The organism is Pseudomonas sp. Sample_23 (assembly GCF_004307595.1).
Taxonomy (GTDB): domain Bacteria; phylum Pseudomonadota; class Gammaproteobacteria; order Pseudomonadales; family Pseudomonadaceae; genus Aquipseudomonas; species Aquipseudomonas atacamensis.
This window is the reverse complement of record NZ_RCNX01000070.1, coordinates 1-57,671: the sequence shown is the minus strand read 5'-3', so window position 1 is coordinate 57,671 and position 57,671 is coordinate 1. Positions and strand designations below refer to the sequence as shown.

Annotated in this window: 46 protein-coding genes and 1 other RNA gene (1 of these 47 running past the window's edge); 21 read left to right on the top strand and 26 right to left on the bottom strand. The window is 61.0% G+C overall.

The genetic code is table 11. From position 1 onward, the window contains the following. Nucleotides 1-90 carry the beginning of an ANTAR domain-containing protein gene (locus D8U82_RS18460; protein WP_007916390.1) on the bottom strand. The gene continues 486 nt to the left of window position 1, outside the view, so the window shows 90 of its 576 coding nt (coding positions 1-90); it begins with the start codon at nt 88-90; its stop codon lies off the left edge, out of view. Between the two features lie 15 nt (nt 91-105). Beyond that, the gene (locus D8U82_RS18455; protein WP_130902701.1) at nt 106-1,317 is read right to left on the bottom strand and encodes a CmpA/NrtA family ABC transporter substrate-binding protein; all 1,212 of its coding nucleotides are present in this window, start codon (nt 1,315-1,317) and stop codon (nt 106-108) included. A 218-nt stretch (nt 1,318-1,535) separates the two neighbouring features. On the opposite strand from D8U82_RS18455, the gene D8U82_RS18450 reads away from it, so the two are divergent. Next, nucleotides 1,536-2,555, top strand: coding sequence for a quinone-dependent dihydroorotate dehydrogenase (locus D8U82_RS18450; RefSeq protein WP_071171588.1), 1,020 nt, complete (start codon nt 1,536-1,538; stop codon nt 2,553-2,555). A gap of 298 nt (nt 2,556-2,853) precedes the next feature. Here D8U82_RS18450 and D8U82_RS18445 read toward each other — a convergent pair whose 3' ends face one another. Then, nucleotides 2,854-3,069: a ribosome modulation factor gene (locus tag D8U82_RS18445; protein ID WP_003223300.1), complete on the bottom strand. Its 216-nt coding sequence runs from the start codon at nt 3,067-3,069 to the stop codon at nt 2,854-2,856. Nucleotides 3,070-3,599: 530 nt separating this feature from the next. Here D8U82_RS18445 and rlmKL point away from each other — a divergent pair. Together rlmKL and D8U82_RS18435 are read left to right on the top strand one after the other, a co-directional pair. After that, nucleotides 3,600-5,870 (top strand): bifunctional 23S rRNA (guanine(2069)-N(7))-methyltransferase RlmK/23S rRNA (guanine(2445)-N(2))-methyltransferase RlmL, encoded by a 2,271-nt coding sequence (gene rlmKL, locus D8U82_RS18440; RefSeq protein ID WP_125927613.1) that lies wholly within the window; start codon nt 3,600-3,602, stop codon nt 5,868-5,870. A gap of 144 nt (nt 5,871-6,014) precedes the next feature. Beyond that, nucleotides 6,015-8,399: a diguanylate cyclase gene (locus D8U82_RS18435; RefSeq protein WP_130902700.1), complete on the top strand. Its 2,385-nt coding sequence runs from the start codon at nt 6,015-6,017 to the stop codon at nt 8,397-8,399. 145 nt (nt 8,400-8,544) lie between these two features. Here D8U82_RS18435 and dacB read toward each other — a convergent pair whose 3' ends face one another. Further along, nucleotides 8,545-10,005, bottom strand: a complete 1,461-nt coding sequence (dacB, locus tag D8U82_RS18430) for a D-alanyl-D-alanine carboxypeptidase/D-alanyl-D-alanine-endopeptidase (RefSeq protein ID WP_039763007.1) — start codon at nt 10,003-10,005, stop codon at nt 8,545-8,547. 234 nt (nt 10,006-10,239) lie between these two features. Here dacB and D8U82_RS18425 point away from each other — a divergent pair, with 234 nt between their 5' ends. Next, nucleotides 10,240-10,584 carry a YggL family protein gene (locus tag D8U82_RS18425; RefSeq protein WP_016773843.1) on the top strand — a complete coding sequence of 115 codons (345 nt, stop codon included), beginning with the start codon at nt 10,240-10,242 and terminating at the stop codon, nt 10,582-10,584. Nucleotides 10,585-10,827: 243 nt separating this feature from the next. Here D8U82_RS18425 and D8U82_RS18420 read toward each other — a convergent pair whose 3' ends face one another. Then, nucleotides 10,828-12,018, bottom strand: a complete 1,191-nt coding sequence (locus tag D8U82_RS18420; protein ID WP_125927611.1) for a benzoate/H(+) symporter BenE family transporter — start codon at nt 12,016-12,018, stop codon at nt 10,828-10,830. Between the two features lie 358 nt (nt 12,019-12,376). Here D8U82_RS18420 and D8U82_RS18410 point away from each other — a divergent pair, with 358 nt between their 5' ends. Further along, complete coding sequence (locus D8U82_RS18410) at nt 12,377-13,141, top strand: GntR family transcriptional regulator (protein ID WP_007918375.1); 765 nt, start codon at nt 12,377-12,379, stop codon at nt 13,139-13,141. 250 nt (nt 13,142-13,391) lie between these two features. On the opposite strand, the gene guaD is transcribed toward D8U82_RS18410, so the two are convergent. The 4 genes from guaD to xdhA form a co-directional block, all read right to left on the bottom strand. Continuing rightward, nucleotides 13,392-14,696 (bottom strand): guanine deaminase, encoded by a 1,305-nt coding sequence (gene guaD / locus D8U82_RS18405; RefSeq protein WP_130887694.1) that lies wholly within the window; start codon nt 14,694-14,696, stop codon nt 13,392-13,394. A gap of 13 nt (nt 14,697-14,709) precedes the next feature. Further along, nucleotides 14,710-15,567: a xanthine dehydrogenase accessory protein XdhC gene (xdhC, locus tag D8U82_RS18400; protein WP_130887693.1), complete on the bottom strand. Its 858-nt coding sequence runs from the start codon at nt 15,565-15,567 to the stop codon at nt 14,710-14,712. A gap of 118 nt (nt 15,568-15,685) precedes the next feature. Then, complete coding sequence (gene xdhB, locus D8U82_RS18395) at nt 15,686-18,085, bottom strand: xanthine dehydrogenase molybdopterin binding subunit (protein ID WP_130902699.1); 2,400 nt, start codon at nt 18,083-18,085, stop codon at nt 15,686-15,688. Beyond that, a complete protein-coding gene (gene xdhA / locus D8U82_RS18390) occupies nt 18,078-19,532 on the bottom strand; it encodes a xanthine dehydrogenase small subunit (protein WP_122602796.1) in 1,455 nt (484 codons plus the stop codon). The genes xdhB and xdhA overlap by 8 nt, the downstream gene beginning before the upstream one ends. 268 nt (nt 19,533-19,800) lie before the next feature. Here xdhA and D8U82_RS18385 point away from each other — a divergent pair, with 268 nt between their 5' ends. The 8 genes from D8U82_RS18385 to D8U82_RS18350 all read left to right on the top strand — a co-directional run bounded on the left by D8U82_RS18385 (nt 19,801) and on the right by D8U82_RS18350 (nt 31,995). Then, nucleotides 19,801-20,460, top strand: coding sequence for a GntR family transcriptional regulator (locus D8U82_RS18385; protein ID WP_130887691.1), 660 nt, complete (start codon nt 19,801-19,803; stop codon nt 20,458-20,460). A gap of 2 nt (nt 20,461-20,462) precedes the next feature. Beyond that, nucleotides 20,463-23,951, top strand: coding sequence for a chromosome segregation protein SMC (gene smc / locus D8U82_RS18380; protein ID WP_130902698.1), 3,489 nt, complete (start codon nt 20,463-20,465; stop codon nt 23,949-23,951). Between the two features lie 259 nt (nt 23,952-24,210). After that, on the top strand, nt 24,211-25,074 hold the full coding sequence (gene zipA / locus D8U82_RS18375) for a cell division protein ZipA (RefSeq protein ID WP_016773851.1): 864 nt from the start codon (nt 24,211-24,213) through the stop codon (nt 25,072-25,074). 163 nt (nt 25,075-25,237) lie between these two features. Continuing rightward, the gene (ligA, locus tag D8U82_RS18370) at nt 25,238-27,595 is read left to right on the top strand and encodes an NAD-dependent DNA ligase LigA (protein WP_130902697.1); all 2,358 of its coding nucleotides are present in this window, start codon (nt 25,238-25,240) and stop codon (nt 27,593-27,595) included. A gap of 310 nt (nt 27,596-27,905) precedes the next feature. Further along, a complete protein-coding gene (locus D8U82_RS18365) occupies nt 27,906-29,069 on the top strand; it encodes a putative zinc-binding metallopeptidase (protein ID WP_130902696.1) in 1,164 nt (387 codons plus the stop codon). 131 nt (nt 29,070-29,200) lie between these two features. Further along, nucleotides 29,201-29,297, top strand: an RNA gene (ffs, locus tag D8U82_RS18360) — signal recognition particle sRNA small type. Nucleotides 29,298-29,502: 205 nt separating this feature from the next. Next, a complete protein-coding gene (locus tag D8U82_RS28155) occupies nt 29,503-29,991 on the top strand; it encodes a hypothetical protein (RefSeq protein ID WP_177434145.1) in 489 nt (162 codons plus the stop codon). A gap of 36 nt (nt 29,992-30,027) precedes the next feature. After that, nucleotides 30,028-31,995, top strand: a complete 1,968-nt coding sequence (locus D8U82_RS18350; RefSeq protein WP_130902695.1) for a hypothetical protein — start codon at nt 30,028-30,030, stop codon at nt 31,993-31,995. Between the two features lie 107 nt (nt 31,996-32,102). On the opposite strand, the gene D8U82_RS18345 is transcribed toward D8U82_RS18350, so the two are convergent. Beyond that, nucleotides 32,103-32,852: a transporter substrate-binding domain-containing protein gene (locus D8U82_RS18345; protein WP_073474002.1), complete on the bottom strand. Its 750-nt coding sequence runs from the start codon at nt 32,850-32,852 to the stop codon at nt 32,103-32,105. Nucleotides 32,853-32,997: 145 nt separating this feature from the next. Here D8U82_RS18345 and dnaX point away from each other — a divergent pair, with 145 nt between their 5' ends. The 5 genes from dnaX (at nt 32,998) to D8U82_RS18315 (ending at nt 38,794) form a co-directional block, all read left to right on the top strand. After that, nucleotides 32,998-35,082, top strand: a complete 2,085-nt coding sequence (gene dnaX, locus D8U82_RS18340; protein ID WP_130887688.1) for a DNA polymerase III subunit gamma/tau — start codon at nt 32,998-33,000, stop codon at nt 35,080-35,082. 66 nt (nt 35,083-35,148) lie between these two features. Further along, the gene (locus D8U82_RS18335) at nt 35,149-35,487 is read left to right on the top strand and encodes a YbaB/EbfC family nucleoid-associated protein (RefSeq protein WP_003223337.1); all 339 of its coding nucleotides are present in this window, start codon (nt 35,149-35,151) and stop codon (nt 35,485-35,487) included. A 262-nt stretch (nt 35,488-35,749) separates the two neighbouring features. Beyond that, nucleotides 35,750-36,784 (top strand): NADP-dependent oxidoreductase, encoded by a 1,035-nt coding sequence (locus D8U82_RS18325; protein WP_130902693.1) that lies wholly within the window; start codon nt 35,750-35,752, stop codon nt 36,782-36,784. 66 nt (nt 36,785-36,850) lie between these two features. Further along, on the top strand, nt 36,851-37,453 hold the full coding sequence (gene recR, locus D8U82_RS18320) for a recombination mediator RecR (RefSeq protein WP_016773861.1): 603 nt from the start codon (nt 36,851-36,853) through the stop codon (nt 37,451-37,453). A gap of 192 nt (nt 37,454-37,645) precedes the next feature. After that, a complete protein-coding gene (locus D8U82_RS18315; RefSeq protein WP_130902692.1) occupies nt 37,646-38,794 on the top strand; it encodes an acyl-CoA dehydrogenase family protein in 1,149 nt (382 codons plus the stop codon). 152 nt (nt 38,795-38,946) lie between these two features. Here the strand turns inward: D8U82_RS18315 and D8U82_RS18310 are convergent, their stop codons facing one another. Both D8U82_RS18310 and fnr read right to left on the bottom strand, forming a co-directional pair. Continuing rightward, nucleotides 38,947-39,495: an adenine phosphoribosyltransferase gene (locus D8U82_RS18310; RefSeq protein ID WP_024012326.1), complete on the bottom strand. Its 549-nt coding sequence runs from the start codon at nt 39,493-39,495 to the stop codon at nt 38,947-38,949. Nucleotides 39,496-39,570: 75 nt separating this feature from the next. Then, nucleotides 39,571-40,305, bottom strand: coding sequence for a fumarate/nitrate reduction transcriptional regulator Fnr (gene fnr / locus D8U82_RS18305; RefSeq protein WP_016773865.1), 735 nt, complete (start codon nt 40,303-40,305; stop codon nt 39,571-39,573). Between the two features lie 154 nt (nt 40,306-40,459). Here fnr and D8U82_RS18300 point away from each other — a divergent pair, with 154 nt between their 5' ends. Continuing rightward, entirely contained in the window at nt 40,460-40,942 is a 483-nt protein-coding gene (locus D8U82_RS18300) for a hypothetical protein (RefSeq protein ID WP_110646922.1), read from the top strand. On the opposite strand, the gene hemN is transcribed toward D8U82_RS18300, so the two are convergent. The 6 genes from hemN to ccoG form a co-directional block, all read right to left on the bottom strand. Then, on the bottom strand, nt 40,939-42,321 hold the full coding sequence (gene hemN / locus D8U82_RS18295; protein ID WP_125927757.1) for an oxygen-independent coproporphyrinogen III oxidase: 1,383 nt from the start codon (nt 42,319-42,321) through the stop codon (nt 40,939-40,941). The genes D8U82_RS18300 and hemN overlap by 4 nt on opposite strands. A gap of 197 nt (nt 42,322-42,518) precedes the next feature. Next, entirely contained in the window at nt 42,519-43,202 is a 684-nt protein-coding gene (locus D8U82_RS18290) for a sulfite exporter TauE/SafE family protein (protein WP_130902691.1), read from the bottom strand. Continuing rightward, nucleotides 43,195-43,407, bottom strand: a complete 213-nt coding sequence (ccoS, locus tag D8U82_RS18285; protein WP_039763029.1) for a cbb3-type cytochrome oxidase assembly protein CcoS — start codon at nt 43,405-43,407, stop codon at nt 43,195-43,197. The genes D8U82_RS18290 and ccoS overlap by 8 nt, the downstream gene beginning before the upstream one ends. Before the next feature lie 23 nt (nt 43,408-43,430). Next, nucleotides 43,431-45,881, bottom strand: a complete 2,451-nt coding sequence (locus D8U82_RS18280) for a heavy metal translocating P-type ATPase (protein ID WP_130902690.1) — start codon at nt 45,879-45,881, stop codon at nt 43,431-43,433. A 137-nt stretch (nt 45,882-46,018) separates the two neighbouring features. Beyond that, complete coding sequence (locus tag D8U82_RS18270; RefSeq protein ID WP_024012329.1) at nt 46,019-46,558, bottom strand: FixH family protein; 540 nt, start codon at nt 46,556-46,558, stop codon at nt 46,019-46,021. Between the two features lie 13 nt (nt 46,559-46,571). Beyond that, complete coding sequence (ccoG, locus tag D8U82_RS18265) at nt 46,572-47,987, bottom strand: cytochrome c oxidase accessory protein CcoG (RefSeq protein WP_130902688.1); 1,416 nt, start codon at nt 47,985-47,987, stop codon at nt 46,572-46,574. 477 nt (nt 47,988-48,464) lie between these two features. Between ccoG and D8U82_RS18260 the strand changes: the two genes are divergently transcribed. After that, nucleotides 48,465-49,469 carry a metallophosphoesterase gene (locus tag D8U82_RS18260; protein ID WP_130902687.1) on the top strand — a complete coding sequence of 335 codons (1,005 nt, stop codon included), beginning with the start codon at nt 48,465-48,467 and terminating at the stop codon, nt 49,467-49,469. 498 nt (nt 49,470-49,967) lie between these two features. Here D8U82_RS18260 and ccoP (D8U82_RS18255) read toward each other — a convergent pair whose 3' ends face one another. The 8 genes from ccoP (D8U82_RS18255) to ccoN (D8U82_RS18220) all read right to left on the bottom strand — a co-directional run bounded on the left by ccoP (D8U82_RS18255) (nt 49,968) and on the right by ccoN (D8U82_RS18220) (nt 56,865). Continuing rightward, complete coding sequence (gene ccoP / locus D8U82_RS18255; RefSeq protein WP_024012333.1) at nt 49,968-50,951, bottom strand: cytochrome-c oxidase, cbb3-type subunit III; 984 nt, start codon at nt 50,949-50,951, stop codon at nt 49,968-49,970. Further along, nucleotides 50,948-51,133, bottom strand: coding sequence for a cbb3-type cytochrome c oxidase subunit 3 (locus D8U82_RS18250; RefSeq protein ID WP_122705775.1), 186 nt, complete (start codon nt 51,131-51,133; stop codon nt 50,948-50,950). The genes ccoP (D8U82_RS18255) and D8U82_RS18250 overlap by 4 nt, the downstream gene beginning before the upstream one ends. A 5-nt stretch (nt 51,134-51,138) precedes the next feature. After that, entirely contained in the window at nt 51,139-51,747 is a 609-nt protein-coding gene (gene ccoO / locus D8U82_RS18245; protein WP_007917161.1) for a cytochrome-c oxidase, cbb3-type subunit II, read from the bottom strand. Next, complete coding sequence (gene ccoN / locus D8U82_RS18240) at nt 51,747-53,189, bottom strand: cytochrome-c oxidase, cbb3-type subunit I (protein ID WP_024012334.1); 1,443 nt, start codon at nt 53,187-53,189, stop codon at nt 51,747-51,749. Before ccoN (D8U82_RS18240) ends, ccoO (D8U82_RS18245) begins: the two co-directional genes overlap by 1 nt. A 481-nt stretch (nt 53,190-53,670) precedes the next feature. Further along, a complete protein-coding gene (gene ccoP / locus D8U82_RS18235; protein ID WP_125927764.1) occupies nt 53,671-54,624 on the bottom strand; it encodes a cytochrome-c oxidase, cbb3-type subunit III in 954 nt (317 codons plus the stop codon). Continuing rightward, nucleotides 54,621-54,818, bottom strand: a complete 198-nt coding sequence (locus D8U82_RS18230; protein ID WP_016773878.1) for a cbb3-type cytochrome c oxidase subunit 3 — start codon at nt 54,816-54,818, stop codon at nt 54,621-54,623. Before D8U82_RS18230 ends, ccoP (D8U82_RS18235) begins: the two co-directional genes overlap by 4 nt. A 3-nt stretch (nt 54,819-54,821) precedes the next feature. Next, nucleotides 54,822-55,430 (bottom strand): cytochrome-c oxidase, cbb3-type subunit II, encoded by a 609-nt coding sequence (gene ccoO, locus D8U82_RS18225; protein WP_003223389.1) that lies wholly within the window; start codon nt 55,428-55,430, stop codon nt 54,822-54,824. Between the two features lie 10 nt (nt 55,431-55,440). Further along, nucleotides 55,441-56,865 (bottom strand): cytochrome-c oxidase, cbb3-type subunit I, encoded by a 1,425-nt coding sequence (gene ccoN, locus D8U82_RS18220; RefSeq protein WP_024012337.1) that lies wholly within the window; start codon nt 56,863-56,865, stop codon nt 55,441-55,443. Nucleotides 56,866-56,955: 90 nt separating this feature from the next. On the opposite strand from ccoN (D8U82_RS18220), the gene D8U82_RS18215 reads away from it, so the two are divergent. Next, nucleotides 56,956-57,636: an alpha/beta family hydrolase gene (locus tag D8U82_RS18215; protein WP_130902686.1), complete on the top strand. Its 681-nt coding sequence runs from the start codon at nt 56,956-56,958 to the stop codon at nt 57,634-57,636. The last annotated feature ends 35 nt before the right edge of the window (nt 57,637-57,671 follow it).

Below are 57,671 nucleotides of genomic sequence, written 5' to 3'. Positions count from 1 at the left end.
GTCGATCACTTCGAAGCCGGCCTCGGTCAGCGCCGCTTTCAGGCGTCCGACTTTTTTCGCGGTGTCGTTGATCAGCAGAATGCGCAACATGTTCGCGGTCTCCTGTCAGCGCTGGGCGAGAAGCGGGGCGGCGTCGTTCAACGCGTGCAGCTTGAAACTGCGCGCATAGCCCGCCGGATCGCTGCCGTCCCAGACCTTGCCATCGAGCAACTGGCTGCTGCGCAGGTCGGCGTGCGAAGCCGCAATACCGACAGCGCTCGCTGCCTCGCGGTACAGATCCAGACGCTGAACCTGGCGGGCGACGGCCAGATAATCCGGATCCTCGCGCAACAGACCCCAGCGACGGAACTGGGTCATGAACCACATGCCGTCGGAAAGGTAGGGCAGATTGACCTCGCCATCGCCATGAAAACGCAGCGCATGCGGATCCTGCCAGCGATTGCCGAGGCCGTCGGCGTAATCCCCCATGAAACGCGGCTCGATGCACGCGGCGGGGGTGTCGAGGTACTCCGCAGCGCTGAGCAATTGCGCGGTACTGCGGCGGTTTTCCGGGCTTTCTTCGATGAAGCGACTGGCCTCAAGAATGGCCATCACCAGCGCCCGCGCAGTGTTGGGATATTGCTCGACGAATTCGCGGGTGCAGCCGAGGACTTTTTCCGGGTGGTCGGGCCAGATGCTCTGGCTGGTCGCCAGGGTGAAACCGAGATCCTGCTGCACGGCGCTGGCCGCCCACGGTTCGCCGACGCAAAAGCCGTCGATGCGCCCGGCTTGCAGGTGCGCAACCATTTGCGGCGGCGGCACGACCACGCTGTCGACGTCCTGCAACGGATGAATGCCCTGGCTCGCCAGCCAGTAATAAAGCCACATCGCATGGGTGCCGGTGGGAAAGGTCTGGGCGAAGGTCAGTTTTGCGCGGCTTTGGTGCACGTGCCGATCGAGCGCTTCAGGACTGTTCACGCCAGCCTGTTGCAAACCATGGGACAGGTTCAGGCTCTGGCCATTCTGGTTCAGGCCCATCAGCACTGCCATGTCGGTGGGGGCGACGCCGCCGATGCCCAGGTGCACCGCGTAAATCAGTCCGTACAGGCTGTGCGCGGCATCCAGTTCGCCGCTGACCAGTTTGTCGCGCAGGTTGGCCCATGACGCCTGACGCTTGAGGTTCAGGGTCAGGCCGTAGGGCTGGGCGAAGCCCTGGGTGGCGGCGACCACCACCGAGGCGCAGTCGCTCAGCGCCATGAAGCCGAGATTGATCGCGCTCTTTTCCGGCGCATCGCTGCCATTGACCCAGGCCAGAGGCCCCAAGGACGTTTCGTTCATACGCTACCTCAAAAAAAACGTCGTCCCGGATTCTGCGCAGGCAAAACCCGGGGACGACGCCATTGTTCTGGCCTGCGCGCCGTCATTGGTCGGCAGACTGATGAGCGGGGTGGTGCAAGGCATATGCCAGTCGCCTGATTCGCGCAGGCGCCTCGCGCCGGGGGACGATGCCCGGCTATAATCGCCGCCTCTTTTCGCCGCCCGAGTCATTGCCGCCCATGTACACCCTGGCCCGTCAGCTGTTGTTCAAACTTTCCCCGGAAACCTCCCACGATCTGTCGCTGGATCTGATCGGCGCGGGTGGACGTTTGGGCCTCAACGGCTTGCTGTGCAAGGCGCCGGCGAAAATGCCGGTGACCGTCATGGGGCTGGAGTTCCCGAACCCGGTGGGGCTGGCGGCAGGCCTGGACAAGAACGGCGCGGCTATCGATGGCTTTGCGCAACTGGGTTTCGGTTTTGTCGAAATCGGCACCGTGACCCCGCGTCCGCAGCCGGGTAACCCGAAACCACGAATCTTCCGCCTGCCGGAAGCCGAGGCGATCATCAACCGCATGGGCTTCAACAACCTTGGCGTGGATAACCTGCTGGCGCGGGTCGCTGCGGCGAAATACCAGGGCGTGCTGGGCATCAATATCGGCAAGAACTTCGACACTCCGGTCGAGCGTGCGGTCGACGATTACCTGATCTGCCTGGACAAGGTTTACGCCCACGCCAGCTACGTCACCGTCAACGTCAGCTCGCCAAACACCCCGGGCCTGCGCAGCCTGCAGTTCGGTGACTCGCTCAAGCAATTGCTCGCTGATCTGGCCACCCGTCGCGCCGAACTGGCCCTGCGTCACGGCAAGCATGTGCCGCTGGCGATCAAGATCGCGCCGGACATGACCGACGAAGAAACTGCGCAGGTTGCCCAGGCGTTGATCGAAACCGGCATGGACGCGGTCATCGCCACCAATACGACTTTGAGCCGTGTCGGCGTCGAAGGCATGGAGCATGGCGACGAGGCGGGCGGTCTGTCGGGTGCGCCGGTGCGTGAGAAGAGCACCCACACCGTGAAAGTGCTGGCGGGCGAATTGGCCGGGCGTTTGCCGATCATTGCCGCGGGCGGCATTACCGAGGGCAAACACGCGGCGGAGAAAATCACTGCTGGCGCGAGCCTGGTGCAGATCTATTCGGGCTTCATCTACAAAGGCCCGGCGCTGATTCGTGAATCGGTGGATGCGATCGCCGCGTTGCGCTGAGGATTGCCGAGGCGTTGGGGGGCCTTTGTGGCGAGGGGATTTATCCCCGCTGGGCTGCCCAGCAGCCCCAAACCTTGCACATTGATATGCCAGTTAAATTGAAATTCCGAATTCGCGACTGCTGCGCAGCCGAGCGGGGATAAATCCCCTCGTCACGTGGAACCCGGTTAACCCTTTTTGCAGGCATTAAAAAGGGCTCCTCGAAGGAGCCCCTGGGCCGTAGCCCGCCGTCCGGGAAGGACGTGCGTGGTTAATTCATTGCAAATTCAGATTGTCGTGTCGGAATAAATGCCCTGTGTCAGCCGACGGCGTGAAGTTCGTTGAGTCTGTGGATTCCCGCAGTGCCGGTCATACCGTCCCAGTTGTCGCCGCGTCCTTCTCGCCAGCCGTTGATCCAGGCTTGACGTACCGACGGTAGAGTAAATGGGCAAAGCTCACGGGATTTGCCACCAACGCCATATTGATATCCGCGCAAAAATGCTCTTTCCAACGGATCACGCTTAAGTCTTCTCATAGGGTGTTTCCCTCACTTGTTGACTGTAGTGTCGCGTTGACCTCAATTGAGGTCTGGCAGAAAAAACCTGCCATCGTGCGGCTCGCTGCCGGCGTGGCGAGCCAAGGTGTTGACGCCGTTGCGACGTCAACCTGTGCTCAGTTCTAACCAATGAGTCACACCGAGGGAATGATCGTTTTGTCATAAGCACGTAACGTAAAGGATGCTATGGCGATAAGTAACCGCGTATTTATCCAACGTTCAATGCGCAAACCCCGGTATGATCGGCGCCCCGCTGACTCAGGGGGTTAATCCTTTAGTGAGAATGACCCACGTTTGCGCTTGGGTAATATTCGACGAAGGGTCGCTTTCAGTCTTTTTGTTGCACCAACTTTTTTATCTGTCCCGGCATCTAAGCTCTTTTAACCCGAGCAGCGGGGATGGAACGGCACACCTTCGTGCCACGCGGGCGCTCTTTCAGAAAAGCGCCTGATTGAAAACCGGGTCGGCAATGCGTTGCCGGCCCACTAGCCAAAGGCTCTGGAATTACCATGTCCGATCGTTTCGAACTCTTCCTCACTTGCCCCAAAGGCCTTGAAGGCCTGCTCATCGAGGAAGCCGTCGGGCTTGGCCTTGAAGAAGCGCGCGAGCACACCTCCGCCGTGCGTGGCATGGCGACCATGGAAACCGCCTATCGCCTGTGCCTCTGGTCGCGTCTGGCCAACCGCGTGTTGCTGGTGCTCAAGCGTTTCCCGATGAAGGACGCCGAAGACCTCTACCACGGCGTGCTCGACATCGACTGGCAGGATCACATGCTCAGCGACGGCACCCTGGCCGTTGAATTCAGCGGCCACGGCTCGGGCATCGACAATACCCACTTCGGCGCGCTGAAAGTCAAAGACGCCATCGTCGACAAACTGCGCACGCCGCAGGGCGATCGTCCATCCATCGACAAACTCAACCCGGACCTGCGCATTCACCTGCGTCTGGATCGCGGCGAAGCGATTCTGTCCCTCGACCTGTCCGGCCACAGCCTGCACCAGCGCGGCTATCGCTTGCAGCAGGGCGCGGCGCCGCTGAAGGAAAACCTCGCGGCGGCAATCCTCATCCGTTCCGGCTGGCCGCGCATTGCCGCCGAAGGTGGCGCACTGGCTGACCCGATGTGCGGTGTCGGTACGTTCCTCGTCGAAGCGGGGATGATCGCTGCCGACATGGCGCCGAACCTGCGTCGCGAGCAGTGGGGCTTTACCGCGTGGCTCGGTCACGTGCCGGCACTGTGGAAAAAACTCCATGAAGAAGCCGTCGAGCGTGCCGCCGCCGGTCTGGCCAAACCGCCGCTGTGGATTCGCGGTTACGAAGCCGATCCACGATTGATTCAGCCAGGCCGCAACAACGTTGAACGCGCCGGCCTCAGCGAGTGGATCAAGATCTACCAGGGCGAAGTGGCGACCTTCGAGCCGCGCCCGGACCAGAACCAGAAAGGTCTGGTGATCTGCAACCCGCCGTACGGCGAGCGTCTCGGTGACGAAGCCAGCCTGCTGTATCTCTACCAGAATCTGGGCGAGCGTCTGCGTCAGGCCTGCCTGAACTGGGAAGCGGCGGTGTTCACCGGCGCCCCGGATCTGGGCAAGCGCATGGGTATCCGCAGCCATAAGCAGTATTCGTTCTGGAACGGCGCGCTGCCGTGCAAACTGCTGCTGATCAAGGTTCTGCCGGATCAGTTCGTCACTGGCGAGCGCCGCACCCCGGAACAGCGTCAGGCCGAGCGCGAGCAAGCGGCTTACGATCAGGCCCCGGATGAGCCGCAAGAGCGCAAGTTCAACAAGAACGGCAACCCGATCAAGCCGACACCAGCCCCGGCGCCAGTGATCGAGCAGCCGCGCCTGAGCGAAGGCGGGCAGATGTTTGCCAATCGCTTGCAGAAAAATCTCAAGGCAATGGGCAAGTGGGTCAAGCGCGAAGGCATCGATTGCTACCGCGTTTACGATGCCGACATGCCGGAATACGCGATGGCCATCGACCTGTACCACGACTGGGTGCACGTTCAGGAATACGCCGCGCCGAAATCCATCGACCCGGAAAAAGCCTCGGCGCGCATGTTCGATGCGCTGGCGGCCATTCCGCAGGCGTTGAACGTCGACAAGAACCGCGTGGTGGTCAAGCGCCGCGAGCGGCAGAGCGGCACCAAGCAGTACGAGCGTCAGGCGGCGCAGGGCAAGTTCGTCGAGGTCAATGAAGGTGGCGTGAAGTTGCTGGTCAACCTCACCGACTACCTCGACACCGGTCTGTTCCTCGATCACCGGCCGATGCGTATGCGCATTCAGAAAGAGGCGGCCGGCAAACGCTTCCTCAATCTGTTCTGCTACACCGCGACCGCCAGCGTGCACGCGGCCAAGGGCGGCGCTCGCAGCACCACCAGCGTCGACCTGTCGAAAACCTATCTGGACTGGGCGCGGCGCAACCTGTCGCTGAACGGCTTCTCGGACAAGAACCGTCTGGAGCAGGGCGATGTGATGGCGTGGCTGGAAAGCAGCCGTGACGAATACGACCTGATCTTCATCGACCCGCCGACGTTCTCCAACTCCAAGCGCATGGAAGGCATCTTCGATGTGCAGCGCGATCAGGTGCAGTTGATCGACTTGGCGATGGCGCGGCTGGCACCGGGTGGCGTGCTGTATTTCTCCAACAACTTCCGCAAGTTCCAGTTGGAGGAAAACCTCGCCGAGCGTTATGCGGTCGAGGAAATCAGTGCGCAGACCATTGATCCGGATTTCGCCCGCAATACCAAGATCCACCGCGCCTGGAAAATCACGGCTCGTTGACGCTTTCACTGGTTGGATCCACAGAGCCTTGATTTTTAACGGCTCGGTGGATCCAGCGGTGCTAGCTAAATTAGTGGCTAATAGCTATAACTCACACACCGCCAATGGGGTTTTCCCGCAAATCTGGCGGAGTGAGTCGTGCTTATGCCGTTGCACCCCGTGCGCCCGAAAATCCTCGGTTTCATCAGTGAAGACGTCTCAGCATGGCTGGTCGCTTTGCTGGTGTTGCTTGCCGGCGGGATTCTCACCGGGCTGCTCGCATGGGGCACCTTCAACCAGTTTCAGCAACAATCGCGTCAGCGTTTCCAACTGCTGGCCAACGAACGCTACAGCCGCATCGCCGAACGTTTTCAGGACCAGGAGCAACGTCTCGATAGTCTGCGGCGGTTCTTCGCCAATTCCGAGTCAGTGTCCCGCGCCGAATTCGACGGGTACTCCCGACCCTTATTGCTGCGCACCCAAGCCTACACTTACGCGCCGCGAGTCAGCGGTGCTGAACGGGCCGCGTTTGAACAGCAGGTGCGTGACGAAGGCCTGAGCGAGTTCACCATTCGCGAACTGGACGCCAAAGGCGAATTGCAACTGGCGCCGCCGCGCGATGAATACGTGCCGGTGCTCTACACGCAGACCCAAAGCCGACTGGCGCCACCGCTGGGCTACGACTTGCTCGCCCAACCCTTGCGCCGCGAAACCCTGCAACGCGCCGACCAGCTCGGCAGCATGGCGGTGTCGCAACCGATGCATCTGGTCGGGATCGAGCCGTCGTATGCGCGTGGTGTGCTGCTGCTGGCGCCGGTCAGTCGCGCTGGAGAGTCGCAGCCGTTCGGCTATGTGATGGCGGTGATCAGCATGCGCCAGTTGCTCGCCGACGGACTGCCCGATGCCCTGCACGATTACCTGTCGGTGCGCATTCTCGACCTGTCGACCCAGGATCAGCACGAGGCGCTGTTCGAATCGAGCAACGAGGCGGTGCCCGGCGAACTGGCGGCGACGCGCTTGCTGCGCATGGCCGATCACGACTATCAGGTCGATATCCTGCCGAGCGAAGCGTTCATGCAGGCCAACCATTCGTCGGTGGGCAGCGTGATCATTCTTGGTGGCTTGCTCAGCGCACTGCTCAGCGCTTTGCTTTACGTGCTGGTCAGCCAGCGCCAGCGCGCGGTGCGCCTGGTCGAGGTGCGCACCCAGGAGTTGCACGAGCGCGAGCAGGAATTGCGCGGCACCCACGGTCAACTGCGCGGCGTTCTGAATGCCGCCACTCAGGTCGCGATCATTGCCACCGACCTGCGCGGGGTGATCAACACCTTCAACCCCGGCGCCGAGCAAATGCTCGGCTACAGCAGCGCCGAAGTCGTTGGGCGCATGACCCTGGAGAACCTGCATTTACCACGGGAACTGGCGGCGCGTTCGGCCGAGTTGAGTGCGCGCTACGGCAAAAGCATTCCGACTTGCCACGCGATGCTGGTCGAGGGCGGCGAGGTCGGCGGCCACGAGGCACGCGAATGGACCCTGGTGCGCAGCGATGGCAGTCATCTGCCGGTGAACATGCTCGCCACCCCGGTGCTTGACGAGCAAGGCCTGTGGGTCGGTCATCTGGCGATCTGCATCGACATCACCGAGCGCAAACGCGTGCACGAAGTGCTGGCAGCACGCGACACATTGCTGAAGAAGCTCAGCGCCCATGTTCCCGGTGGCATCTACCAATTCAAGATGGAATTCGACGGACGCTTCAGCGTGATCTACGCCAGCGATGGCATCCGCGAAATCTACGAGCTGGAGCCGGATGTGCTGCTGCTCGACTCCGAGGCGATCTTCAGTCGTATCCACCCGCAGGATGCGATTCGCGTGCGCAGCTCGATCCGCGAATCGGCGGAAAACCTCAGCCCCTGGCGCGAAGAGTACCGCGTGCAACTGCCCGAGCGCGGTCTGCGCTGGGTGCGCGGCGAGGCGACACCGGAAGAGCTGCCGGGCGGCGGAGTGCTGTGGCACGGTTATATCTCGGATATCTCCGATCTCAAGCGCGTGGAAGAGGAATTGCGCGCGTTGTCGATCACCGACTCGCTGACCGGCATTCACAACCGCCGCTATTTCCAGGAACGCCTGACCACCGAAATGGCCCGGGTCGAGCGTGGCGGCGGTGAGTTGTCGGTGATCATGCTCGACATCGACCACTTCAAGCGCATCAACGATCAGTTCGGCCACGCCGTCGGCGACCGCGTGCTGCAGGCAGTCTGCGAGCGGATCGGCCATCGCCTGCGCCGTACCGACGTGTTCTGCCGTTTGGGCGGTGAAGAGTTCATGGTGCTGTGCCCGGACATCGACGGCGAACACGCCTATATGCTGGCGATGGAGTTGTGGGAAGGTTTGCGCAGCGCGCCGGTGGATGTGGTCGGCTTGGTCACCGCCAGTTTCGGCATCGCCAGCTGGCGCCCGGGGGAGGGCGCAGATGCATTGTTGCTGCGCGCCGACTCAGGGGTCTACGCGGCGAAGCAGAATGGCCGGGATCGGGTTGAGCGGGAGATGAGCTGAGCCGCTGATGCTCGATACACCACAAGCCTGTGGGAGCTGGCTTGCCAGCGATAGGGTTATTCCAGTCAGCATATTCGGTGACTGACAGTCCGCTATCGCTGGCAAGCCAGCTCCCACAGGGTTTTGTGGTGTGGCTTGGATTGGGTTACAGCACCGAAGCGGTCTGCGGCAGTTTCGGCTGTTTGTACAGATCCAGCAGCACCTGATCGAGCACCGACGAGGCGCCGAACGGGGCCTTGTCGTTGAGGATCGCTACCACTGCCCAGGTATTGCCATTCACATCACGGCTGAAACCGGCGATCGCGCGCACGGTGTTCAGGGTGCCGGTCTTGACGTGGGCTTCGCCGCGCATCGCCGTGGTTTTGAGACGTTTGCGCATGGTGCCGTCGGTGCCGGCAATCGGCAGCGAGCTGATGTACTCGGCGGCGTACGGGCTGTGCCAGGCGGCTTGCAGCATGTTGGCCATCTCACGCGCGCTGACCCGCTCGGCCCGCGACAGACCAGAGCCATTCTCCATCACCAGATGCGGCGCGGTGATGCCTTTCTTCGCCAGCCACTGACGCACCACGCGCTGCGCAGCCCGGGCGTCATCACCGTCGGCATCGTTGCGGAAACGCTGGCCAAGGCTGAGGAACAGCTGCTGGGCCATGGTGTTGTTACTGTATTTGTTGATGTCGCGGATGATCTCGGCCAGATCCGGCGAGTACGCGCGGGCGAGCAGTTTGGCGCTGCTCGGCGTCGGTGCCAGACGATCCTTGCCCTGGATGCTGCCACCCAGTTCCTTCCAGATCGCCCTTACGGCGCCGGCGGTGTAGGTCGCATGGTCGAGCAGCGACAGGTAAGTCTGCGAGCTGCAGCCTTCGCCCAACTGGCCGCCGACGGTCACGGTCACGCTGCCATCGGCCTGCGGCACCGGGTTGTAGCGCACGCCGCCGGTGCATTGCTTGGACGGCAGGGCTTTGACGGTGTTTTCGATGCGGATGCTGGCAATCGGCGGCTCAACCGAAATCAGTACGCGGCCACCGTCATTGCGCGCGACGAAGCGCAGGGCCTTGAGGTTGACCAGCAACGAGTCGGGTTTGACCAGGAACGGCTTGTTGTCGTCGTTGCCGTCATCGTTGAATTCCGGCAATTGCGGCTGCACGAAGAAGTTGCGGTCGAGGATCAGGTCGCCGGTGATCTGGGTCACGCCGTTGGCGCGCAGGTCGCGCATCAGCAGCCAGAGTTTTTCCATGTTCAGCTTCGGGTCACCGCCACCCTTGAGGTAGAGGTTGCCGTTGAGAATGCCGCCGCTCAGGTCGCCATCGGTGTAGAACTCGGTTTTCCACTGATGGTTGGGGCCGAGCATTTCCAGCGCCGCGTAAGTGGTGACCAGTTTCATCGTAGAGGCCGGATTGACCGAGACGTCGGCGTTGAACACGGTCGGCGTGCCCGGACCGTCGAGCGGCACCATCACCAGCGACAGCGCAGTGGGCTGCAACTTGCTGGCCTTGAGGGCTTTTTCGACGTTCGGGGTGAGGGAAGTGTTGATGGTGGCAGCGGAGACAGGCAGGGCCAGAGGCAGAAGAAGGCCGGCGAGAAACAGTGGACGCAACGATTTGATCATATGCAATAAAACCCTGCAAAAGAGGGGAAAAAAGACGAGGACATGGATGAAAAGGCCCTCAGTGGTCATGAAAGTGTCGGCATTATGCCCCAAGCTGTAACAGCTTGTGCCGTGTCAGGCCCGGCCAATCGCTTATTTTTTTACAGGCGGTCGGCCGCAGCGACCAGAGAGTCGGGCAATCGCCGGCTTAAACTGGTAAAGTGCCGGCCGTTATTACTTAAGAGGATTGTTCCAATGGCGACTAACCGTTCCCAGCGTCTGCGCAAAAAACTGTGCGTTGATGAATTTCAAGAGCTGGGTTTCGAACTGAACCTGGACTTCAAAGAAGACTTGTCCGAAGAAGCCATTGACGCTTTCCTCGAAGCATTCATCAAAGAAGCCATGGAAGCCAACGGTCTGGGTTATGTTGGCGGCGACGACTTCGGTCTGGTGTGCCTGCAGAAGCGTGGCTCGGTCAACGAAGAGCAGCGCGCTGCCGTTGAAGCCTGGCTGAAAAACCGCTCCGAGCTGACCAAGTACGAAGTCAGCCCGCTGCTGGACGTGTGGTATCCGGAAAAGCCGATCAACGCGGCCAAGTGATACTGAAAAAAACGGCGACCTGAGGGTCGCCGTTTTTTTTCGTCTGGGGTTTGGGTGGTACGGCTTGGGTTTGGTGGTGGATTCGCCCCTCACCCCAGCCCTCTCCCGAGGGAGAGGGGGCCGATTTGTGGGCTTTTCGGGATGTGAGTTCGACTTGGTATCCCTCGTCGGCGTATATTTTCCGAGCACCTTGGTCAGTCCCCTCTCCCTTTGGGAGAGGGTTAGGGTGAGGGGCTTTTGATCTTAAGCTCTGCGCCAATTCAGAATCACCAGCGTCAAAACCCCCGCCACAATCCCCCAAAACGCCGAACCAATGGAAAACAGTGTCAGCCCCGACGCCGTGACCATAAAGGTGATCAACGCCGCTTCCCGTTCCTTCACCTCGCTCATGGCAATGCTCAAGCCATTGATGATCGAGCCGAACAGCGCCAGGGCGGCAATCGACAGCACCAGTTCCTTGGGCAACGCCGCAAACAATGCCGCCAACGTCGCGCCGAACACCCCGGCAATCCCGTAGAACACCCCGCACCACACCGCTGCGGTGTAACGCTTGTTGCGATCTTCATGGGCATGCGGGCCGGTGCAGATCGCCGCGCTGATGGCCGCGAGGTTGATGCCGTGGGAGCCGAACGGCGCCAGCAGCAGCGAGGCGATGCCGGTGGTGGTGATCAGCGGCGAGGCCGGGACGGTGTAGCCATCGGCGCGCAGCACGGCGATGCCGGGCATGTTCTGCGAGGTCATCGCCACCACGAACAGCGGAATGCCGATGCTGATGGTCGCGGCCAGGGAGAAGTGCGGCGTGGTCCACACCGGGGTGGCCACTTCCAGGTGAAAGCCGCTGAAATCCAGCAGCCCCATGAAGCCCGACAGCGCAGTGCCAATGAGCAGCGCTGCAAGCACCGCATAGCGTGGTGACAGGCGCTTGACCAGCAGATAAGTGAAGAACATCCCCAGCACCAGACCGGTACGGTGTTGCGCGGCGACGAAGATTTCGCTGCCGATCTTGAACAGGATCCCTGCCAGCAAGGCCGCCGCCAGAGAGGCCGGGATCTTTTTCACCAGCCGTTCAAAGCTGCCGGTCAGGCCGCAGATCGTCACCAGTACCGCGCACGTGATGTAGGCGCCGATCGCCTCGCCGTAACTGACGCCGCCCAGGCTGGTGATCAGCAACGCCGCGCCGGGGGTCGACCAGGCGATGGTGATCGGTGTGCGATAGCGCAGCGACAGGCCGATCGAACACACTGCCATGCCGATCGAAATCGCCCAGATCCACGAGGAAATCTGCCCGCTGCTCAGGCCGGCCGCTTGCCCGGCCTGGAACATCAGCACCAGCGAACTGGTGTAACCGGTCATCATCGCGATGAAACCGGCGACGATGGCGGAAGGCGAGGTGTCGGCGAGAGGGCGCAGGCGGGCGTGGGTGGCGTCGGTCATGACGGCGGTGTTCCTTATACCAATGGAGATGTCCGCCACAACACAGAACCTCTGTGGGAGCGAGCCTGCTCGCGAAAGCGGTAGGTCAGTCAACATTCATAGTGAATGTGGAATGGCTTTCGCGAGCAGGCTCGCTCCCACGAGGGATTGCGGTCATGCAGCGGATTCTGCGATCAAGCCTAAACTCAAACGTAACCCAGCGTTGCAATACAGCCGCAGGCGCAAACAGCCGTACAGTCGTGTTGCCACCATTCATTGTGTACAATCGCGCTGTTTTTTACGCGATACTTGCCAGCGACCTACTGTGCCGTATTACAGTCACGGTCTATTCGCCGCAGTTTTCCCGACTCGAGTGCCCATGAACGAACAGTTGCAACCCCTCAAGAAACAACCGCGAGCAGGCAAAGCCGGCCGCAGCGGAACCCAGGACGATATTGTCTACGCGCATATCTTCGAGGCCATCCTCGAACAGCGTCTGGCGCCCGGCACCAAGTTGAGCGAAGAAGCGCTGGGGGAAATCTTCGGGGTGAGCCGCACCATCATTCGCCGCGCACTGTCGCGTCTGGCCCATGAAGGCGTGGTGCTGTTGCGGCCGAATCGTGGCGCCGTTGTCGCCAGCCCGAGCGTTGAAGAGGCGCGTCAGGTGTTTCTCGCCCGGCGTCTGGTCGAGCGGGCGATCACTGAACTGGCGGTGCAACATGCCACTGCCGAACAGATCGCCGAACTGCGGCAGATGGTCAACGACGAGCGCGACAGCTTCTCCCGTGGCGATCGTGGTGCCGGTATTCGTCTGTCGGGTGAATTCCACCTGAAGCTGGCGGAAGCGGCAATGAACGCACCGTTGATCAGCTTCCAGCGCAGCCTGGTGTCGCAGACCTCGCTGATCATCGCCCAGTACGAAAGCGGCAACCGCTCGCATTGTTCGTACGACGAACACACCCAGTTGATCGACGCCATTGAAAAGCGCGACGGCGAACTGGCGGTGAACCTGATGATGCATCACATGGATCACATCGACAGCAAGCTCAACCTCGACGAGGAAGGCGCGTCGGATGATCTGCATGCGGTGTTCTCGCATTTGTTGCAGACCAAGAAGCCGGGGCGTCCAGCGGCCAAGCTCTGATCTGAAACCGAGTCGCGGCTTTCGCGAGCAGGCTCGCTCCCACAGGGGAATGCATTTCAAAGGTGGGAGCGAGCTTGCTCGCGAAGGCGATCTGACAGGCAATAAAAATCCCCCGGGGTAAACACCACCGGGGATGATCGTTCCCACGCTCCGCGTGGGAATGTCTCTAGGGACGCTCCGCGTCCAGTGACGCGGAGCGTCACGGGCTGCATTCCCACGCAGAGCGTGGGAACGATCAGTGCAGGAAAACCTAGCGCTGATGCACCAGCGCCCCCGCTGCATACGTCTGCGCCACGGTGCGGTCATCGCCCAGGGTCATCAGCACAAACAACGTCTCGGCGATGTTATTCGACTGTTTCAAGCGATAGCTCAGCAGCGGCGTGGCGTTGTAATCCAGCACCAGGAAGTCGGCATCCGAACCCGGTTGCAGGTTACCGATCTTGTCTTCCAGGCGCAGCGCCCGCGCACCACCCAAGGTCGCCAGGTACAGCGACTTGAACGGGCTCAACCGCGCGCCCTGCAGTTGCATGACCTTGTAGGCTTCGTTGAGGGTTTGCAGCAGCGAGAAACTGGTACCGCCGCCGACGTCGGTGCCGAGGCCGACATTGAGCTTGTGTTTCTCGGCCATCGGCAGGTTGAACAGGCCGCTGCCGAGGAACAGGTTCGAGGTCGGGCAGAACGAGATCGCCGAGCCGGTTTCCGCCAGGCGCGCGCATTCTTCGTCACACAGGTGCACGCCGTGGGCGAATACCGAGCGTTCGCCGAGCAATTGGTAGTGATCGTAGACGTCGAGGTAGCCCTTGCGCTCCGGGAACAGCTCCTTGACCCACTCGATCTCCTTGAGGTTCTCGCTGATGTGGGTCTGCATGTACAGATCCGGATATTCCGTCAGCAATTGCCCGGCCAGGGTCAGTTGTTCCGGAGTGCTGGTCGGCGCAAAACGCGGCGTCACCGCATAGTGCAAGCGACCCTTGCCGTGCCAGCGCTCGATCAGCGCCTTGCTGTCGACGTAGCTGGATTCGGCGGTATCGACCAGATAATCCGGGGCATTGCGGTCCATCATCACCTTGCCGGCGATCATGCGCAGATCAAGCTTCTCGGCGGCCTCGAAAAACGAATTCACCGATTGCGGATGCACGCTGCCGAACACCAGCGCCGTGGTGGTGCCGTTGCGCAGCAGTTCCTTGATGAAAATATCGGCCACTTCGTCGGCGTGAGCCTTATCACCAAACTGGCTTTCGCAGGGAAAGGTGTAGGTGTTCAGCCAGTCGAGCAGTTGCTCGCCGTAGGAGCCGACCATGCCGGTCTGCGGCAGGTGAATGTGTGTGTCGATAAAGCCCGGTGTGATCAGCGCATCCTGATAATGGTTGATCTCGATATCTGCCGGCAGGGTTGGCAGCAGTTCGCTGGCGTGGCCGAGGGCGCTGATCTTGCCATCGTCGATCACCAGCAGGCCGTCCTCGAAATATTCATAGGAGGCTTCGATACCGACTTCGGCAGGGTCGGCGGTGCTGTGCAGGATGGCGGCGCGGTAGGCTTTGCGAGTCAGAGGCATGAGGGTTCTCTAATCAGTTTGAGGCTTTGAGTTTGGCGGCCTGACTGCGGCGCGAGGCGGGCAGCAGTCGGGCAATCGGTTCGGCGCGGGCGCTGTGCTGGCCGAAATTGGCGTTGTAAGTGGCGATGATTTCGCCGGCGATGGAGATGGCGATTTCCACAGGCAATTTGCCTTTGACTTCGCCGATGCCCATCGGGCAGCGCATGCGCTGCACCACGCTCGGGTCGAAACCACGATCGCGCAGGCGGTGTTCGAATTTGGCGCGTTTGGTTTTCGAGCCGATCAGGCCGAACCAGGTGAAATCGTTGCGCTTGAGAATCGCCGCGGTCAGTTCCAGATCGAGCTGATGGTTGTGGGTCATGACGATGCAGTAGCTGCCGGCGGGCAGGTCATCGACTTCGTCCACTGGCTCTTCGCTGACGATTTTACGCACGCCGTGGGGGATGTGTTCAGGGAACTCGGCCTCGCGCGAATCGATCCAGCGCACCCGGCAGGGCAGGCCGGCCAGCAGCGGCACGAGGGCGCGCCCGACATGCCCGGCACCGAATACGGCAATCTGTGCTTGCACCTGGCCCATGGGTTCGAACAGCAACACCGTGGCGCCACCGCAGCACTGGCCGAGGCTGGCACCGAGGCTGAAGCGCTCCAGATGGGTGTCCTGCTTGCCGCTGGCGAGCATCTCGCGGGCGATCTGCATGGCTTTGAATTCCAGATGCCCGCCACCAATGGTGTCGAACAGGCGGTCGGCACTGACGACCATTTTCGAGCCGGCGTTGCGTGGCGTCGAACCGAGTTCTTCGATGATCGTCACCAGCACACAGGGTTCGCCCTGATTCTGCAGGTCGGCGAGGGCGTCGATCCAGTTGTACATGTTCACCTCGACATCTTCGTTGTCTGTGCCGGCCTCTTCGCGAGCAGGCTCGCTCCCACATTGGCAATGCATTCCAAATGTGGGAGCGAGCCTGCTCGCGAATGGCCGCGCCTCGGTCCTAGAGCGGAGCCAGCTCGGTTTCAGCTTCCACAGCCTTCACCGCTTTGAGCTGGCGCATCTGCTCGCAGCCCCACAACACCCGCTCCGGCGTGGCCGGCGCATCGATCTTCGGCTGATGCTGATAATCACCGAGGCTCGCCACCGCGTCCTTGATCGCGCACCAAGCGGCGATGCCGAGCATGAACGGCGGTTCACCGACGGCTTTGGAATGGAACACCGTGTCTTCCGGGTTCTTGCGGTTTTCCACCAGTTTCACTCGCAGATCCAGCGGCATGTCCGCCACCGCCGGGATCTTGTAGCTGGCCGGGCCGTTGGTCATCAGCTTGCCTTTGTTGTTCCAGACCAGCTCTTCCATGGTCAGCCAGCCCATGCCCTGGACGAAACCGCCCTCGACCTGACCGATGTCGATCGACGGGTTCAGCGAGGCGCCGACGTCGTGCAGGATGTCGGTGCGCAGCATCTTGTACTCGCCGGTCAGGGTGTCGACGATCACTTCGCAGCAGGCTGCGCCGAAAGCGAAGTAATAGAACGGACGCCCACGCGCCTGACTGCGGTCGTAATAGATTTTCGGGGTCTTGTAGAAACCAGTGCTCGACAGCGAGACCTGATTGAAATACGCCTGCTGGATCAGCGCTTTGAAGGTCAGAATCTGCTCGCGCACCCGCACGTGGCCGTTGCGGAATTCGACGTCTTCTTCGCTGACCCTGTAGTGCCGCGCGGCGAATTCGACCAGGCGTTGCTTGATGGTCTGCGCTGCGTTCTGCGCGGCTTTGCCGTTCAGGTCGGCGCCGCTGGAAGCAGCGGTCGGAGAGGTGTTCGGCACTTTGTCGGTGTTGGTCGCAGTGATCTGCACACGATCGATTTCGACTTGGAACACTTCCGCCACGACCTGAGCGACTTTGGTATTCAGGCCCTGACCCATTTCCGTGCCGCCGTGGTTCAGGTGGATGCTGCCGTCGGTGTAGATGTGGATCAGCGCACCGGCCTGATTGAGGAAACTGGCGGTGAAGGAAATGCCGAATTTCACCGGTGTCAGCGCCAGGCCTTTTTTCAGGATCGGGCTGTTGGCGTTGTAGCGACGGATCGCTTCGCGGCGCTCGGCGTACTGGCTGCTTTCTTCCAGTTCGGCGGTCATCTCTTCGAGCATGTTGTGCTCGACGGTCTGGTAGTAATGGGTGACGTTGCGCTCGGTCTTGCCGTAGTAGTTGGCCTTGCGCACCGCCAGCGGGTCGAGCTTCAAGTGCCGGGCAATCGCGTCCATCACTTCCTCGATGGCGACCATGCCTTGCGGGCCACCGAAGCCACGGTAAGCGGTGTTCGAGGCGGTGTTGGTCTTGCAGCGGTGACCGTTGATGGTGGCATCGCCGAGATAGTAGGAGTTGTCCGAGTGGAACATCGCCCGGTCAACGATCGAGGCGGACAGGTCCGGCGAGCAGCCGCAGTTGCCGGCCAGCTCCATGTTGATCCCGTGCAGACGGCCGCTGCTGTCGAAACCGACGTCGTACTCAACGTAGAACGGGTGGCGCTTGCCGGTCATCAGCATGTCTTCGACGCGCGGCAGGCGCATCTTGGTCGGTTGGCCGGTGAGGTGCGCGACCACCGCGCACAGGCACGCCGGGCTCGCGGCCTGGGTTTCCTTGCCACCGAAACCACCACCCATGCGGCGCATGTCGACAACGATCTTGTTCATCGACACGTCGAGCACTTCGGCGACCAGTTTCTGCACTTCGGTCGGGTTCTGCGTCGAGCAGTAGACGATCATGCCGCCGTCTTCAGTGGGCATCACCGAGGAGATTTGTGTCTCCAGATAGAAGTGCTCCTGGCCGCCGATGTGCAGCGTGCCCTGAATACGGTGTTCAGCCGTGGCCAGTGCAGAGGCCGAGTCGCCGCGCTGGTGGGTGTGGCTGTCGAGCACGAAATGGCGCTTGCGCAGGGCTTCGACGACGTCGAGCACCGGTTCCAGATCTTGGTATTCGATGATCGCCGCCATCGCTGCCTTGCGCGCGGTTTCCAGGTCTTTCGCCGCGACCGCCAGCACCGGCTGGCCGACGAACTGCACGTCATCGATGGCCAGCAGCGGGTCGCCCGGCATCAGCGGGCCGATGTCTTTCAGGCCCGGCACGTCTTCGTGGGTAATGACAATGCGCACGCCTTCGAAGGCGTAGCACGGCGACGTGTCGATGCTGAGGATTTTCGCGTGGGCGCGGTCCGACAGGCGCGCATACAGGTGCAACTGGTTGGGGAATTCCAGGCGATCGTCGATGTACTGCGCTTCACCGGACACATGCTTGGCGGCGCTGTCGTGCTTGACGCTGCGGCCGACACCGGTGGTCAGATCCTTGGCGAACAATTCGGCCAATTCAGCCTGGGTCTTCTCTACGGCGTGATGATTAGACATAAGCGGTCACCCGAGTCTCGATGTGCGGTGTTTGCAGTTCGATGAAGTATTTGCGCAGCAGGTTCTGCGCGCTGAGCAGGCGATATTCCTTGCTGGCGCGGAAGTCCGAGAGCGGCGTGAAGTCTTCGGCCAGCGCGGCGCAGGCGCGTTCGATCACCGCGTTGTTGAACGGTGCACCTTGCAGCACGGCTTCGCAGTGCGCAGCGCGTTTCGGAATCGCCGCCATGCCGCCGAAGGCCACGCGCGCGTCGCTGATCACGCCATTTTCCACGCGCAGATTGAAGGCAGCGCAGACGGCGGAGATGTCGTCGTCCAGGCGCTTTGACACTTTATAGGCACGGAACAACTGCTCGGCGCTGGCGCGCGGGACGATGATTTTTTCGATGAACTCGCTTTCCTGGCGCGCGGTGACGCGGTAGTCGATGAAGTAATCTTCCAGGTTCAAGGTGCGGCGGGTTTCGCCTTTGCACAGCACGATCTGCGCGCCGAGGGCGATCAGCAGCGGTGGCGAGTCACCGATCGGCGAGGCGTTGCCGATGTTGCCGCCGAGGGTGCCTTGATTGCGGATCTGCAACGAGGCGAAGCGGTGCAGCAATTCGCCGAAGTCCGGATATTCGGCATTCAACGCTTCGTAACAGTCGGAGAGGGCGGTGGCAGCGCCGATTTCGATGCGGTCATCGAAGGTTTCGATGCGCTTCATTTCGGCGACGTTACCGACATAGATCATCACCGGCAGAGTGCGGTGGAACTGGGTGACTTCCAGCGCCAGATCGGTGCCGCCGGCGAGCAGCCGCGCTTGTGGATAAGCGTCGTAGAGATCGGCCAGGTCAGCGACGGTCAGCGGCACCAGGCAGCGCTTGTCGCCGCTGTTGAGTTCGCCGATATCGGTCGGCGCGATGGCCTTGAGGCGGGCAATGGTCTCGGCTTCGCGGGCGTCGAACTGATCCGCAGGCTTGGCGCAGCAGGATTGTTCGGCAGCGGCGAGAATAGGGCGGTAGCCAGTGCAGCGGCAGAGGTTGCCGGCCAGCGCTTCGTGAGCCTTGGCCTGATCCGGCGCGTCGCTGTTCTTTTGCAGAGCGAACAACGACATTACGAAACCGGGGGTGCAGAAGCCGCACTGCGAACCGTGGCACTCGACCATGGCTTTCTGCACGCTGTGCAGTTCGCCCTTGTGCTTGAGGTCTTCAACGCTGATCAGTTGTTTGCCGTGCAAGGACGAGACGAAAGTCAGGCACGAGTTGAGGCTGCGATAGCGAATATGTTCACGCCCCGTGTCATCGGTCTGCAACTCGCCAACCACCACGGTGCAGGCGCCACAGTCACCGCTGGCGCAACCTTCTTTGGTGCCGGGCTTGCCCACGTGTTCGCGCAGGTAATTGAGCACAGTCAGATTCGGGTCCAGGGCGTGCTCGCTACGGAGTTCCTGGTTAAGTAAAAACTGGATCACGGAAGGCCTCGCAGACTCATTATTGTTGTTAACCGACGTGAACCGAATTTAGCAGGTCTGACTTTTCGGTCAATGGTTTTCTGACTTAAAGGTCAGGAAAATCCGTTTCGTCGATCAACAGCGTGTCTATTCAGTATTGACCTTCATCGGTCACGGCGCTTTTTTGCGGGATTCGTGCCAAAAACCGCTGAGTGGGCACTCCGCCATGACCGCGCATTTGCGCTACACTGCGCCGCTTGTGCAGATCGATAGAGTTTGAAGGACAACCATGACGTTCAAGGCGCCGGACAGCCTCGCCGAGCAAATCGCTCACCACCTCGCCGAGCGCATCATTCGTGGCGAAATGAAGCCGGGAGAGCGCATCCAGGAACAGAAGGTCACGCTGGCGCTCAACGTCAGCCGCGGTTCGGTCCGCGAAGCCTTGCTGATCCTCGAGCGCCGTCACCTGATCGCGATCCTGCCGCGTCGTGGCGCCCACGTTACCGAGCTGACGCCGCACAAGGTGCGGAGCCTGTGCACGCTGATGAGCGAGCTGTACATCCTGCTCGGCAATTCGGTGGCCAATGGCTGGCAAGTGCAGTCGGACATGGCGCCGTTCGTGCAGATCCAGCAGCGCCTGACCGCCAATTACGAACGCGGCGACATCCGCAGCTTCGTCGATGACAGCTTTGCGGTGATGCGCGCCGCCTATCCGTTTGCCAACAATCCGTACCTGCAAGAAACCGTCGAGAACCTCCAGCCGGCGATGAGCCGCGCGTATTTCCTCGCCCTCGAACAGCGCAAGGCGGAAATGAGCGAATTCCTCGAACTGTTCGAACGCTTGCTCGCCGCCGTACTCGCCCGTGATTTGCCGCAGATCCGCATCGTGCTCACGGCGTATGCCCAGCGCAGCTGCGATCTGGTGGTGTCTGCGCTGACGGTTGCCTGAGCGTGCGGCTGAAGTGCATCAAACTGGCGGGGTTCAAATCCTTCGTCGACCCGACCACGGTGAACTTCCCCAGTAACATGGCGGCGGTCGTCGGGCCGAACGGTTGCGGCAAGTCGAACATCATCGACGCCGTGCGCTGGGTGATGGGCGAAAGTTCGGCGAAGAACCTCCGTGGCGAGTCTATGACCGACGTCATCTTCAACGGTTCGACCAGCCGCAAACCGGTGAGCCAGGCGAGCATCGAACTGGTGTTCGACAACTCCGATGGCACGCTGCTCGGCGAATACGCGGCCTATGCGGAAATTTCCATCCGCCGCAAAGTTACCCGCGATAGCCAGACCACTTATTACCTCAACGGCACCAAATGCCGTCGGCGCGACATCACCGATATCTTCCTCGGCACCGGCCTCGGCCCGCGCAGCTACTCGATCATCGAACAGGGGATGATCTCCAAGCTGATCGAATCCAAGCCCGAAGACCTGCGCAATTTCATCGAAGAAGCCGCCGGCATCTCCAAGTACAAGGAGCGTCGCCGCGAGACTGAAAACCGTATCCGCCGCACCCACGAAAACCTCGCCCGCCTGACCGACCTGCGCGAAGAGCTGGAGCGCCAGCTCGAGCGCCTGCACCGTCAGGCCGAGGCGGCGAAAAAGTATCAGGAACTCAAGGCCGAAGAGCGTCAGCTCAAGGCGCAACTGTCGGCCCTGCGCTGGCAGGATCTCAACGAGCAGGTCGGCCAGCGTGAGTCGATCATCGGCAATCAGGAAGTCAGCTTCGAAGCACTGGTCGCTGAACAGCGTAACGCTGATGCGGCCATCGAACGCCTGCGCGACGGTCACCACGACCTGTCCGAGCGCTTCAATCTGGTGCAGGGCCGCTTCTATTCGGTCGGCGGTGACATTGCCCGGGTCGAGCAGAGCATTCAGCATGGCCAGCAGCGGTTGCGCCAGTTGCAGGACGATCTGAAAGAAGCCGAGCGCGCGCGTCTGGAAACCGAGTCGCACCTGGGCCACGACCGCACGTTGCTGCTGACCCTCGGCGAAGAACTGGACATGCTCACCCCCGAGCAGGAAGTCACCAGTGCCGCCGCCGAGGAAGCCGCTGCGGCCCTCGAAGAAGCCGAAACCACCATGCACGGCTGGCAGGAGCAGTGGGATGCTTTCAACCTGACCGCTGCCGAACCGCGCCGTCAGGCTGAAGTGCAGCAGTCGCGGATCCAGCAGCTGGAAAGCAGCATGGAGCGTCTGGCTGACCGACAGAAGCGCCTCGCTGAAGAGCGCGCGTTGCTGTCCGCCGACCCGGAAGACGCGGCGATCCTAGCGCTCAACGAGCAGCTCGCCGAGTCCGAAGCGACCCTCGAAGATTTACAGACCAGCGAAGAAGCGCAAGTCGAAAAGCTTGAACAACTGCGTCAGGAATTACAGCAAGCGTTGACCGCACAGCAGCAGGCGCAGGGCGATCTGCAGCGGCTCAACGGTCGTTTGGCGTCGCTGGAAGCCTTGCAGCAAGCCGCGCTCGATCCGGGCACCGGCACCGCTGAATGGTTGAAGGAACACAATCTCGCCGAGCGCCCGCGTCTGGCCGAAGGTCTGAAGGTCGAGGCAGGTTGGGAATTGGCGGTGGAAACCGTGCTCGGCGCCGATCTGCAAGCGGTGCTGGTCGACGATTTCAGCGGCTTCGATCTGTCCGGATTCACCCAGGGCGATTTGCGCCTGCTCAGCCCGGCCAGCGATGGCGTGCGGGTGGCGGGCAGTCTGCAGGATAAAGTCGAGGCGCAGATCGATCTGTCGCCGTGGCTTGGTCAGGTCAAACCGGTCGACAGCCTTGAACAGGCGCTGGCCTTGCGCGGTCAGTTGAGCGCCGGGCAGAGCCTGATTAGTCGCGATGGCTACTGGGTCGGTCGACACTTTTTACGCGTACGTCGCGCCAGCGAAGCGGAAAGCGGCATGCTCGCCCGTGGCCAGGAAATCGAAGACCTGCAACTGGAGCGTGAAGAGCGCGAAGCCACGGTCGAGGCCATGGAAACCCGCCTGCAAACCCTGCGCGCGCAACAGCGCCAGCAGGAAAACGGCCGCGAACATCTGCGCCGCTTGCTGCAGGACGAAGCGCGCCAGCAAGGCGAACTGAAAGCACAATTGTCCGCCGGCAAGGCCAAGGCCGAGCAACTGACATTGCGCCGCACCCGTCTCGATGAAGAACTGGTCGAACTCGCCGAACAGCGCGAGCTTGAGCACGAACAGGTCGGCGAAGCGCGCATGCAATTGCAGGAAGCACTGGACGCCATGGCGCTCGACACCGAGCAGCGCGAGTTGCTGCTGGCCCAGCGCGACAGCCTGCGCGAGCGCCTCGATCGCGTGCGTCAGGAAGCGCGGCAGCACAAGGATCACGCCCATCAACTGGCCGTGCGTCTCGGCTCGTTGCGCGCCCAGCACGACTCCACGCGCCAGGCGCTGGAACGTCTGGAAATGCAGGCCGAGCGCCTGACTGAAAAGCGCGAACAGTTGAGTCTGAATCTGGAGGAGGGCGAGGCGCCGCTGGAAGAGCTGCGTCTGAAACTCGAAGAGTTGCTCGACAAGCGCATGACCGTCGATGAAGAGCTCAAGACCGCGCAGATCGCCCTGGAAGACGCCGATCGGGAATTGCGCGACGCGGAAAAGCGCCGCACCCAGGCCGAGCAGCAATCGCAGTTGATTCGCGGCCAGCTCGAACAGCAACGCATGGAATGGCAGGCGCTGACCGTACGGCGCAAGGCTTTGCAGGATCAATTGCTCGAAGATGGCTACGATCTCAACGGCGTGCTCGCCACATTGACCGCACAAGCCAGTGAACGCGAAGCCGAAGAAGAACTCGAACGCATCAACGCACGGATTCAGCGCCTGGGTGCGATCAACCTCGCGGCCATCGATGAATACACGCAACAATCGGAGCGTAAACGTTATCTGGATGCGCAGGACGCCGATCTGGTCGAGGCGCTGGAGACCCTGGAAAACGTCATCCGCAAAATTGATAAGGAAACCCGCAACCGTTTCAAAGATACCTTTGATCAGATCAACGGTGGTTTGCAGGCACTTTTCCCGAAAGTTTTCGGTGGCGGGCGCGCGTATTTGGAACTGACGGGCGAAGATCTACTCGATACAGGGGTGACGATCATGGCGCAGCCGCCCGGGAAGAAGAACAGCACCATCCATTTGCTCTCCGGCGGCGAAAAAGCCCTGACTGCACTGGCCCTGGTTTTTGCCATCTTCAAGTTGAACCCGGCGCCGTTCTGCATGCTCGATGAGGTTGACGCGCCACTGGATGACGCTAACGTTGGACGCTACGCACGCCTGGTCAAAGAGATGTCGCAGACCGTGCAGTTCATTTACATCACCCACAACAAGATCGCCATGGAAATGGCCGAGCAGTTGATGGGTGTGACGATGCATGAACCGGGCTGTTCGCGACTGGTGGCGGTGGATGTCGAGGAGGCAATGGCGATGGTGGACGCCTGAGTCGGTGTGACGTCGGAATAGTTTTGGAGGTCTGTAGGACTTTTTACTGACACCGGCTGGATGGCCAATCGACATATTCGCGCAAGCCAAATGAGACAGACGGTGTAAAGTTGTCTTTGGTCGTGCTAGTTTAATGTCAATTTTTCGTATACGTGGGCAAAACGCCTGTCAGAACATAGAGTTGGCGCCACGTTTTAAAGCGGTTTACGCAGTGTAAACCCCTTATTTTTCAGCATTTTTTATAGAGGCACGGGATTACATGGAAATCGGTCTGCGCGAGTGGCTGATCGTCATCGGCATCATTGTGATAGCCGGTATTCTTTTCGATGGCTGGCGCCGTATGCGCGGCGGCAAGGGAAAGCTGAAATTCCGTCTCGACCGGAGCCTGTCCAATCTGCCGGACGAGGACACCAGCGCCGAGCTGTTGGGCCCGGCCCGCGTCCTGGATACGCACAAAGAGCCGCAACTGGACGAGCACGATCTGCCGTCGGTGAGCATGCCCAACCGCGAAGCCCGCGAGCCGCGTGAATCCGGTTCGAAACGTGGCAAGCGCGGCAGCAACGGCCCGGCGCAGGGCGACTTGAACCTCGACCTCGATCTGGACGGCGGCCCGAGCTTCAGCAGCCGCGATGACGATTTCGCCGAAGACAGCAAGCCTGCAGCGGCCGTGGCGGAAAAAGATCAGCCGCAAGCCGAAGAAGTCCTGGTGATCAGCGTGATCTGCCGCGACCCGGCCGGCTTCAAAGGCCCGGCGCTGCTGCAGAACATTCTCGAAAGCGGTCTGCGTTTCGGCGAGATGGACATTTTCCACCGCCACGAAAGCATGGCCGGCAACGGCGAAGTGCTGTTCTCCATGGCCAACGCGGTCAAGCCGGGCATTTTTGATCTGGACGACATCGACCATTTCAGCACCCCGGCGGTAAGCTTCTTCCTCGGTCTGCCAGGCCCGCGTCATCCGAAGCAGGCCTTCGACGTGATGGTCGCGGCAGCCCGCAAGCTGTCCCAGGAACTGAACGGCGAACTGAAAGACGACCAGCGCAGCGTACTGACTGCGCAGACGATTGAGCACTACCGTCAGCGCATCGTCGAATTCGAACGCCGCGCCCTGACCCAGAAGCGCTAAGGCCAAATCAAAAGATCGCAGCCTTCGGCAGCTCCTACAGAGGACCGCGATAACTGTAGGAGCTGACGAGTGCAACGAGGCTGCGATCTTCTGGCACCGCCGCCGATAATGGAATAAAACTGGAGCAGCCTCGGCTGCTCTTTTGCTTTATGAGAGAACACCCATGACCGCCGCCAAAACCCGCATTCTAGAGCTGCGCGCTGAGCTGGATCAGCACAACTATCGCTATCACGTTCTCGACGAGCCGAGCATTCCCGATGCCGAGTACGACCGCTTGTTCCACGAGCTCAAGGCACTGGAAGCGGCCAACCCGGAACTGATCACCAGCGACTCGCCGACCCAGCGCGTCGGCAGCATGGCGTTGACTGCGTTCACTCAGGTGCGCCACGAAATCCCCATGCTCAGCCTCGGCAACGCCTTCGAAGAATCCGACATGCGCGAGTTCGATCGCCGCGTCAACGAAGGCCTCGACGTGCCGGCCGGCGATCTGTTTGGTGGCAGCGCGGCGGTGGAATACAGCTGCGAGCCGAAGCTCGATGGCCTGGCGGTCAGCCTGCTGTATCAGGATGGTCTGCTGGTGCGCGGCGCCACCCGGGGCGATGGCACCACTGGCGAGGACATCAGCGTCAACGTGCGTACCGTGCGCAATATTCCGCTGAAGCTGCACGGCGAAGGCTGGCCGGCGACGCTGGAAGTGCGCGGTGAAGTGTTCATGTCCAAGGCCGGTTTCGAGCGCCTCAATGCTTCGCAACTGGAAATCGGCGGCAAGACCTTCGCCAACCCGCGCAACGCGGCAGCAGGCAGCCTGCGCCAGCTCGACTCGAAGATCACCGCCAATCGTCCGCTGGAATTCTGCTGCTATGGCATCGGTCAGGTATCTCACGATATCGCCGACACCCACATCGGTAACCTCAAGCAGTTGCAGAAGTGGGGCATGCCGATCAGTCACGAACTGAAGCTGGCCAAGGGCATTGATGAGTGCCTGGAGTATTACCGCGACATCGGCGAGCGCCGTAACTCGCTGGCCTATGAAATCGACGGTGTGGTGTTCAAGGTCAACAGCATTGCCGACCAGCGTGAACTGGGCTTTCGTGCGCGCGAGCCGCGCTGGGCGATCGCACACAAATTCCCGGCGATGGAAGAACTTACCGAGCTGCTCGACGTGGAATTCCAGGTCGGCCGCACCGGTGCGGTGACTCCGGTGGCGCGTCTGAAACCGGTGAAGGTCGCCGGCGTCACCGTGGCCAACGCCACGTTGCACAACATGGACGAAGTCGCGCGTCTGGGCCTGATGATTGGCGATACGGTGATCATTCGCCGCGCCGGTGATGTGATTCCGCAAGTGGTGCAGGTAGTCACCGAGCGTCGCCCCGATGACGCGCGCCCGGTGGCCATTCCTGAAAGCTGCCCGGTGTGCGGCTCCCACGTGGAGCGTACGCAACTGGTCAAGCGCAGCAAGGGCAAGGAAACCTTCAGTGAAGGTGCGGTGTATCGCTGCGTCGGCCGCCTGGCCTGTGGTGCGCAACTGAAACAGGCGATCATTCACTTCGTCTCGCGCCGGGCCATGGACATCGAAGGCTTGGGCGACAAGAGCGTCGAGCAACTGGTCGACGAAGGCCTGGTCAGTTCGCCGGCTGATTTGTATGCGCTGAAATTCGACGACATCGTCGATCTGGAAGGCTTCGCCGAGGTATCGAGCAACAAGCTGCTCAAAGCCATTGAAGACAGCAAGCAACCGAGCCTGGCACGTTTCATCTACGCCCTCGGCATTCCCGATGTCGGCGAAGAGACGGCCAAGGTGCTGGCGCGCTCGCTGGGTTCGCTGGAGCGCGTGCAACAGGCCTTGCCGCATGTGCTGACCTACCTGCCGGATGTCGGCCTGGAAGTGGCGCACGAGATCCACAGTTTCTTTGAGGACGCGCACAACCAGCAGGTCATCAGCGAATTGCTCGGCCATGGTTTGCAGATTCAGGATCAAGGCGAGTTGGGCGCCGAATTCGCCGCCAGTACCACCCTGGGCGGCTTGCTCGACAAACTGCATATTCCCTTCGTCGGCCCCGGCGGTGCGCAGAAACTCGCCGATCGCTTCGGCTCGCTGGAAGCGGTGATGAACGCTGACTGGCTGGACATGCGCCAGGCATTGCCGGAGAAGCAGGCCAACTCGGTGCGCGAGTTCTTCGCCTCGCCTGAGCATCGGCAACTGGCCGAGCGGGCCGAGCAGCAGCTGCGCGATTTCGGCATGCATTGGCAGAGCGAGAAAAAAGTCGTCGAAGGTCTGCCGCTGTCCGGCGAAACCTGGGTGCTGACCGGCAAGGTCGAACTGATGAGCCGGGATGTGGCCAAGGAGCATCTGGAAAGCCTGGGCGCCAAGGTCGCCGGTTCGGTGTCGGCGAAAACCCATTGCGTGGTCGCAGGCCCGGGTGCCGGGTCGAAACTGACCAAGGCCAACGAGCTGGGCGTGAAGGTCATGGACGAAGAAGCGTTTATCGCTTTCCTCAAAACCCACGGCGTCCCTGTCTGACCGGACGAACCCCTGTGGCGAGGGGATTTATCCCTGTCCGGATGGACACCTGTGGCGAGGGGATTTATCCCCGTTCGGCGACACCCGTGGCGAGGGGATTTATCCCCGCTGGGTTGCGCAGCGACCCCAAAACCCTGCGACCGATCATTTCATCTGTATCGCGTGTGCGGTTTTTTGCGACTGCTGCGCAGTCGAGCGGGGATAAATCCCCTCACCACAATGGTGCTATCACCCGGCTGCGCGGTTATGGGTTGGAACGATGTTGTCTTCAGGATGATCTAGTCTTGGCCAGTCCCAGGGAGAGATCGCCATGCACCGTTTTTTCGAGCAGCTCAGTTCCCGCATCATCGCGCCGTTCGTGGCCGGATCCTCGCGCAACAGCAAAGTCTGGCCGTGCCGTTGCGGCCAGTCGCTGTTCTTTCGCAACAGTCAGTGCCTGGCCTGTAACGCCTTGCTCGGCTATCAACCTGAAGAAAGTCGCCTGACCTCGCTGCAGCCGGGGTCGGAAGAGGGCACCTGGACGCTCGACGCTGATCCCGACGCCGGTCTGTTCCGCCGCTGCGCCAACCTCGACATGCCCGCCGCGTGCAACTGGCTGCTGCCGGCCAACGATCACGACACCTTGTGCATCGCTTGCAGCCTCAACCGCACCATTCCCGACCTGTCCGTCGCGGAAAATCCCGAACGCTGGCGCAAGGTCGAAATCGCCAAGCGCAGACTGGTCGCGCAACTGATCACCCTCGGCTTGCCGGTCATCCCGAAAACCACCGATGAAGAAACCGGGCTGGCGTTCGACTTCATCGGTGTTGACCTGGAAGGCAATGCGCCGATGACCGGCCACGCCAATGGCCTGATCACCCTCGACATCAAAGAGGCCGACGACGCTCACCGTGAGCAGGTCAGGGCGGCGATGCACGAACCTTACCGCACGCTGCTCGGGCATTTTCGCCATGAGGTCGGCCACTACTACTGGGATCGCCTCATCGCCAACGGCCCTTGGCTGGACGCGTTCCGCAATCTGTTCGGCGACGAACGCGCCAGTTACGCCGAGGCTCTGGACCGGCATTACCAGCAAGGCGCGCCGCTGGACTGGCCGCAGCACTACGTCAGCGCCTACGCGACCATGCATCCATGGGAAGACTGGGCGGAAACCTGGGCGCATTACCTGCACATGATGGATGCGGTCGACACGGCGCTGGGCTTCGGCATGAGCGCGCGGGAAATGGACTTCGACTATCAGCCGTTTCCCACCAGCACCCTGTACGACCCCGAGCATCCCGGCGGTGGCGCTTTCCTGTCATTCGTCAATGCGTGGATCGAACTGGCCGGCATGCTCAACGAACTGTCGCGCAGCATGGGCCAGCCGGATTTTTACCCGTTCGTACTGCCGGCGGCGGCGATCGCCAAGTTGCACTTCATTCATCTGGTGATCCAGCAGGCGGGCGGCAGGGCGGATGAGGTGCTGGCCTTGTAGGTGTCGCAGGCCGTGATGTTTATGTCCTTGAAGCCGTTCAGGTTTTTTATCTGCAACCAACGGTTGTAAGTTCATCTCAGACAGGTACAATGGCGCGGCTCGCCGACAGGCAAGCGTCGTTATGGTGACCCCATCGGTCCCCCCGCAACGATTACCCGTGAACCTGGTCAGATCCGGAAGGAAGCAGCCACAGCGGGAACATTGTGTGCCGGGGTGTGGCTGGTGGGGGCACCACCTTAACGAACCTACCGAGAATTCAAAGAGAACTGCATGGGTTTCGCCCACTGCGGTTTTTTTATGCCTGCGATTTGGCCAGTGGCGTTGATCCGCCATCAGAAACGCGCGGCTCAGCCGCGCAGCGCCCCGGTACCCGTGCGGCCGTCGACGGCGAACAGTGGCATACTCCCTCGCCTGGCATTGAGAGGTAAGGCAAGTGGGTGAAATCGACGATCTGACCCGGGAAAAACTGCGCGAATGGCAGATGCGGCGTCTGGAAGTCAAAACGCAGATGCAGGATCAGCCCGAGCGCACGCTGGAGTTGTCGCGAGTGCTCGACATGATGGATGAGGAGCACGCTGCGATTCTGGCGGCTTCGACCGTGTTCAACGCGGCTGAAGAAACTGCGCAGCCGCTCGCGGTGCAGGACCAGCCCGCCCTCGCTGAATCGGTGGCCGGCCAGTACGACCTGCAACTGCATGCCAGCGCGCAAAACCCTGAACACCTGCGCAAACTGCTGGAAATGGCCCTCTACGAAGTGCAGGCGCAGATTGAAGCGGGGCCGCTGGCTGGCGGCGCAGATCGACGCGGCATGTCCGGCACGCTCGGCGGCTACTCCTTCGAACTGCGGATCAGCCCCGAGTCCAGCCGTGAGGGAAACTTGCCGCAGTCCCATGAAATGCACGACGAGAATGACCAGGACTGATCTGGTGTTGTATTAAAGCCCAGGCGGCGAGGTTGTATGCACCCGGAACATTTTGATTTGGCCACCCCGGTATTTCTGCCGATCACCCATGATGCGTGTACGGCGCTGTTGCAGCCCGAGGGTGACGCGACACTGGCCAGCCTGAGCGACCCGGAACTGGCGGCGGTGCTGGTCATCCAGAACCTCGCCCAGGCCACGGAACAGGATTTGAGCGCCAGCGCAGCGGAGAAGATCCTCGCCAGACTCATTGACTGGTCTGTCACCTCTCGGCGCACCGGATCGGCGGGACTGCTTGCAGAGGCGCGGCGTCTGTTCGATTCGCGCAAATTGTATTTCGGCCTCAATGCGCTCAAAGGCCTGAACCTGCGCTTTCTCATGGCCGATGAAGTCGCCGCGCAGGCATTTCTGTTGCCCGGCGGGCAGTGGGATGTGGACTACAAGATCCGCCATCAGCAACAGAACAACCCGTTTCGCCAGCAAATGGTCACGCCACGCGAGCGTGAACACTGGTTAAGCGCGGCGCAGGACAAACTGCTGCGAACCTTCCGTGCCAACCTCGACGAAGACCTGCACGTGCAGGGTTATGCGGGCATCGGCAAGAGCTACATGCTCAGCGCGCTGATCGAGTGCCTGCGCTCGAAACGCACTCTGGTACTGGCGCGCACCCCGGCGAAACTGGCGACGCTGCGCAAGCACATCGTTCAGGTCCACGACACGGAAATTGGTCAGACGTTTTTCGACTTTGCCCAGGCCCAGCTGCTTGGCCCCCGGTTTCATATGGCCAAGGCGCCCGCGCGGATTCCGAGCAAGCCGGCGCTGGCGCAGGAACTGAATATCTTCGGCTTTCGCCACCACGACGGGCCGGGCACCCTCGAGGTTTGTCTGCGCGTGCTCAAGCTGTACTGCGCCTCAAGAGATCACACGCTGTCCGCCAGGCACTTGCCGCACTTCCAGCAGCCCTTGACCGGCGCAGACTCGCAAGCGCTGCTGGAATACTCCAGTCGCCTGTGGGTGTATCTGGAAGCCAATCCGGCCTGGGCCAGCCAGAGCGGTTTTCCCACGTTGCTCATGATCAAGCGCGCCAGTCTGGCCGGTTGCCGCGTCCCGCCGCGCTACACCCATGTGATCATCGACGAAAGCCAGGATGTGCCGGCGTCGTTGCTGCAAATCATCGAGCGCGGGCAGCAGGTGCTGATCACCCTCGGCGATGAGTATCAGCAGGCCACGGGCGAGGCGCCCAAGCGCAAGCGTGAAGTTCGTCAGAGCGATATCTGCTATTCGGTGCGCTCGGGGCGCAATGTCGAGCGCCTGGTCAATCCGCTGATCTCGCGCCATACGCACAAGAGCAAAGTACCGTTCGAAGGCGCTCGTCACGCCGACGTCGATATCGAGTACTACCCGCAAGCCTTCGTGCCGCCCGAAGGTTGCGTGGTGCTGACCGCTTCACCGTGGGACACGATGATGTGGGCCATCCATCTGCACGACTCCAGTTGCGCCTTCAGTTTCCCCGACCGGGAAGCGCAGGACGACATCAAGCATTTCATGACCACCGCCATCGAGCTGTTCCGCCGCGATTTCTACAACGCCGGATCCAGCGAGAAAGGACCACACCCGTATTTCAGCGACATGGCTCATTGGCAGCAGGTGCGTGAGGCCAACCGTTTCGACGAGGCGTTTTTGTGGATCGAAGCGCAACTGCAAAACGGCTTCATGATTGCCGACCTGACGCGACTGAGCCAAAAGATCATCGAGCCGGGCAAAGCCTGCCTGTTGATGATGGCCGAGCGGGCTGGCGGCATGGAGTTCAAGCGCGTGCTGTTGACCCGGACGTTGCTCAGTAACGAGAAATTCAAGGATGCCTACGAGTTCGATCAGCGCATCTGCGCCGTGTACATCGCCGTGTCCCGTGCCCGGCAGCAGCTCTATCTGCCTTATGACGTGGTGGAATGGATCGATTATCACCACAGCCGCGAGCCGAAATTCCGCGAATCGCACGGTTATTGACCCGGCCAACCCTGTGGGAGCGAGCCTGCTCGCGAAAACGTCGGCGTGTTCAACAACTGTGTCGCCTGACATACCGCTTTCGCGAGCAGGCTCGCTCCCACAGGCGGTTAGGGTGTGGTTGAAGAGGCGCCGGTGTACAACCGGATTATGTCGTCGATCTCGCCGGACATTTTCATCCGCAGCAACGTGCGCAGGATCCGCTGCACCGGCACGTTCGGGTCGTTCCTCACATAGCAGCCGATATTCTGTTCCTGCAGCACCGCGACCCCTTGCAGCTGCTGCTCCGGCAACAGGCGCTGATTGATCCAGTCCAGCGTCCACTGATTGCTCACCGCATAGCGATATCGCCCGGCTAGGAGCTTTTCCAGTACCTGTTCCTGATTGCGCGCGTCTTCGCGTTGCAACTGGTCGGCGTCGAACAGCGGTTGCAGGGTAGGGTAGCTGTAGCCGAGAACGGTGCCGATGGCCTGGCGCGGTAGCTGGGCGGGATTGATCTGCGCCGGTTGTTCCTTGCGGCTGATCAGCAGGTCGCGCTGAAACCACAACGGCACGCTCCAGATGTAATCGCCGGACTGATTCGGCAGCCACGACTGTGCGGCATAGCAGCGCACGTCGATGTCGCCGTGCTCCATGGCGCTCTGTACCCGCGCGCGCGGCAGGACGACGAATTGCGCTGGCGCGCCGACCTGGGTCGCCAGGCTGAGCAGGACGTCGTGCAGAATGCCCTGGGTCGGTCTGCCGCCTTGCAGTTGCACCATCGGCATCGCCCAACTGTCCGGCACGGCGAAGCGCAACGGCGCTTGCGCTGCCATCGCGTTGAGGCTGATACCCAGCAATGCCGCCACGGCCCACCGCATAGACGCTCCGGTAATTCCCCATCCCGAGCTGATAAAAGCCTCTGCTGATGCAGCTTAGCCATATTAGACGAGGACACCGGATGCAATTTTGCCCTTGCTCCGCTAGCATTAGCCGCTTCTGCTTCCTTCGCTGCGACGGTTTTCGATGAGTTATCAGGTTCTTGCACGTAAATGGCGTCCACGCTCGTTCCGCGAAATGGTCGGCCAGACCCATGTGCTCAAGGCTCTGATCAATGCCTTGGACAGCCAACGGCTGCACCACGCCTACCTGTTCACCGGGACGCGCGGGGTCGGCAAGACCACCATCGCGCGGATCATTGCCAAGTGCCTGAACTGCGAGACAGGTATCACCTCCAGTCCCTGCGGCGAGTGCTCGGTGTGCCGCGAGATCGATGAGGGGCGTTTTGTCGACCTGATCGAGATCGACGCCGCCAGCCGCACCAAGGTCGAAGACACCCGCGAACTGCTCGATAACGTGCAGTACGCGCCAAGCCGTGGGCGCTTCAAGGTCTACCTGATCGACGAAGTGCACATGCTTTCCAGCCATTCCTTCAATGCGCTGCTGAAAACCCTCGAAGAGCCGCCGCCCTACGTCAAGTTCATCCTGGCGACCACCGATCCGCAGAAACTTCCAGCAACGATTCTTTCGCGTTGCCTGCAGTTCTCGCTGAAGAACATGACGCCCGAGCGTGTGGTCGAGCACTTGACCCATGTGCTGACCGCAGAAAACGTACCGTTCGAAGACGATGCACTGTGGCTGCTCGGCCGCGCTGCTGATGGCTCGATGCGTGACGCCATGAGCCTGACCGATCAGGCCATCGCGTTCGGTGAAGGCAAGGTCCTCGCGACCGACGTGCGCGCGATGCTCGGCACGCTGGATCACGGTCAGGTCTATGACGTGCTGCATGCGCTGATCGAAGGCGATGCCAAGGCGCTGCTCGAAGCCGTGCGGCATCTGGCCGAGCAAGGTCCGGACTGGAACGGCGTGCTCTCGGAAATTCTTAACGTGCTGCACCGCGTGGCCATCGCTCAGGCGCTGCCGGAAGGGGTCGACAATGGCCACGGCGACCGTGATCGCGTATTGGCCCTGGCCCAGGCACTGCCGGCCGAAGATGTGCAGTTCTATTACCAGATGGGCCTGATCGGGCGCCGCGATTTGCCGCTGGCGCCGGACCCGCGCGGCGGTTTCGAAATGGTCTTGCTGCGGATGCTCGCGTTCCGCCCGGCGGATACAGCGGATGCACCGAGGCAACCGCTAAAGCCAGTGGGGATCAGCCAGGCCACAGTTGATTCCGCAAACTCAGTGGCTGCCGCGCCGAAGCCTGCGCCGGTGGTCGCTGCGGCTGTTGCGCCCACACCTGCGCCCGCACCGGTAGCGGCGCCGGTTGCCGAGCCAGAACCTGTGGCTGCGGTTGTCGAAGCACAACCGGAGCCTGAGCCAGTCGCCGTCGAAGCCGCGGTCGATCTGCCGTGGAACGACCCGGTGGAAGCCGACGCCGAGCCTGCGCCCGTTCAGCAACCCGCCGTCGAACCAGTGCTGGAAACCGCTGGCGAGCAGCCCGAGCTGCCGCCGATGCCGCTGCCGACCCCGGACAGCGTGGTGCCGGATGCGCCGGAGTGGGCCGCTGCGCCGATTCCCGAGCCGTCCGTCGCCGAGGTCGATGCCGCTACGCCGGGCATGGACATGGACGACGAACCGCCGCTGGATGAAGACTACATCGAGCCGGACATGGATTCGGCCTACAGCTACCTCGACGAACTGGCCAGCGAACACGCCGCTGATCCCGAGCCTGAGCCCGAGCCGGAACCTGCCGCCGCGCCGGCCACCGGTCTGGCCCTGCAATGGCTGGAGCTGTTCCCGAAGCTGCCGATTTCCGGCATGACCGGCAGCATCGCCGCCAACTGCACATTGATTGCGGTCGATGGCGATCACTGGCTGATGCACCTTGACCCGGCCCACAGCGCCCTGTTCAACGCCACGCAACAGCGTCGTCTCAACGACGCGTTGAACCAGTTCCACGGGCGCACGCTGACCCTGACCATCGAGCTGATCAAGCCTGAGCAGGAAACCCCGGCCCAGGCCGCCTCGCGCCGCCGCGCCAATCGCCAGCGTGAGGCGGAGGAATCGATCCACGGTGATCCGTTCATCCAGCAGATGGTTCAGCAGTTCGGCGCGGTGGTGCGAAGCGATACTATTGAACCTGTCGACGCCTTGGTCACCCAAGGCTAATAACTGAAGGTGCTCGGCCAAGATGGCCGGGCGCTGTTTTATCCAAGTACGTTTGAGGTGATTCCCATGATGAAAGGTGGCATGGCCGGCCTGATGAAGCAGGCGCAGCAGATGCAGGAAAAAATGGCCAAGATGCAGGAAGAACTGGCCAACGCCGAAGTCACCGGCAAGGCCGGCGGCGACATGGTCACCGTGGTGATGACCGGTCGTCACGACGTCAAAAGCGTGAGCATCGACCCAAGCCTGGTCGAAGGCCTGAGCGAAGACGACAAAGAAATGCTGGAAGCCGTGGTCGCTGCCGCCGTCAACGACGCCGTGCGCAAGATCGAAGCCAACAGCCAGGAAAAAATGGGCAGCATGACCGCCGGCATGAACCTGCCAGCGGGTATGAAACTGCCATTCTGATTCGCCTTTGGGCGGCAGATGAGCTACACAAAATGCCAGGCATTGTGCCTGGCATTTTTGTTTCTGCCTGATGGACATATGCCGGCTGGACTGACGCCTTCGCGAGCAGGCTCGCTCCCACATTTGGAATGCATTCCCCTGTGGGAGCGAGCCTGCTCGCGAATGAAGTCACCTCGGCAAAACTGAAGAAACATCGAACACACCACCGCTACCAAGGTCTGCTCCCTATACACCGAATTCCCCATTCACAGGAGACGCTGACATGTCCGACCCTCTCACCCTCAATCAACGCTTCGTCCTCGCCTCGCGCCCGACCGGCGCGCCGACCCCGGAGAACTTTCGTCTCGAGCGCGAGGCGCTGCCGGATCTGCAGGACGGTCAGGTGCTGTTGAAAACCCTGTACCTGTCGCTCGACCCGTACATGCGCGGACGTATGAGCGACGCACCGTCCTACGCTGCGCCAGTGCAAATCGGCGAAGTCATGACTGGCGGCGCGGTCAGCCGGGTCGAGCAGTCCAATCATCCGAAATTCCACACTGGTGATCTGGTGGTTGGCGCCACCGGTTGGCAGAGCCACAGCATCAGCGACGGTCGCAACATCATGCCGATCCCGGCCGGCCTGCCGAGCCCGTCGATGGCCCTCGGGGTGCTGGGTATGCCGGGCATGACCGCGTACATGGGCCTGATGGACATCGGCCAGCCGAAAGAAGGCGAAACCCTGGTGGTGGCTGCGGCGTCCGGCGCCGTCGGCTCGGTGGTCGGGCAAGTGGCGAAGATCAAAGGTCTGCGCGCGGTCGGTGTGGCCGGTGGGGCCGAGAAGTGCAAATACGTCGTTGAGGAGCTGGGTTTTGATGCCTGCATCGACCACAAGGCCGACGACTTCGCCGAGCAATTGGCCAAGGCCTGTCCCAACGGCATCGACATTTATTATGAGAACGTCGGCGGCCATGTCTTCGACGCAGTCTTGCCGTTGCTCAATCCCAAGGCGCGCATTCCGTTGTGCGGCCTGATCGCCGGCTACAACGCCGCCGAAGCGCCGACCGGCCCGGATCGCCTGCCGATACTGCAACGCACATTGCTCACCAAGCGTGTGCGTATTCAGGGCTTCATCGTCTTCGACGATTACGGTGATCGTCAGCCGGAATTCATCAGCCACATGGTGCCGTGGGTACGCGACGGCAAGGTGAAATTCCGCGAGGACGTGGTCGAAGGCCTGGAGCAGGCGCCCGAGGCGTTCATCGGTCTGCTGGAAGGGCGCAACTTCGGCAAACTGGTGGTCCGGGTCGCCCAGGACTGAGGATTTGACGCTGGCCAGAGGCGCGGGTATAAACCGCGTCTCGTTGTTTAGTCGGACTGTTTACCCATGAGCTTCAGCCCCTTGATTCGCCAACTGATCGACGCTCTGCGCACCTTGCCAGGCGTGGGTCAGAAAACCGCTCAGCGCATGGCGTTGCAGTTGCTCGAACGTGATCGCAGCGGCGGCACCCGTCTGGCCCAGGCCTTGAGCCAGGCCATGGAAGGCGTCGGCCACTGCCGCCAATGCCGCACGCTGACCGAAGACGATCTGTGCCCGCAATGCGCCGACCCGCGCCGCGATGACACGCTGCTGTGCGTAGTCGAAGGGCCGATGGACGTTTATGCGGTGGAGCAGACCGGCTTCCGTGGCCGCTATTTCGTGCTCAAGGGGCACTTGTCGCCGCTGGATGGCCTGGGGCCGGAAGCGATCGGCATTCCGCAACTGATGGCGCGGATAGAAGAGGCGGGGACCTTTACCGAAGTCATCCTCGCCACCAACCCGACCGTGGAAGGCGAGGCGACGGCGCACTACATCGCGCAGTTGCTCAACAACAAAGGCCTGGTCGCCTCGCGGATTGCCCACGGCGTGCCGCTGGGCGGTGAGCTGGAGCTGGTCGACGGCGGCACGCTGGCGCATTCGTTTGCCGGGCGTAAACCGATTTCCCTCTGAATTTGCGGCGTCTGAACTGACGCCTTCGCGAGCAAGCTCGCTCCCACATTGGTTGTGTGTCGTTCACAAATCCCCTGTGGGAGCGAGCCTGCTCGCGAATGGCGCGCCGCGGTCCATCTGATTCACAGAATTTCATTGATAACCAAGCAAGCGCTCGGTTAACGTCGGCGAACCCTTCCGTGGAGCTCGCCCATGCCTGCCTTTCAGGAATACTTCGACCCCAGCCATCAATTGGTCCGCGACAGCGTCAGACGTTTCGTCGAACGCGAGATCCTGCCGGACATTAATCAGTGGGAAGAAGCCGAAAGCTTTCCCCGTGAGCTGTACCTCAAGGCCGGTGCGGCGGGCATTCTCGGTATCGGCTATCCCGAGGCGCTCGGCGGCAGCCATGAAGGCGATCTGTTCGCCAAGGTCGCCGCCAGTGAAGAGCTGATGCGCTGTGGGTCTGGTGGCCTGGTGGCGGGGTTGGGTTCGCTGGATATCGGCCTGCCGCCGATCGTCAAATGGGCGCGGCCTGAAGTTCGCGAGCGGGTGGTACCGCTGGTGCTCAGCGGCGAGAAAATCAGCGCGCTGGCAGTCACCGAGCCCGGCGGCGGCTCCGACGTCGCCAACTTGCAAACCCGCGCCGTGCGTGACGGTGACTGCTACCGGGTCAGTGGCAGCAAAACTTTCATCACCAGCGGTGTGCGCGCGGATTTCTACACCGTCGCGGTGCGTACCGGTGCGCCGGGGTTCGGCGGTATCAGTCTGTTGCTGATCGAGAAGGGCACGCCGGGTTTCAGTGTCGGTCGGCAATTGAAGAAAATGGGCTGGTGGGCGTCGGACACCGCTGAATTGTTCTTCGACGATTGCCGCGTGCCTGTAGGAAACCTCATTGGCGGAGAGAACATGGGCTTCGCCTGCATCATGGGCAATTTCCAGAGCGAACGGCTGGCGCTGGCGCTGATGGCCAACATGACGGCGCAATTGGCGCTGGAGGAGAGCCTCAAGTGGGCGCGCGAGCGTGAGGCGTTCGGCAAACCCATCGGCAAATTTCAAGTGATCAAACATCGCCTCGCCGAAATGGCCACGGCGCTGGAAGTGTCGCGCGAGTTCACGTATCGGCAAGCGGCAAAAATGGCGGCGGGGCACAGCGTAATCAAGGAAATTTCCATGGCAAAGAACTTCGCCACCGACACCTCGGACCGGATCACCACCGAAGCCGTGCAGATTCTTGGCGGGCTCGGTTACATGCGTGAAAGCCTGGTGGAGCGGCTGTATCGGGATAACCGCATTCTGTCGATTGGCGGCGGGACGCGGGAAGTGATGAATGAAATCATCAGCAAGCAGATGGGGCTCTAAAAGCAAAAGATCGTCCGATGCATGATCGTTCCCGCGCTCTGCGTGGGAATGCAGCCCGGGACGCTCCGCGTCCCTATCGCAAGCTGGAACGCAGAGCGTCCCTAGAGGCATTCCCACGCGGAGCGTGGGAACGATCAATCTTTAGATCTTGATTATTTATCAGTCAACGCAAACTGCGTCAGGCAGAACGTCGGGATACCCATATCCTGCAAGCGCTGCGAGCCTTGCAGCTCTGGCAGATCAATGATGGCCGCCGCTTCATGCACCCGCGCGCCCATGCGGCGAATCAGGTTGGCCGCTGCGATCAGCGTGCCGCCGGTAGCGATCAGGTCATCGAACATCACCACCGAATCGCCTTCGCACAGGCTGTCGGCGTGCACTTCCAGGAACGCTTCGCCGTATTCGGTCGCATAACCTTCGGCGAGCACGTCCGCCGGCAATTTACCTTGCTTGCGGAATAGCACCAGTGGCTTGTTCAACTGATAGGCCAGTACCGAACCGATCAGAAAACCACGGGCATCCATGGCGCCGATGTGGGTGAAGTCGGCTTCGACATAGCGGTGGGCGAAGCTGTCCATCACCAGGCGCAGGGCCGTCGGCGACTGGAACAGCGGGGTGATGTCGCGAAAGATCACGCCCGGTTTCGGAAAGTCGATCACGGGGCGGATCAGGGATTTGATGTCGAAGGAGTCGAAGACCATCGGGGTGTCCTGGCAGGGCTGCAAACGGCGCAGTATACCCGCGGCTGAAACGATTCGCTCAACCGCGGGTCGTGATCAGCCTTCGATCGAACCGCCAGCCAGCGCGCACAACTGGATCGGGTCGAGGATGTGGATCTCCTTGCCCTCGGCGGCAATCAGCTCGTTCTGCTGGAAACGGGTGAACACCCGCGACACGGTTTCCACCGCCAGGCCCAGGTAATTGCCGATTTCATTGCGCGACATGCTCAGCCGGAACTGGTTGGCCGAGAAGCCGCGAGCACGGAAACGTGCCGACAGGTTGACCAGAAAAGTAGCGATGCGCTCGTCGGCGGTCTTCTTCGACAGCAGCAGCATCATTTGCTGATCGTCGCGAATCTCGCGGCTCATCACCCGCATCAACTGGCGGCGCAGTTGTGGTAATTGCAGCGCGAGTTCGTCGAGGCGTTCGAAGGGGATTTCGCAGACCGAAGTGGTTTCCAGCGCCTGGGCCGAGACCGGGTGTTTTTCGGTGTCCATGCCCGACAGTCCGACCAGTTCGCTCGGCAGGTGGAAACCGGTCAGCTGTTCTTCGCCGGCATCGCTCAGGCTGAAAGTCTTCAGGGCACCAGAGCGGACTGCATAAACGGAATCAAAGGTGTCGCCCTGGCGGAACAGGAACTCGCCTTTCTTCAGCGGGCGGCCGCGTTTAACGATTTCGTCGAGCGCATCCATGTCTTCCAGATTCAGAGAAAGTGGCAGGCAGAGCGGGGCCAGGCTGCAATCCTTGCAGTGGGCCTGGTTGTGAGCGCGCAGTTTGACTGGCTCGGACATTTCTTCAATCCTTGTGGGAAAACACACATAAGCCGTAAGGGTAACCCACGGAAGGACATTCAGGCCAGCACGCGGCGGCGTTGTCCTACAGACATAAAGCCGCAGCAGCTGCGGCCGATAACCCACTATCAGTACTCATCCAAGGAAGGCCCCGATGACCGCCATTGGCACGCTAAGCCCCGGTAGCAGCGGCATTGCTGCTTCGCCGGAGGTAACCGGTCCCGACGCTGCAATCGACCGCGACGACGCCTTGTCGAATGCGGCAACCCCGACCTTGGTCGAGGGCGTCAAAGTGTCGCTGTCCGGCGCGGCCATCGCCAAATCCGCCGCTGTCGGCGGCGAAAACAGTGACATCGACAACAGTGGCTTACCGGAGAACATCCAACAGTTGCTGAAGATGATTCGCAAGATCCAAAAAGAAATCATCGAGAAAAAAGCCCGCATGGCGGCGGTCATGTCAGACAGAACCCTCTCCAACGAGGAAAAGATCAACAAGCTCGCCGCATTACGTGGCGCCATCGCCGCCCTCAACAGCGGCCTGATCACCGCCAACCTTTCCTTGTCGAAAGTCATGAACCAGTCGGCGCTCAACCCTGATCAGAACCTCAAGGTCGGCTCGTTGCTGACCAAGCCTTAAATCACTCGGGAGAAACGCTGGCGGTTCTGCTGCTCCAGGTACGCATCGAAGACCATGCACACCGAGCGCACCAGCAATCGGCCAGCCGGCAGCACCTCGATGCGCTCGCGCTCGAACCTGATCAGGCCATCCTCGGCCATACCTTGCAACTGCGGCCAGAGCGCGCCGAAGTAGCCTTGAAAATCGATGTTGAACTGCTGCTCGATCTCGGCGAACTCAAGTTTGAAATTGCAGATCAGTTGCTGGATCACTGCGCGGCGCAAGCGGTCGTCAGCGTTGCACACCAGGCCGCGACTGGTCGCCAGCTGCGCGCTGGCCAGGCTGTTCTGATACGCGTTGAGGTCGCTGCTGTTCTGGCAGTACAGATCGCCGATCTGGCTGATCGCCGACACGCCCAGGCCAATCAGGTCGCAATGGCCGTGGGTGGTGTAGCCCTGGAAGTTGCGTTGCAGGGTGTGCTCTTCCTGGGCAATCGCCAGTTCGTCATCAGGCAGGGCGAAGTGGTCCATGCCGATGTAGCGGTAGCCGGCAGCGGTCAGTTGCTCGATGGTGCGCTGGAGCATTTCCAGCTTGTGCGCCGGGCTCGGCAAGTCGCTGCTGTTGATCCGCCGTTGCGGCATGAAGCGTTCCGGCAGGTGTGCGTAGTTGAATACCGAAAGGCGATCCGGTTGCAGACTGATCACTTCCTCGACGGTGCGGGCGAAGTTGTCCGGTGTCTGCTTCGGCAGGCCATAAATCAGATCGATGTTGATCGAGCGAAACTGCAAAGTGCGCGCCGCATCGATCACCGCGCGGGTTTCTTCCAGGCTTTGCAGGCGATTGACTGCGCGCTGCACCGCCGGGTCAAGGTCTTGCAGGCCAATGCTGACCCGATTGAAACCCAGTTCGCGCAGCAGGCCCATGGTCGACCAGTCGGCTTCGCGGGGGTCGATTTCGATGCCGTAATCGCCCGAGTCATCGTTGAGCAGATTGAAATGCTTGCGCAGGTGCGCCATCAGCTGGCGCAATTCGTCGTGGCTGAGAAAGGTCGGTGTGCCGCCACCGAAATGCAGCTGCTCGACGGTTTGCGCCGGGTCGAGGTGGCAGGCAATCAACTGGATTTCCTGCTCGAGCCGTTGCAGATACGGCTGCGCACGGCCGCGATCCTTGGTGATGACCTTGTTGCAAGCGCAGTAGTAACAAATGTTCGCGCAGAACGGCACATGCACGTACAGCGACAACGGCCGCTGCGCCTTGCGGCTGTCGCGCAGGGCATGGAACAGGTCGAAAGTGCCGACCTGACCGTGAAATTGCACGGCGGTCGGGTACGAGGTGTAGCGTGGCCCCGCCAGATCGTAGCGGCGGATCAGATCAGAGTCCCAACGAATGGCGTCGAGCATGCGGGCATTCCCCCGGATAGGCTGGCAGTGTGGCGAGTCTAGGGGAGGGCGTTACAGGGCATCTTGATTTGCATCAACGGCGAGGATTTGTGTTGTTCGTGCGGGCGTCTTCGCGAGCAGGCTCGCTCCCACATTGGATTTGCAGCGTACTCAAGACCTGTGAAAGCGAACCTGCTCGCGAAGGCCGCGTCACACATTTAATGGCCCATAAGCCAATGCTGATGCGGGCCGGGAAGGGTCCATAAGCCAAACAGAATCACCAGCAAGCCCCCCGCCATGCGCACGCTGCGTTTGCGCAAGATCGCCGTCACCCGTTCAGCCGCCAGCCCGGTGCCGAGCAGCACCGGCCAGGTGCCGAGGCCGAAAGCGAGCATCAGCAACGCACTGTCCAGCGCATTGCCTTGACTCGCGCTCCACAGCAAGGTGCTGTAAACCAGCCCGCACGGCAGCCAGCCCCACAGTGCGCCGAGCAGCAAGGCACGCGGCAGGCTGGAAACCGGCAGCAAGCGATTCGCCACCGGTTGAATGAAACGCCACAAGCCACGCCCGAGCGCTTCGATACGCGTCAACCCGCTCCACCAGCCGGCGAGGTACAAACCCATAGCGATCAGCAGCAACCCGGCCAGTACGCGCATGAACAGCGCCGCCGGGCTGTTGGCGACTGCCCAGCCGGCCAGGCCGATGAGCAATCCCGCCGTGGCATAACTGAAAATCCGCCCCAGGTTATACGCCAGCAACAGACGAAAGCGCCGGCTGCGCTGCTCCTTGGGAATCGCCAGGGTCAGCGCGCCCATCAGGCCGCCGCACATGCCCAGACAATGGCCGCCACCGAGCAGACCGAGGATCAGCGCCGAGACCAGCAGGGGCGCCAGTTCAAGCATGGGGTGGCGCCTTGTCGTCCGGTTTGCCGGCGTTGGCTTCGTCCACCGCAGCGGTGTGGTTGGGATCCTGATCGTCAAAAAGGATGCTGTGTGCCGGGCCGTCGAGGTCGTCGTACTGGCCGCTGTCCACCGCCCAGAAGAAGATGTACACGGCGATGGCGACGATCAGCAAGGCAGCGGGAATCATCACATAGAGAGCTGGCATCGGTAACTCCAGGCCCGCGCGGCTCAGGCCGGCAGCGGGCGGGTTTGGGTCGGGCTGCCGGCGGCCGGCGCGCTCGGCAGGCGAGTCAGGCGCAGGGCGTTGAGCACCACGGTCAGCGAACTGATCGACATGCCGACCGCCGCCCACACCGGAGTGATCCAGCCGAGGGCGGCGAACGGCAACATGAGGCCATTGTACAGCGCCGCCCACAGCAGGTTTTCGATGATTACCCGGCGCGTGCGCCGCGCCAGTGTGAAGGCTTGTACCAGGGCGTCGAGGCGGTTGGACAGCAACACCGCATCGGCGCTGGTTTTCGCCAGATCGGTGGCCGAGCCCATCGCCACGCTGATATCGGCCGCAGCCAGTACCGGCACGTCGTTGACGCCGTCACCAAGCATCAACACTTTGCGTCCTTCCGTGTGCAGTTGTTGCAGCACTTGCAGTTTGTCATCGGGGCGCAAGCCGCCACGAGCCTCGTCGATGCCCAGTTCGGCGGCGACACTGGCGACCATCGGCGAACTGTCGCCGGACAACAGCAAGGTGCGCCAGCCCCGCGCTTTGCAAGCCGCGAGCAGAGCGGGGGCATCGTCACGCAGGCGATCATCGAGCACCAGCCACGCCAGCGGCCCGTGGGTGTCAGCGAGCAGCAACCATTGTCCGGCTTCATCAGGCATTGACGGCAGTGCCGCGCCGCTCAGGGCGCAGGCAAATTCGGCCTGACCGATGCGCAAGCGTTGCTCACCGACCACGCCCTCCAGGCCAAGCCCCGGTGTGCTGTGTACGTCCTCAGCGGCCAGCGGCGCACGCCCGAAAGCGCGGGCAATCGGGTGTTCCGAACGGTTTTCCAGCGCAGCGGCAAGGCTCAGGCATTGCTCGCTGTCGAGCGCGCCGAGCGGGCGAATCGAGCGCAGCACCAAGCGGCCTTCAGTGAGCGTGCCGGTCTTGTCGAAGATCACTGTGTCGATCTGGTTCAAGCCTTCCAGCACATGGCCGCGTGTCAGCAGCAGGCCGAGTTTGTGCAGGGTGCCGGTGGCGGCAGTGAGGGCGGTCGGCGTCGCCAATGACAGCGCGCACGGGCAGGTCGCTACCAGCATGGCGAGGACGATCCAGAACGCCCGCGCTGAGTCCAGCTGCCACCACAGCAGGCCGATCACTGCCGCAGCAATCAGCGACAGCAGCAAAAACCATTGCGCGGCGCGGTCGGCGATTTCCGCCAGACGCGGTTTCTGCGCCTGAGCGCGATCGAGCAGGCGCACGATCGCGGAGAGACGCGTGTCCTGTCCCAGCGCCTGCACTTGGACGGTCAATGCGCCTTCGACGTTGAGCGTGCCCGCAGTGACCGCATCACCGAGCGTGCGTGGCTGTGGCAGGTATTCGCCGGTCAGCAGCGATTCGTCGATGCTCGACTGGCCGTCGATGATCTTGCCGTCAGCCGGCAGAATCGAGCCCGGCTGCACCAGAATCCGCTCGCCTACACGCAACTCGCTGAGCAGGATGCGTTCGCTCTGGCCATCGCTATCCAGGCGCAGGCACGAGGCCGGTAACAGATTGACCAGTTGCGCGGTGGCAGCAGCGGTGCGTTCGCGGGCGCGACGTTCCAGATAGCGTCCGGCCAAAAGAAACAGGGCGAACATGCCGACCGCATCGAAGTACAGCTCGCCGACGCCGGTGATCGACGTCCAGATCCCGGCGATATAAGCGCTGCCGATCGCCAGCGACACCGACACGTCCATGGTCAGGTGGCGGGTACGCAAATCGCGCATCGCGCCTTTGAAGAACGGCGCGCAGCTGTAGAACACGATGGGTGTGGTGAGAAACAGCGCGACCCAGCGCAGGATTGTGTGCAGCTCCGGGCTCAGATCGATGTTGAATTCCGGCCAGGTGGCCATGGTCGCCATCATCGCCTGAAACCACAGCAACCCGGCGACGCCGAGCTGGCGCAGGGCCAGGCGATTCTCGCTGGCCAGTTGTTCGCTGGCGCGGTCGGCCTGATAGGGGTGAGCAGCGTAACCAATGTGGCGCAGTTCGGCGAGGATCTGGCTCAGCGGCAATTGTGCGTCGGCCCAGCGTACGTGCAGGCGATGGTTGGACAGGTTCAACCGCGCTTCGGCGACGGCGGGCAGGGTGCGCAGGTGTTTCTCGATCAGCCAGCCGCAAGCGGCGCAACTGATGCCTTCCATCAACAGGGTGGTTTCGGCCAGATCGCCTTCGTGGCGCACGAAGGGTTGCTGCACGTCGGCGCGGTCGTACAGCGCCAGTTCATCCGTCAGTTGCACCGGCAGCGCTTCGGGATTGGCCGACGCTTCGCTGCGATGCTGGTAATAGCTTTCCAGACCACCGGCGACAATGGCTTCGGCCACCGCCTGACAGCCCGGGCAGCAGAATTCGCGGGCCTGCCCGAGGACGACGGCGGTGAAGCGGCTGCCGGACGGGACGGGCAGGGCGCAGTGGTAGCAGGGGGTTGGGCTGGTCATGGTGCGCGTTCCGATGATCGTTCCCACGCTCCGCGTGGGAATGCCTCCCCGGACGCTCCGCGTCCGCTTCGGCTGGGACGCGGAGCGTCCCTGGCTGCGTTCCCACGCAGAGCGTGGGAACGATCAGAGTAAAAGGCTTATTTTTTCAGATCTTCCGCACCCTGCAATGGCTCATCACCCAGCAGCAGTTCCTTGTCATGGCTGACCAGCTCTTCTTCAAACATGCGCCACACGTGCTCATCCTGGCTGCCGAGCAACTCGACAAAGCGCCGCCCTTCGACCTTGTCGCTCAACTGGCCGATGTAGCGCCCGCTCTCGCTGCCACTGCGGGTCAAAACAATCTTGCGATCCTTCTCCGGCTGGGTCGGCGAGATCAGGTTCAGTTCCAGGGTTTGCGGCTGGCTGTCACCGTTCAAGCGCAAATCGACTTCCCCGGTCACGTCATCCAGATGCACCACTGCACGCAGTTTCAGGGTTTGCGCCAGCAGCTCGCGATCCAGTGAACGGTTGATGCCTTTGCCCGCTTCGTAATAGTTGTCGTTGACCAGATTGTCCGGGTTGTTCACCGCGATGGTCACCATGGACAGGGTCAAGGCCACCGAGCAGGCCAGAATCGCGATGATGATCCACGGCCAGAGGTGCTTGTACCAGGGACTTGCGGCGTTTGCAGCGGGCATGTTCAAAATTCTCTCAACGGATTTGTGGGCCGATGAATCGGCTCTTGGCTTCAACGTGGACGCTGTTGTCATCGGCGTCCTTGAGGATGAATTTCACCTCGTTGGTGCTCGATGGCAGTTGTTCCGGTGCGCTGGACAACTCGACCGGCATGCTGACGATATCGCCGGCGGCCACCTTGATCTCGCGCTTGCCTTGCAGGTGCAGGTCCGGCAGGCCCTCGGCTTCCAGCAGGTAAGTGTGATCGCGCTGATCTTTGTTCATGATCTTCAGGCTGTAGACGTTTTCGATCCGGCCTTCAGCGTTTTCGCGGTACAGCACGCGGTCCTTGCTGACGTCGAAACCGACCAGTGAGCGCATGAAGAACGCGGCGACCAACAGGCTGATCATCGCCAGCAGCACTACGGCGTAGCCGATCAGGCGCGGTCGCAGTTTATGGGTTTTCTGCCCGGAGAGGTTGTGTTCGGTGGTGTAGCTGATCAGCCCGCGCGGGTAATCCATCTTGTCCATGATGCTGTCGCAGGCATCGATGCACGCAGCGCAGCCGATGCACTCGATCTGCAGGCCATCGCGGATGTCGATGCCGGTCGGGCAGACCTGCACGCACATCGTGCAGTCGATGCAATCGCCCAGCCCCAGCGCCTTGTAGTCGATGCCTTTCTTGCGCGGCCCACGGCTTTCGCCACGGCGCGGGTCGTAGGAAACGATCAGCGTGTCCTTGTCGAACATCACGCTCTGGAAGCGCGCATACGGGCACATGTAGATGCACACCTGCTCACGCAACCAGCCGGCATTGCCGTACGTGGCGAGGGTGAAAAAACCGACCCAGAAATACGACCAGCCATCGGCCTGGCCGGTAAAGAACTCGATGACCAGTTCGCGGATCGGCGAGAAGTAGCCGACAAAGGTCATGCCGGTGACAAAACCGATCAGCAGCCACAGCGAATGCTTGGCCAGTTTGCGCAGGAATTTGTTGGCGCTCATCGGCGCCTTGTCGAGCTTGATGCGCTGGTTGCGGTCGCCTTCGGTGACCTTTTCGCACCACATGAAAATCCACGTCCACACGCTCTGCGGGCAGGTATAACCGCACCAGACGCGCCCGGCATAGACAGTTATGAAGAACAGGCCGAACGCGGCGATGATCAACAGCCCCGAGAGCAGGATGAAATCCTGTGGCCAGAAGGTCGCGCCGAAAATGAAGAACTTGCGCTCCGGCAGGTTCCACCACACCGCTTGGTGACCGCCCCAGTTCAGCCACACCGTGCCGAAATACAGCAGAAACAACGCCGCACCGCCAAGCATCCGCAGATTGCGGAACACGCCGGTGAAGGCACGGGTGTAGATTTTTTCTCGTGAGGCATAAAGGTCGACGCTGTTGTTCGCGTTCTTGCTCGGCGGCGTGACGTCGTGTACCGGAATCTGATTGCTCATCATTGCATCCCACGGCAGTGGAAAAATGCCTCGGTCGATACGTGCCAACCGAAGTCAAAAAGGGCTGTTGCAGTAGCGTGATGATACGCCTGCCGCTCTGGCTCAAGGGTGCGACCTTTGGTCGCGTTGGGTAAAAAATGCGGATGGTGTAGCGATTGCGCAAAAGCCTGACGCAGATCAATTGACTTGTTGAGTATGGACGGTTTTGCCGAAGCGGCTAGTTCATCTTTTCAATCGCTTGTTCAAGCAACAACCGTCGATGTCGCAAGTTGAACGACAAACCGTCCGTTATTGCCACTGCGGCTACAAGAGGCCGCAGATTTTAATTGGGTTGCATGTCGCAAGTTATCGGGATTGAAACATATAAACTTGATTGTTGTTTATGAATGCTTTGAAGTTTTAGCTGTGTTCGCATAAGTTTTGCTCTCGCGAAATTCTTTTGCGTATTGATAGTTAACTTAAATGGAATTTAAAAGCATGAATTTGAATAATCTCAAGAGAATCTTTGTGGGTGCCTGGATGTTAGCTTCGGCTATTACCGCTCAGGCCACTACTGACATGCCGAAACACATGGTGTTTGCTTCGGATACTCAATATCCGTGGACGGACAAGACCGATCGCCGCATACCCGAATCCGATTCCGAATTCAAGGAGCGCTCGAAATGGCTGGTGGAAACCCAACTTGCGAGCATTGCCGAATTCAGAAATCAACACGGCTCTCAAGCGCAGGTTCCCTTGATGATCAATGGTGATATAACCGCATTCGGGCATGGCTGGCAGCGCTCGTTCATGAAGGATCTGCTGGATAAACATTTCAAGGGCGAATATCTCTACGGCCTTGGTAATCACGACTATGAAAACAATGTCGATGATTGCTTTAGCAATAGCTGTGCGGCAGGAAGTATCGTCGAGTTCAAAGAGCATCATGAAGGTAAGGTCGATAACTTCGATCTGAAGATTACCAGTGGCTTTCTGAGCAAGACCTATTCGGGCAGTCTCGCCTATTCGAAAAATATCGGTGAAGTGCATATGGTTCAGCTCAACAACGAACCGACCTATACCGCCCGGATTGCTCATCCATTGAACCCGACGACGTTCGAAATCAACGATGCTCTGGACTGGCTCGAGACGGATCTCAGGCTGGCGCGAGCGTCGGGCTACGCCATCATCATCAACATGCATAAACCGTTGAACCACATGGGAACCCAGGCGCAACAGAAACGCTTCTACGACATGGTTAACAAATATCGAGTGACAGCGATTTTTGCCGGCCATTTGCACGAGGACGGAGGTGATGCCTATCAGCAAGGTAACGTGCCCATGTACCTGAGTGGCAGTACCTCTCAGCAAACCTATCTGATTGCCAGTTTCACTGAGGATCGCAAGCAACTCCAGGTGTACCTGGTGAAGAACAACCAATGGCGCAATCGAACGTTGATCGACACCACTGTGGTGCATTCAATCTTCGCCCAACGCCCCTGACAAAAGCCCCGCCGCTGATAGGGCGGGGTATTCATCAGTCAGTTCGAGGACAATCGGTTTGTCACTTTCATAAGGGCACCGGCAAAAGCGCCTCCCGCCAAGACGCGAGGCGCTGGATATAGGGCGTAAATTCGGTGTTTTTTGCTGCCCTTGTCAGAGCAATCTACCGCCGCCGAGGCCGTCGAGTCCGCCACCGTTACCTGGGCTTATCATGGTTTTCTGCGATACCTCGAGTAACGGTTTCACAGATGATCGTTCGAACCCTGCCCTATGGGTAGAGCCGGGCTGAGGCTGATTTTGCAGTGTGCTTTGGTCGTCTTTCGACATTGGGGCTTCATCCTTGAAGTGGAGCCGATATGGCTTATCGGGGCGAAAAAAAACCTACCGTGCATCTCAGCTCAGGTCCATCGAGCAAGCGTTTCGAATCGTGAATGCCAGCATGAAAAAAGGCCCCGCCAATTCCCATTGGCGTGGCCTTTTTTGCTTCAAGCGTTGGCTTTACTCAGCCTTCGCCTCCGGTGCTTTTTCACCGTGAGACAGGCTGTAAACATACGCCGCCAGCAGGTGCACCTTGTCATTGCCCTGCAGTTGTTCCTGAGCCGGCATCTGGCCCTGACGGCCGTAGCGGATGGTCTGCTGCAGTTGCGCGAAGCTCGAGCCGTAGATGAATGCGCCCGGATGGGTCAGGTCAGGCGCACCCATGGCCGGCGTGCCTTTACCGGCAGGGCCGTGGCAAGCCACGCAGTTGGCGGCGAAGAGTTTCTGGCCGTTGGCCGGGTCGGCCTTGGTGCCTTCCGGCAGTTTGCGCCCGTCGAGATTGGTCACCACGAAGGCCGCTACGTCAGCCACGCCTTGCTCACCGATCACTTCCGCCCACGCCGGCATCACCGCGTGGCGGCCGCCCATGATGGTGGTCTTGATGGTTTCCGGCTCACCGCCCCAGCGCCAGTCGGCGTCGGTCAGATTGGGGAAGCCATAGGCGCCCTTGGCGTCGGAACCGTGGCACACCGAGCAGTTGGAGGCGAACAGACGGCCGCCCATCTTCAGTGCTTGCGGATCCTTGGCGACTTCTTCGATCGGCATCGCCGCGAACTTGGCGAAAATCGGACCGAAGCGCGCGTCCGAACGGGCCATTTCCTTTTCCCACTCGTGGACGCCGGTCCAGCCGGTCTGGCCGTTGGCGAACGCGGTCTGCTTCTCGGTATCCAGATAGTTGTAGCCCGGCAGCAGACCTTTCCAGTTGCCCAGACCCGGGTACAGAACCAGATAACCCAGGGCAAAAATGATGGTGCCGACGAACAGCATGAACCACCATTTCGGCAGCGGGTTGTCGTACTCCTCGATCCCGTCGAAGGAGTGGCCGACCGTCTCGTCCGTCTGTTCGCTGCGCTGGCCCTTGCGGGTCGACAGCAGCAGCCAGGTCAGGGCGAAGATCGTACCGAGACTGAGGACTGTGACGTACAGACTCCAGAATGTAGTCATTCTTTGTTACTCCTAGAAGCTTGCTCGACGTGCTTGACGGCTTCGGGATCATCGGCAAAAGGCAGCATGGTCGCGTCGTCGAATTCCGACTTGCGCTTGGGGCTGAACACCCACAAGGCCAGACCGATGAAGGCCACCATCACGACCACGGTGCCCAGGCCTCGAATCATCCCGATATCCATCAGATTCACCGTTTGCTTTTGATGATGGTGCCCAGGCCTTGCAGATAGGCCACCAGCGCGTCCATTTCGGTTTTGCCCTTCACGGCATCCTGTGCACCGGCGATGTCTTCGTCGGTGTAAGGCACGCCGAGGGTGCGCAAGACTTCCATTTTTTTCGCGGTTTCCTTGCCGTCGAGCTTGTTTTCCACGAGGAACGGGTAAGCCGGCATTTTCGACTCGGGGACCACGTTGCGCGGGTTGTACAAGTGCGCACGTTGCCAGTCATCGGAGTAACGACCGCCCACGCGGGCCAGGTCCGGACCGGTACGTTTGGAGCCCCACAGGAACGGGTGGTCCCAGACGCTTTCACCGGCCACCGAATAGTGGCCGTAGCGTTCGGTTTCAGCGCGGAACGGGCGGATCATCTGCGAGTGGCAGCCGACACAACCGTTGGCGATGTACACGTCGCGGCCTTCCAGTTCCAGCGCCGAGCGCGGCTTCATGCCCTCGACCGGCTTGTTGGTGACGTCCTGGAAGAACAGCGGAACGATTTGGGTCAGGCCACCGACGCTGACGGCGATGACCATGAAGAAGGCCAGCAGGCCAATATTCTTCTCGACAGCTTCATGCTTCATCAGTGAGCTCCAACGACGGCAATCTTGGCGGCGGCTTCGGCTTCAACCGGATCCGACGCACGAACGGTGCGGTACACGTTGTAAGCCATCAGCAGCATGCCGCTGGCAAAGAAAGCACCGCCCAGCGCACGGACGATGAAGCCCGGGTGGCTGGCCTGCAGCGCTTCGACGAACGAGTAGGTGAGGGTGCCGTCATCGTTGATTGCACGCCACATCAGGCCCTGGGTGATGCCGTTGACCCACATCGAGGCGATGTAAAGCACGGTGCCGATGGTGGCGAGCCAGAAGTGCGCGTTGATCAGCCCGGTGCTGTGCATCTGCGCCCGGCCGAACAGTTTCGGGATCATGTGGTAGATCGCGCCGATCGAGATCATCGCTACCCAACCGAGGGCGCCGGCGTGTACGTGGCCGATGGTCCAGTCGGTGTAGTGCGAGAGCGAGTTGACGGTCTTGATCGCCATCATCGGCCCTTCGAAGGTCGACATGCCGTAGAACGCCAGCGATACCACGAGGAAGCGCAGGATCGGGTCGGTGCGCAACTTATGCCAGGCGCCCGACAGGGTCATCATGCCGTTGATCATGCCGCCCCAGCTTGGCGCCAGCAGAATGATCGACATCGCCATGCCCAGCGATTGTGCCCAGTCCGGCAGGGCGGTGTAGTGCAGGTGGTGCGGGCCGGCCCAGATGTACAGGGTGATCAGCGCCCAGAAGTGAACGATCGACAGACGATAGGAGTAGATCGGACGTTCGGCCTGTTTCGGCACGAAGTAGTACATCATCCCGAGGAAACCGGTGGTCAGGAAGAAACCCACCGCGTTGTGGCCGTACCACCACTGGATCATCGCGTCAGTGGCACCGGAGTAAGCCGAATACGACTTGAACAGGCTGACCGGCAGCGACATGTGGTTGACGATGTGCAGCATCGCGGTGACGACGATGAACGCGCCGTAGAACCAGTTGCCGACATAGATGTGCTTGGTTTTGCGCTTGGTGATAGTGCCGAAGAACACCAGACCGTAAGTGACCCAGACAATCGCCAGCAGAATCGCGATCGGCCATTCCAGTTCAGCGTATTCCTTGGTGGTGGTGTAACCCAGTGGCAAGGTAATGATTGCGCCGACGATGACCGCTTGCCAGCCCCAGAAGGTGAAGGCTGCGAGGCTGTCGGAAATCAGTCGCGTCTGGCAGGTTCGCTGCACGACATAGTAGGAAGTGGCAAACAGTGCACAACCGCCGAAGGCGAAAATCACCAGGTTTGTGTGCAACGGGCGCAAGCGTCCAAAGCTCGTCCACGGCAGACCGAAGTTCAGTTCCGGCCAGACCAGTTGCGAGGCGATGAAGACACCGAGCCCCATGCCAAGGATCCCCCAGACCACCGTCATGATGGCGAACTGGCGGACTACCTTATAGTTATAAGCAGTCGGACTGATTGCTGTGCTCATTCTAAGGTTCCACGGTTTGGGTATTTTTATAGGGATAAAATCGGCCGCAAGTATGTATAAAGCAGGGGGTCATTGCAACGCGCCATGACCTGGGTCAATGCTTTCCAACGCTGATTCTGCGGCCTTTCCATGCGCCGCGTAGGGTCAAAAATGGCCTCTGACAAAATGTCGCAGTGCGCGTAAAAAGCTCGCAATCCGGATCGCCGTCTACGGTGCCCGTTCACAGGTCGTGATCGGGGAATTGCGGGCAATCAGCGCAACAGCCGTTATCTACCTGCGTTTGCGGCGAATCCATCAGCCGGTTCACGGCGCGCATCGTTCGGGATTGATCTGGAAACCGACTTCAGCCGGTCCGCTTCGATGAAGCGTAGACCCGAATCCGGGGTTCCGAAAGGAGAGGATCCAAGGGGTGCGACAATGCGTCGCAAAGGGGCGGGAAACTGCCGCAGCGAGAAAGCTGCGGCAGTGGTGTACGCAATTGCTATTTGTTGCTGTCTTCAGTTATCAGTTTTTCTGTGTTCAATCCGCGGCTAAGGCTGTACACATAAGCGGCAAGCAATTGCACTTTGTCGTTGCCCAGCAATTCGTTCTGCGCTGGCATATGCCCCTGACGACCATGGCGAATGGTCTGTTCCAGTTGGGTCAGGCTGGTGCCATAAATGAAGCCGGCCGGATGGGTCAGGTTTGGCGCGCCCATCGCCGCAGTGCCCTGGCCGGTGGCGCCATGACAGGCAACGCAAGTGGTACTGAACGCTTGCTGCCCGGCTTGCAGATCTGCCTTGCTGTCGGCGGGTAGCGGCAGGCCGGCCAGTTCGTGGCGCACATAAGCGGCAACGTTTTTCACCCCAGCCTCACCGAGCACTTCGCCCCAGGCCGGCATCGCCGCCATCCGCCCACCCATGATGGTGGTTTTGATCGTCTCGGCATCGCCGCCCCAGCGCCAGTCGCTGTCAGCAAGGTTAGGGAAGCCGAACGCGCCCTTGGCATCCGAGCCGTGGCACACCGAGCAGTTGGAGGCGAACAGTCGACCGCCCATTTTCAGCGCCTGCGGATCCTTGGCCACTTCTTCCAGGGGCATCGCCGCGAATTTGGCGAAGATCGGCCCGAACCGTGCGTCGGCCTTGTTCATTTCCTTTTCCCATTCGTGCACGCCGGTCCAGCCATCCTCGTAACCGGGCAGGATGCCTTTCCAGTTGCCCAGGCCCGGATAGAGAATCAGATAACCCACCGAGAACACCAGCGTGCCGGCGAACAGCATGAACCACCACTGCGGCAGCGGGTTGTCGTACTCCTCGATGCCGTCGAAGCTGTGGCCCATGGTCTGGTCGACGCTGCCCTTGGTCTCGCCCCGACGGGTGCCGATCAGCAGCCAGGTCAGGCCGATCAGGCTGCCAATGGTCAGTACGCAGATCCACGTACTCCAGAAGGTGGTCATGGCCGGGTACTCCTTGTTTCAGGGGCTGAAATTGTTTCGGGTAGTGGCTCGTCGGCGAACGGCAGCAGGCGTGCTTCGGCGAATTCCGGGGTGCGCTTGCGGTTGAACACCCACAAGGTCAAACCGACGAAGGCGACGAACACCACGACCGTGCCGAGGCCGCGGATCAGGCCTGCACTCATTTCAATGACCATGGCTCACCTCTTGCTCTTGATCGCAGTGCCGAGCACTTGCAGATAGGAAACGAGGGCGTCCATTTCGGTCTTGCCCTTGAGGCTGGCGACCGCGCCGCTGATGTCGTCGTCGGTGTACGGCACGCCGAGGGTGCGCATGGTTTTCAGCTTGGTTTCGGTGTGGCTGCTGTCGACCGCTTGGGTGACCAGCCATGGATAGGCCGGCATCTTCGACTCCGGCACAACGTTGCGCGGGTTGTACAAGTGCGCGCGGTGCCAGTCATCCGAGTAGCGCGCACCAACCCGGGCGAGGTCCGGACCGGTACGTTTCGAACCCCACAGGAACGGGTGATCCCAGACGCTTTCGCCGGCAACCGAGTAGTGGCCGTAGCGTTCGGTTTCAGCGCGGAACGGGCGGATCATCTGCGAGTGGCAACCGACGCAGCCTTCGCGGATGTAGATGTCGCGGCCTTCCAGTTGCAGCGCGGTGTAGGGCTTCATGCCTTCCACCGGTTTGTTGGTGACGTCCTGGAAGAACAGCGGGACGATCTGGGTCAGGCCGCCGATGCTCACGGCGAACACCATCAGCAGCATCAGCAGGCCGACGTTCTTTTCAATCGTTTCGTGTTTCATGGCGGACTCCTCAGGCCATCTGCGCGGCAGCGACGACGTCGGCAGGCTGCGAGGCCCGCACGGTGCGCCAGGTGTTGTAAGCCATCAGCAACATGCCGCTTAAGAAAATCGCCCCGCCGATCAGCCGCACGACAAAGCCCGGATGGCTGGCCACCAGGGTTTCGACGAAGGAATAGGTCAGCGTGCCGTCCTCGTTGACTGCGCGCCACATCAGGCCCTGGGCGATGCCGTTGACCCACATCGAGGCGATGTAGAGCACGGTGCCGATGGTCGCGAGCCAGAAATGCGCGTTGATCAGGCCAACGCTGTGCATCTGCGCCTTGCCGAAGATTTTCGGGATCATGTGGTACAGCGCGCCGATCGAGATCATCGCCACCCAGCCGAGGGCGCCGGCGTGTACGTGGCCGATGGTCCAGTCGGTGTAGTGGGAGAGGGCGTTTACCGTCTTGATGGCCATCATCGGACCTTCGAAGGTCGACATGCCGTAGAACGCCAGCGACACCACTAGGAAGCGCAGGATCGGGTCGCTGCGCAACTTATGCCAGGCGCCCGAGAGGGTCATCATGCCGTTGATCATGCCGCCCCAGCTCGGTGCCAGCAGGATCAGCGACATCACCATGCCCAGCGATTGCGCCCAGTCCGGCAGCGCGGTGTAGTGCAAGTGGTGCGGGCCGGCCCAGATGTACAGGGTGATCAAGGCCCAGAAGTGCACGATCGACAGGCGATACGAGTACACCGGACGCTCGGCCTGTTTCGGCACGAAGTAATACATCATGCCGAGGAAGCCGGCGGTGAGGAAAAAGCCCACGGCGTTGTGGCCATACCACCATTGCACCATGGCGTCGGTTGCACCGGCGTACACCGAGTAGGACTTGGTGAAACTCACCGGCAACTCGAGGTTGTTGACGATGTGCAGAATCGCCACGGTGATGATGAACGCGCCGAAGAACCAGTTGCCCACGTAGATGTGCTTGGTCTTGCGCTGCATGATCGTGCCGAAGAACACGATCGCGTAGGCGACCCAGACGATGGTGATCAGGATGTCGATCGGCCATTCCAGTTCGGCGTATTCCTTGGAGCTGGTGTAACCCAGCGGCAGGCTGATCGCCGCCAGCAGGATCACCAGTTGCCAGCCCCAGAAGCAGAACGCGGCGATTTGCGGCGCGAACAATTGCGTCTGGCAGGTGCGTTGCACCGAATAAAAAGAGCTGGCGAACAGCGCGCAGCCACCGAAGGCGAAGATCACCGCGTTGGTGTGCAGCGGGCGCAGACGGCCGAAACTGGTCCAGGGCAAATTGAAGTTGAGTTCCGGCCAGACCAATTGCGCCGCGAGAAAAACCCCGAGGCCCATGCCGACGATGCCCCACACCACCGTCATAATGGCGAATTGGCGGACCACCTTGTAGTTGTAGGCGGTACTGATAGAAGTGTTCATGGTTCCCCATCCACGGTTCAGCCGAAGTGAGCGCGCAAACAGCGCGAATCCTTCGCCTGGAGTTATAGGCAGACTAAAAGCGAGGCAAGCATGGACAAACAGCACAAGGCCAGTATTGACGGGGATCAATGGGCGCAGTGTGTGCTCGATCATGGGTGGCTATGGGATGCCGCTGTTGGTGAGGCTTCAGCAACGCTTATTCTGGCCCACGGGGCGGGTGCGCCGATGGATAGCGAGTGGATGAACGACATGGCTGGGCGCCTTGCCGGGCTTGGGGTCAACGTGTTGCGCTTTGAGTTTCCGTATATGGCGCAGCGGCGGGTGGATGGGGTGAAGCGGCCGCCGAATCCTGCTGGCAAGTTGAAGGAATGTTGGCGGGAGGTGTTTGCGCTTGTGCGGCGTCATGTCGCTGGGGTTTTGGCTGTTGGCGGCAAGTCGATGGGCGGGCGGATGGCGAGTCTGGTGGCGGATGAGTTGGGGGTGGATGCGTTGGTATGTCTGGGGTATCCGTTTTATGCGGTGGGGAAGCCGGAGAAGCCTCGGGTTGAGCATTTGGCTGGTTTGAAGACTCGGACGTTGATTGTGCAGGGGGAGCGGGATGCTCTGGGGAATCGCGAGGCGGTTGAGGGGTATTCGTTAGCGCCGGGGATTGAGGTGTTTTGGTTGGTGGCGGGGGATCATGATTTGAAGCCGCTCAAGGCTTCTGGCTTTACGCACTCCGATCATTTGGCGGGTGCTGCACAGAAGGTGGCTGAATTTCTCCGTGACTGATTTTGAGTCGGGCCGGACTTTGCGTTGCATGAAGA

Bases quoted from the DNA above. Each gene is read 5' to 3' on its own strand.
- D8U82_RS18455 (WP_130902701.1), bottom strand. From the start codon at position 1,317: ATGAACGAAACGTCCTTGGGGCCTCTGGCCTGGGTCAATGGCAGCGAT.
- D8U82_RS18450 (WP_071171588.1), top strand. From the start codon at position 1,536: ATGTACACCCTGGCCCGTCAGCTGTTGTTCAAACTTTCCCCGGAAACC.
- D8U82_RS18445 (WP_003223300.1), bottom strand. From the start codon at position 3,069: ATGAGAAGACTTAAGCGTGATCCGTTGGAAAGAGCATTTTTGCGCGGA.
- rlmKL (WP_125927613.1), top strand. From the start codon at position 3,600: ATGTCCGATCGTTTCGAACTCTTCCTCACTTGCCCCAAAGGCCTTGAA.
- D8U82_RS18435 (WP_130902700.1), top strand. From the start codon at position 6,015: ATGCCGTTGCACCCCGTGCGCCCGAAAATCCTCGGTTTCATCAGTGAA.
- dacB (WP_039763007.1), bottom strand. From the start codon at position 10,005: ATGATCAAATCGTTGCGTCCACTGTTTCTCGCCGGCCTTCTTCTGCCT.
- D8U82_RS18425 (WP_016773843.1), top strand. From the start codon at position 10,240: ATGGCGACTAACCGTTCCCAGCGTCTGCGCAAAAAACTGTGCGTTGAT.
- D8U82_RS18420 (WP_125927611.1), bottom strand. From the start codon at position 12,018: ATGACCGACGCCACCCACGCCCGCCTGCGCCCTCTCGCCGACACCTCG.
- D8U82_RS18410 (WP_007918375.1), top strand. From the start codon at position 12,377: ATGAACGAACAGTTGCAACCCCTCAAGAAACAACCGCGAGCAGGCAAA.
- guaD (WP_130887694.1), bottom strand. From the start codon at position 14,696: ATGCCTCTGACTCGCAAAGCCTACCGCGCCGCCATCCTGCACAGCACC.
- xdhC (WP_130887693.1), bottom strand. From the start codon at position 15,567: ATGTACAACTGGATCGACGCCCTCGCCGACCTGCAGAATCAGGGCGAA.
- xdhB (WP_130902699.1), bottom strand. From the start codon at position 18,085: ATGTCTAATCATCACGCCGTAGAGAAGACCCAGGCTGAATTGGCCGAA.
- D8U82_RS18385 (WP_130887691.1), top strand. From the start codon at position 19,801: ATGACGTTCAAGGCGCCGGACAGCCTCGCCGAGCAAATCGCTCACCAC.
- zipA (WP_016773851.1), top strand. From the start codon at position 24,211: ATGGAAATCGGTCTGCGCGAGTGGCTGATCGTCATCGGCATCATTGTG.
- ligA (WP_130902697.1), top strand. From the start codon at position 25,238: ATGACCGCCGCCAAAACCCGCATTCTAGAGCTGCGCGCTGAGCTGGAT.
- D8U82_RS18365 (WP_130902696.1), top strand. From the start codon at position 27,906: ATGCACCGTTTTTTCGAGCAGCTCAGTTCCCGCATCATCGCGCCGTTC.
- D8U82_RS18350 (WP_130902695.1), top strand. From the start codon at position 30,028: ATGCACCCGGAACATTTTGATTTGGCCACCCCGGTATTTCTGCCGATC.
- D8U82_RS18345 (WP_073474002.1), bottom strand. From the start codon at position 32,852: ATGCGGTGGGCCGTGGCGGCATTGCTGGGTATCAGCCTCAACGCGATG.
- dnaX (WP_130887688.1), top strand. From the start codon at position 32,998: ATGAGTTATCAGGTTCTTGCACGTAAATGGCGTCCACGCTCGTTCCGC.
- D8U82_RS18335 (WP_003223337.1), top strand. From the start codon at position 35,149: ATGATGAAAGGTGGCATGGCCGGCCTGATGAAGCAGGCGCAGCAGATG.
- D8U82_RS18325 (WP_130902693.1), top strand. From the start codon at position 35,750: ATGTCCGACCCTCTCACCCTCAATCAACGCTTCGTCCTCGCCTCGCGC.
- recR (WP_016773861.1), top strand. From the start codon at position 36,851: ATGAGCTTCAGCCCCTTGATTCGCCAACTGATCGACGCTCTGCGCACC.
- D8U82_RS18315 (WP_130902692.1), top strand. From the start codon at position 37,646: ATGCCTGCCTTTCAGGAATACTTCGACCCCAGCCATCAATTGGTCCGC.
- D8U82_RS18310 (WP_024012326.1), bottom strand. From the start codon at position 39,495: ATGGTCTTCGACTCCTTCGACATCAAATCCCTGATCCGCCCCGTGATC.
- fnr (WP_016773865.1), bottom strand. From the start codon at position 40,305: ATGTCCGAGCCAGTCAAACTGCGCGCTCACAACCAGGCCCACTGCAAG.
- D8U82_RS18300 (WP_110646922.1), top strand. From the start codon at position 40,460: ATGACCGCCATTGGCACGCTAAGCCCCGGTAGCAGCGGCATTGCTGCT.
- hemN (WP_125927757.1), bottom strand. From the start codon at position 42,321: ATGCTCGACGCCATTCGTTGGGACTCTGATCTGATCCGCCGCTACGAT.
- D8U82_RS18290 (WP_130902691.1), bottom strand. From the start codon at position 43,202: ATGCTTGAACTGGCGCCCCTGCTGGTCTCGGCGCTGATCCTCGGTCTG.
- ccoS (WP_039763029.1), bottom strand. From the start codon at position 43,407: ATGCCAGCTCTCTATGTGATGATTCCCGCTGCCTTGCTGATCGTCGCC.
- D8U82_RS18280 (WP_130902690.1), bottom strand. From the start codon at position 45,881: ATGACCAGCCCAACCCCCTGCTACCACTGCGCCCTGCCCGTCCCGTCC.
- D8U82_RS18270 (WP_024012329.1), bottom strand. From the start codon at position 46,558: ATGCCCGCTGCAAACGCCGCAAGTCCCTGGTACAAGCACCTCTGGCCG.
- ccoG (WP_130902688.1), bottom strand. From the start codon at position 47,987: ATGAGCAATCAGATTCCGGTACACGACGTCACGCCGCCGAGCAAGAAC.
- D8U82_RS18260 (WP_130902687.1), top strand. From the start codon at position 48,465: ATGAATTTGAATAATCTCAAGAGAATCTTTGTGGGTGCCTGGATGTTA.
- ccoP (WP_024012333.1), bottom strand. From the start codon at position 50,951: ATGACTACATTCTGGAGTCTGTACGTCACAGTCCTCAGTCTCGGTACG.
- D8U82_RS18250 (WP_122705775.1), bottom strand. From the start codon at position 51,133: ATGGATATCGGGATGATTCGAGGCCTGGGCACCGTGGTCGTGATGGTG.
- ccoO (WP_007917161.1), bottom strand. From the start codon at position 51,747: ATGAAGCATGAAGCTGTCGAGAAGAATATTGGCCTGCTGGCCTTCTTC.
- ccoN (WP_024012334.1), bottom strand. From the start codon at position 53,189: ATGAGCACAGCAATCAGTCCGACTGCTTATAACTATAAGGTAGTCCGC.
- ccoP (WP_125927764.1), bottom strand. From the start codon at position 54,624: ATGACCACCTTCTGGAGTACGTGGATCTGCGTACTGACCATTGGCAGC.
- D8U82_RS18230 (WP_016773878.1), bottom strand. From the start codon at position 54,818: ATGGTCATTGAAATGAGTGCAGGCCTGATCCGCGGCCTCGGCACGGTC.
- ccoO (WP_003223389.1), bottom strand. From the start codon at position 55,430: ATGAAACACGAAACGATTGAAAAGAACGTCGGCCTGCTGATGCTGCTG.
- ccoN (WP_024012337.1), bottom strand. From the start codon at position 56,865: ATGAACACTTCTATCAGTACCGCCTACAACTACAAGGTGGTCCGCCAA.
- D8U82_RS18215 (WP_130902686.1), top strand. From the start codon at position 56,956: ATGGACAAACAGCACAAGGCCAGTATTGACGGGGATCAATGGGCGCAG.